The organism is Agrococcus lahaulensis DSM 17612 (assembly GCF_000425105.1).
GTDB lineage: Bacteria > Actinomycetota > Actinomycetes > Actinomycetales > Microbacteriaceae > Agrococcus > Agrococcus lahaulensis.
In genome coordinates, this window is record NZ_AULD01000006.1 from 501463 (window position 1) to 558055 (window position 56593).

Genomic DNA, 56593 nt, shown 5'->3' on the forward strand with positions numbered 1-56593 from the left:
CATGCGAGGCAGCACCGACGCGTGGGCGGCCGAGCACGCCAGCCTCATCGACGACGTGCGCGCCGAGTTCGCCGAGCGCGGGCCCATGCGGCCGAGCGAGATGGAGCACCCCGCGCACGAGCGACTGCCCGGCGGGTGGTGGAACAAGTCGGATGCGTACTGGGCGACCGCGATCCTCTTCCGTCGGGGAGAGCTCGTCACCGTCGGCCGCTCGCGCTTCGAGCGCCGGTACGCCGTCGCCGAGGCGGTGCTGCCCGAGGCAGCGCGCGTCGAGGTCGATGCGCGCGACGCCCACCGGATCCTCGTCGGCCGGGCGGCGGTCGCGCTCGGCATCGCGACCGTCGACGACCTCGCCGACTACCACCGGCTCTCGATCGCCGACACGAAGGTCGCGATCGCGGCGCTCGTCGACGCGGGCGAGCTCGAGCCGGTCGAGGTCGAGGGCTGGGGTCGCCCCGCCTACCGGAGCGTCGGCGCCCGGAGCCCGAGGGCGGTGCGGGCCACCGCGCTCCTGTCGCCGTTCGACCCGCTCGTCTGGCACCGGCCGCGCGCCGAGCGGCTCTTCGACTTCGCCTACCGCATCTCGATCTACACGCCCGCTGCGCAGCGGGAGCACGGCTACTACGTGCTGCCCGTGCTCGTCGACGACCACCTCGTCGGCCGCGTCGACCTCAAGAGCGACCGCCGCGCGGGCGTGCTCCGCGTGCAGCACGCGCACGTCGAGCCGGCGCACGTCGAGCGGGCGGGCGAGCTCGCGGACCGGATCGTTCCGGTGCTGCGGGAGGCGGCGGGGTGGCAGGGGCTCGAGCGGGTCGAGGTCGTCGGGGCGGGGACGTGGGCGCGGGAGGTGGCGGGGGTCGCGAGCGGCGCGCTCTGATCGAGCGGCGGGGCTTCGATACGCGCGCCTGCGGCGCGCTCTGATCGAGCGGCGGGGCTTCGATACGCGCGCCTGCGGCGCGCGCTGATCGAGCGGCGGGGCTTCGATACGCGCGCCTGCGGCGCGCTACTCAGCCTTGATGACTTCGGACTCAACGCCGCTGCGCGGCATTGAGTCCTCCGTCATCAAAACTGGATCCTCGGTGGCTCGGCGACGGCGCCGGACTGGTCGACCTCGAAGAAGTCGCGGCGGCCGCCCGCCGAGCCCGCGAAGAGCGACGTCGGGAAGCGGCGCGCCTTCGCGTTGAGCTCTCGCGCACCCGTGTTGTAGTCGCGCCGCCGCGCCTGCGCGTCGTCGTCGAGCGCCGCGAGCGCCGTCCGTGCCTCCGCGGCCGACGATCCCACCGGCTGCGACGCGGCCGCCTGCACGAGCGGGCGCAGCGACCGCTGCAGCTCCGCCTCGGCGGCGGCCTTCTCCCCCGGCCCGCTCGCGCGCTCGAGCGCCGCGAACGCATCCGTCACCTGTGCCCGCTGCGGCTCGCTCGCCACCGCGAGCAGCGGCTCGGCCACCGCGCGGCGGCGCTCGAGCGTCTCGGCGAGCGCCGCCCAGCGCTCGTCGACGCGCGCGCCGAGGCGCCGCATGGAGACGGAGGCCGAGACGATCCAGACGATCGCGATGACGGCGATGACGACGAGCGCGCCGACGACGATCCAGGTGATGAGCTGGGGATCCATGCGATCCACCTTAAGCGCGTCAGTCGCCGAGCACGCGGCGCGTCCACGCGCTCGAGAAGAGCCGCTCGGGGTCGAGCTCGTCGCGCGCGGCGAGGAAGGCTCCGAAGCCCGGCAGCCGCTCGGCGAGCTGCGGCGCGCGCAGCGAATGCAGCTTGCCCCAGTGCGGGCGCCCGTCGTGGGCGAGCAGGATCGGCTCGACGAGGTCGAACAGCGGTCGCGGGTCCTCGCGCCACCAGCGGTGCGCCGCGATGTAGCCGGTCGCCCTGCCGTTCGCCGTCGACAGGTGGGCGTCGTCGGCGCCGATCGCGCGCACCTCGAAGGGGAAGGTCGGCACGAGGTCGACGCGGCGGAGCGCGCGGTCGATCTCGCGCAGCGCCTCGGGCACCGCCTCGACCGGCAGGCCGTACTCGAGCTCGCGGAAGCGCACGCGGCGGGGCGCGCTGAACACGTCGTGGCTCGGCTCGACGAAGCGCCCGCGCGGCATGAGCCGCGCGGCGAGGTCGTTGAGCGCCGGCGCGGTGCGCGGCACGGCGTGGCCGACCGAGAGAAGCGCGCGGTGGCCGTAGTCGGTCAGCACGCGCTCGTCGAGGAAGCGGGCGAACGACGGGCGCGGCGAGAGCGGGCCAGCGACGCGCGTGTTCGACTTCGTCGCCGCGAGCCGCGTCGCCGCGAACCAGAAGAGCTCGAAGTGGTCGGTGCGCTCGTTGAGGCTCATCCACTCGTCGAGCACGACGTCGAAGCGCACGGTCGACTCGATCGCCTCGAGCGCGAAGGCCGGCACGGCCTGCACCGTCACGTCGACGAGCACGCCGAGCACGCCGAGGCCGAGCCGCACGGCCGGCAGCAGCTCGGGGCGCTCGGTCTCGCTCACGCGCAGCAGCTCGCCGTCGGCCGTGACGAGCGTCGCCGCGACGACCGACGCCCCGATCGAGCGGTGCCGCAGGCCCGTGCCGTGGGTGCCGGTCGAGATCGCGCCGGCGATCGTCTGCGCGTCGATGTCGCCGAGGCAGTCCATCGCGAGCCCGTGCTCCGCGAGGAGGGCCGAGAGCTCGCGCACCGTCGTGCCGGCGAGCACGGTCGCGCGGCGCGCCTCGGGGTCGATCGAGACGAGACCGCGGAGCCCGTCGATGCGCAGCTGGGCGTCGTCGGGCCGGGCGGCTGCGGAGAAGGAGTGGCTGCTGCCGACCGGCCGCACCGTGCCGCCCCGGTCGCGGATCCGCCCGATCGCGCCGCGCACGTCGTCGATGCGATCCGCGACGTGCACCTCGCTCGGCTCAGCGCGCTGGGATCGGCCCCAGTTCCTCCACGTCACCGACGGCCTCCCAGCTCAGAGCAGCTTCCTTCCCTCGCCACGATACGTGGGCACGCTGGCGACGACCTCCTCGCCCGAGACGACGTGGAGCTCGTCGGTGCGCTCGGACAGCTCGCCCGCCTTCGCGTGCCGCATCCAGACGCGGTCGCCGATCGCGAGCCGATCGGCGGCGCGGCCGTGGACGGGCGTGTGGATCTCCCCCACCCCCTCCTCGCGATCGAGGCGCAGCCCCTCGGGCCACGTCGCGATGGGCTCCTTGTCGTGCCCCGCCGGGCCCGAGGCGACCCAGCCGCCCCCGAGCAGCGTCGCCCAGCCGGGCCCGGGTCGCCGCACGACCGGGAGCGCGAAGGCGAGCGCCGGCGCGACGGTGAAGGCGCGGTAGCCGTCGAACAGGTGGGCGCCGAACAGCCCGCTGCCCGCGGCGATCTCGGTGACCGCCGCCTCCCGAGCGGTCGTGTCGATCGACCCCGTGCCACCGCCGTTGACGAACTCGAGCTCGGCGATCTCGCGCACGGCCGCGACCGCCGCGCCGCGGCGCTCGAGCAGCTCGCGCGCCGAGAGCCGCTGCATGAGCCGCAGCGCGGCGGGCGGCACGAGACCGCGCGGCACGGTGTTCTGCACGCCCGAGATCTGCGCCTCGTACGCCATGATCCCGACGAGCCGGAATCCGGGTCGGTCGACGACGGCGCGCGCGAGGCCGACGAGCTGCGCCGGGGTGCGCTGCGGGGAGCGCCGCACGCCCGCGTAGATGGGTCCGAGGTGGAGCGAGGCGTCGAGCTCGATCGCGACGCGCACCTCCGGGTGGCCGGGGATGACGCGGTCGATGAGCTCGAGCTGATCGACGCTGTCGACCATGAGGGTGACGCGCTCGAGCGCGCGCTCATCGCGGGCGAGGGAGCGCAGCGCGCCTCGATCTGCCGTCGGGTAGCCCACGACGATGTCGTCGATCGTCGCCGAGAGCCACAGCGCCTCCGGCAGGGTGGCCGACAGGACTCCCCGCCAGCCGGGCGTCGCGAGCACCGCCTCGATCACCGGTCGGCTGCGCACGGACTTCGTCGCGACCCGCAGGGGCGTGCCGCCGGCGCGTCGGACCATGTCGCTCGCGTTCCGCGCGAGCGCGTCGAGCGAGACGGCTGCGAACGGGCCGTCGAGGTGCGCGGTCGCGGCGTCCATGCGCTGCCAGTGGCCCTCCGCCGCCCACGCTCGGGCGTCGGCGAGCCGCAGGTCGCTCACCGCTCGTCCCCGAGCGCCGCGGCGAGCATGGGGACGACCGCGTCGATCCAGCGCAGGGAGGCGTCGCTGTCGCGGGTGCGCAGCCACGCGTAGGTCAGGCCGTCGGTCGCGTGCAGGACGAGCCGCGCGACGTCGCGCGTCGGGACGGCGGGCGCCGCGATGCCGAGCTCCGAGCGGACGTGCTCGAGGAGCTCGCCGAGCGCCTCGAGGTAGTGCTCCTGCACCTTGCCGGGCAGGTGCGCGAGGGAGGGCGTCCGGCTGCAGTACGCCATGACCTCCATGATCGCGAGCTCGTACTCCGGGTGCTCGAGGAACCGCTCGAACCAGCGCAGGAACGACGCGCGCACGACGTCCTCGAGCGTCGCGCCGTCGGGCAGGGCCGCGCCCGTGCCCGGCACCTCCGCGATGTACGCGTAGGCCTCGCCGATCATCTCGTCGCGCGAGGCGAAGATGTAGTGGAACGTCGCGAGCGGCACGCCCGCCTCGGCGACGATCGCGCGCACGGTCGCCCCGTGCATCCCCTCGCGCGCGATGACCCGCAGCCCTGCCTCGACGAGGTCCTGGCGGCGGGCGCTGGCCGGCTTGCGGGTCACTCGAGCTCCGATCTCGGCCGTCTTGGACAGGCGTCCGAGATGCAGTGTACGACAGCGTCGCGCCCCCGTGGGGCGCGGCGCTGCGGGTGCTGCGGGCTGCTAGGCCTCGACCTTGGGCTTCGGCCGCGAGGCGAAGGTCTCGAAGGCCTCGCGCGGCCGCTCCCGCTGCGAGATCTCGGCGATGTCGCGACCGAGCAGGAAGCCGCCGATCCAGTCGCCGAAGACGCGCAGCTTGCGCTCCCACATCGGCATCGCGAGCCCGTGGTAGCCGCGGTGGGCGAGCCACGCGAGCGGGCCCTTGATGGCGATCTTGCCCTTCTGGAACACGCCGTTCCAGAGGCCGAGGCCGGCGACGGCGCCCTGGTTGTCGTGGATGTACTCGCGCGGCGCATCGCCTCGGATGACGGCGGCGATGTTCTTGGCGAGCAGCTTCGCCTGGCGGACCGCGTGCTGCGCGTTCGGGACGCAGAAGCCGCCGGGGCCGGGGGTCTTGGAGATGTCGGGCACCGCCGAGACGTCGCCGGCCGTCCACGCACCCGGGACCACGACGCCGTCGCGCGCGACCTGCAGGGTCGGGAGCGCCGTGATGCGGCCGCGGTCGTCGAGCGGCAGGTCGGTCGTGCGCACGACGGGGTTCGCCATGACGCCCGCGGTCCAGATGATGAGGTCGGAGCCGAAGCGCTCGCCGGTCGAGAGCTCGACGACGCCATCGAGCGCGCTCTGCAGCTGCGTCTCGAGGTGCACGTCGACGCCGCGCTTGCGCAGGTCGTCGACGACCCAGAGCGCGGTCTGCTCGGAGACCTCGGGCATGATGCGGCCCATCGCCTCGACGAGGTGGAACTTCACGTCGTCGAAGCCGATCTCGGGGAAGCGCGAGAGCAGGTGGGTCGCGAGGTCGCGGAGCTCGGCGATCGTCTCGATGCCCGCGAAGCCGCCGCCGACGACGACGGTCGTGAGCAGCCGGTCGCGCTCGGGACCGGCCGGCAGGTGCGCGGCCTTCGCGAAGTTCGAGATCAGGCGGTCGCGCACCGCGACGGCCTCCTCGATCGTCTTCATGCCGATCGCCTCGTCGGCGACGCCCGGGATCGGGAACGTGCGCGAGACCGAGCCGGCGGTCATGACGAGCACGTCGTACTGGATGGTCGACGCCTCGCCGACCTCCGGCTGGATCGTGGCGACCTTGTTCGCGTGGTCGACACCCGTGACCTTCGCCTGCACGACGCGCGTGCGGCTGAGGTGACGGCGCAGCGGCACGATCGCGTGGCGGGGCTCGATCGAGCCCGCGGCGACCTCCGGCAGGAACGGCAGGTACTGCATGTAGGGCAGCGGGTCGACGATCGTGATCTCAGCCTCGGACTCGCCCAGCAGTCGCTCGAGCCCCCGAGCGGTGTACAGGCCGGCGTAGCCGCCTCCGACGATCAGGATCTTGTTCACGGACACACACTTCTTCCCGGTATCAGATGAGGGGTCACGACATTCTATCGCTCCCTGAGAATCCGCTATCCCGCTGCGGGCCCTCGGGCATCCGGAGGGCACCCGCACACCGCGGGCGACCAGTCGGCGAGCTCGAGGGTCAGGTCGCCGATGGGGTTGACGCCGGGCCCGGCGGCGAGCGAGTGCGCGAGCACGGCGTGCAGGCACTTGACCCGCGTCGGCATCCCGCCCGCGCTCACGCCGGCGATCTCGTCGACGACGCCGTGCGCCTCGCGGTCGGCGAGGTAGGCGCGATGCGCGGCGGCGTAGGACTCGGCGATCGGCGGCTCGGCGAGGCGCTCCTGCAGCTGCGCCATCGTGCCGTCGGCCTCGAGCCGCGACGCGGCGGCGGTCGCCGCGGGGTGCGTCAGGTAGTAGAAGGTCGGGAAGGGCGAGCCGTCGGGCAGCCGCGGGCTCGTGACGACGACCGTCGGCGCTCCGCACGCGCAGCGCGCGCCGATGCCGAGCACGCCGCGCATCGAGCGGCCGAGCTGCGCGGCCATGATCTCGAGGTCGCGCTCGCTCGCGGGGTCGATCGCGGGCCGGGCGGTCACTGCGGCTCGCCGATCTCGGCGGGCTCGCCGAAGCTCGACGGGCCGGCGGTCGTGAGCCCCGCGATGAGGAAGGACGAGGCCGCCGCGGCCGCCCAGTCCTCCTCCGGCTCCTCGAGCGTCGCGGACGGCACGTCGGCGGTCGCGGTCTCGAGCGTCGTGCGGTCGTCGAGCACGACGAAGCTCGTCTCGCCCGGGTAGACGAAGAACAGCCGGTCGCGCGCCTGCGCCTCGATGTAGGCGGGGTCGTCCCAGCGCGCCTGCTGCTCCTGCAACGACTCGACGTTCGCCTGCTGCGCGGCCACCTGCTCCTCGAGCGCGGCGATGTCGCGGCGCTGCTCGATCAGCAGGCCGACCGAGGGCGCGAGCACGACGAAGCCCGCGACGACGAGCCCGACGACCACGAGCAGCAGCCACGACACGCGCAGCTGCGGGGCGGGACGAGCGGAGGGCACCCGCCGAGGATATCGGTGGGTGCCCTCTCGCGCGGTCAGGCCCGCGGCCGGTCGAGCGGCGTCAGCCCTCGAAGCGCGGGTAGGCGCCGGCGCCGGCGTACTCCGCAGCCTCGCCGAGCTCCTCCTCGATGCGGAGCAGCTGGTTGTACTTCGCGACGCGCTCGCTGCGGGCGGGCGCGCCGGTCTTGATCTGGCCGGCGTTGACCGCGACCGCGATGTCGGCGATCGTCGTGTCCTCGGTCTCGCCCGAGCGGTGCGAGAGCACCGAGCCGTAGCCGGCCTGCGTCGCGATGCGGATCGCGTCGAGCGTCTCGGAGAGCGTGCCGATCTGGTTGACCTTCACGAGCAGCGCGTTCGCGGCGCCGCGCTCGATGCCGTCGATGAGGCGCACGGGGTTCGTGACGAAGAGGTCGTCGCCGACGAGCTGCACGCGGTCGTCGAGGCGCTCGGTGATGGCGGTCCAGCCCTCCCAGTCCTCCTCGTCCATCGGGTCCTCGATCGTGACGAGCGGGTAGGCGTCGACGAGCTCGGCGAAGTAGTCGGCCATGTCGGCCGACGAGCGGTCCTGGCCCTCGAAGCGGTACACGCCGTTCTCGAAGAACTCGGAGGCGGCGACGTCGAGGCCGAGCGCGATGTCGGTGCCGGGCGTGAAGCCGGCCTTCTCGATCGCCTGCACGAGCAGGTCGAGCGCCGTGCGGTTGCTCGGCAGGTCGGGCGCGAAGCCGCCCTCGTCGCCGAGGCCGGTCGAGAGGCCCTGCTCCTTCAGGATGCCCTTGAGCACGTGGTAGGTCTCGGTGCCCCAGCGGAGCCCCTCGCGGAACGTCTCGGCGCCGATCGGCAGGATCATGAACTCCTGGATGTCGACGCCCGTGTCGGCGTGGGCGCCGCCGTTGATGACGTTCATCATCGGCACGGGCAGCAGGAACGCGTTCGGACCGCCGAGGTAGCGGAACAGCGGCAGGCCGGCGGAATCGGCGGCGGCCTTCGCGACCGCGAGGGAGACGCCGAGGATCGCGTTCGCCCCGAGGTTCTTCTTGTTGCCCGAGCCGTCGAGCTCGATGAGCGTCGTGTCGATGATGCGCTGGTCGTCGGCCGAGAGGCCCTCGATCGCGTCGGCGATCTCCTCGTTCACGGCGTCGACCGCCTGCTCGACGCCCTTGCCCGCGTAGCGGCCCGCGTCGCCGTCGCGCAGCTCGTAGGCCTCGAACGCGCCGGTGGAGGCGCCGCTCGGCACGGCGGCGCGGCCGACGGTGCCGTCCGAGAGCAGCACCTCGACCTCGACGGTCGGGTTGCCGCGCGAATCGAGGATCTCGCGGGCCTGCAGGGTGTCGATGAGTGCCACGGGTGCTCCTTGGTGTCGGTGTCGGCGCGTCGGGGTCGGCCGTCCCCGAGCCTACTCAGCCGAGGGTGATGCGGGGCCGATGGGCTTGATCTCGAGGGTCGCCGCCGAGTCACCGGGCCGCACGAAGGCGAAGCGGTCGGCACCGGATGCGGCGAGCTGGGCGAGCAGGCCCGTCACGTTCTTGGGGCGGCGCTGCATGCGCACCGTCTCCCCCGCCGCGACGAGGTCGCGCTTGATCGCGATCGCGGCGGCCGGCTCGACGTGCTTGTCGACGAGCAGCGCGAGGGCGTCGCGGCCGGCGCCGCCGGGCAGCTCGACGAGGTCGACGAGCCGCTCGAAGCCGAGCGAGATGCCGACGGCCGGCATCGACTGGCCGAGGAAGCGGCCGATCATGCCGTCGTACCGGCCGCCGCCGCCGATCGAGAAGGGCAGCTCGGGGTGCGCGACCTCGAAGATCGGCCCCGTGTAGTAGCCCATGCCGCGCACGAGCGTCGGGTCGAACTCCAGGCGGATGCCCACGCTCGCGTCGAGCAGGGAGCGCACGTCGTCGAGCACGCCCGCGTCGAAGCCCTCCGGCAGGTCGCCGCCGCGGATCGCCTCGAGCGTCGCCATGAGCCGCTCGCCGTCGATGCCGCGCTCGCCGAGCTCGGCGGTCACGCCGTCGCGCCCGATCTTGTCGAGCTTGTCGATCGTGATGAGCGCTCCCTCGCGGAGCTCCTCGGCGACGCCCGCGTGCTCGAGCGCCGCTGCGAGGATGCGCCGGTCGTTGATGCGCACGAACGCGTCGGGGATGCCGAGGCGGGTGAGCGCATCCGCCGTCGCCGACAGCAGCTCGAGCTCGGCCGTGACGCCCGGCTCACCGGCGATGTCGATGTCGCACTGCATGAACTGGCGGTACCGGCCGCGCTGGGGCCGCTCGGCGCGCCAGACGGGCGCGATCTGGATCGCGCGGAAGACGGGCGGGAGCGCCGCGCGGTTCGTCGCGATGAAGCGCGCGAGCGGCACGGTCAGGTCGAAGCGCAGGCCGAGGTCGGCGAGCTCGAGCGGCGCGCTCGCGCCGCGCACGTCGTCGACGCCGAGGCCGCGGCGCATGATCGCGAAGGCGAGCTTCTCGTTGTCGCCGCCGAGGCCCGCGTGGAGCCGCTCGGCGTCCTCCACGACGGGCGTCTCGATCTCCTCGAAGCCGTGGTCCTCGTAGGCGTCCCGGATGACGCGCAGCACGCGCTCGCGGCGCCGCTTCTCGACGGGCAGGAAGTCGCGCATGCCGCGCGGCGGGTGCACCTGGGTTGCCATGGCGACCATTCTCCCGCACCCCGGGCGCGCCCTTCGCCCGCCCGGGCATCCGTCGATGGCACGATGACCGCGTGCGTCGTTCCTGGCCCCTCACCGATCGCGCCGTGCCCGTCGTGGCGTGGCGCATCCTCATCCTGCTCACGGCGGTGTTCGCCGAGGCGTGGAACATCAAGAACATGCTGCAGTCGGGCGAGCCGCCGACCGAGCACTTCGCCTACTTCACGGTGCAGTCGAACCTCTTCGTCATCGCGCTCATGGCGTGGATGCTGCTCGTGCCCGAGTGGCGCCGGCCGCGGTGGTTCGACCACGTGCGCGGAGCGATCACGGCGTACATCGTGCTCACCGGGCTCGTCTACGCGGTGCTGCTCGCGGAGCCCGACGAGGTGTGGGCGTGGTCGATCGAGTTCACGAACGCGGCGCAGCACCGCTTCATCCCGTGGATGGTCGGGCTCGACTGGCTGCTCGTGCCGACCGCGCGGCGCATCTCGCTCGGCGCGGCGGCGTGGTGGATGGCCTACCCCGTCGGGTACCTCGTCGCGGCGTGGCTGCGCGGCGGGCTCGTCGACGGCTGGTTCCCCTACCCGTTCCTCGACCCCGCGGTGCACGGCGGCTGTGTGGGGCTCGCCTGGCCGACCGGGCAGGTGCTCATCGCGTTCGTGATCGGGATCTTCGTCGTCGCAGGCGTCGGGCGGCTGCGCTATCGGGAGTCACGTCGCGGCGCCGCCGCGGTCGACCCGCCCGGTCTCGCGGACACCGCTCCGTAGCCGATCGCCAGCGCGGAGTCCCGGCACTCTGCGCATCCGGTGCATGCGGATCGCGGAGTGCCGGGACTCTGCTCGGGTCAGGCTCGGCGGCGGAAGGCGGCGAAGGCCGCGAGCGCCGCTGCCGCGAGCGCGACGACGAGCGCGACGATCGCGATCGGCATCGCGGCGGTCGCGTCGCTCGCTGCCGGTGCGTCGCCGGCAGCCGCGTCGTGGCCCGCCTCCGGGCCGTGGCCGTGCCCGTCGCCGCCGCCGATGGTGACGATCGGCGCGGGGGTGTCCGACGACTGGTCGAGGTCGGTCCACGCCGACTCCCCCACCTCGCACAGCTGCCGCGTCGGGAAGGCGAGCACGGTGCCGTCCTCCGCGTCGTCGGGCAGCGTCGCGCTCAGCTCAAGCGTGTCGCGCACGCCGTCGGGCAGCGGCTCCTCGGCCGTGAACACGACGGTGCGGGTGCCGTCCGCGGTGTCGATCGCGACGTCCCAGCCGGGGTTGGCGATGAGGCCGACCGCCGCGATCTCGGCGGGCACCTCGATCTCGACGGCGGTCGTGGGCGAGCCGTCGCAGCCGTGCCCGATGGCGAAGGCGATGTCGGCGCGCGCGCCGGGCTCGGTGCTCGTCGGCTCGGCGTGCACGTGCGCGCTCGCCGCGACCGGTGCGGCGAGCACGAGGGCGGCGGCGATGACGGTGCCCGTCAGCGCGGGCAGGGGTCGGATGCGTCGCACGGCTCGGATGCGTCGGCGGGCGGGGTCGGTGGACGTGGTCATGGGTGCTCCTTGCTGCGCGCGCGAGGCGCGCTCGACTGCGGGCGACCGCGGTCGCGGTCGCCGGGGACGCGCGCCGTCGGGCGCGCGGTGGGGTCGCGTCAGGCGGTCGCGAGCGGCGGCCCGCGCCGCTCGAGCGAGCCGCGGAGCACGTCGAGCGCGCGGCGGCTCGCGCGGCGCTCCGTCGAGATGGATGCGGTGGGCACGGGCCGCGGGGCCGTCCACGCGAGCACCGCGAGGGCGATGCGCAGCGAGACGGCCTCGAGCAGCGCGTCGACGAGCCGCGGCACGAGCCGCAGGAGCCCGAGCGCGAGCGCGCCGGCGACGAGGTGCGCGAGCGGCATCGCGGCGTGCTCGTCGAGCACGGCGCCCGCGAGGCTCCCGGCGTGCGAGTGGCCGGCGTGCGCGTGTCCCGCGGCGAGCGGCGCGCTCGCCTCCGGCAGCGCGTAGAGCACGTGCTGCAGCAGCTGCGCGGCGGCGACGGCGAGCGCTTGCCGCGGCAGCGTCGCGGCGAGGCCGCGCGCACCGAGCACGGGTGCGAGCACGACGAGCGAGAGCACCCCGGCGGTGGTGAGCAGCAGCGCGTCGGGCGGCGAGCCGCCGCCGATCGCGTGCGCGCTGCCCGTGAGCGCGGTCGTCACGACGGTGACGACGAGCGCCGCGAGGATCGCGCGACGGCGCCGGTCGAGGCGCTCGTCTCGCGGGGCGGGGGTCACTCCGCCATCCTCGCGCACTGCGGGATCAGCCCGCAGCGGCGCCCGACCCGCCGGCGGCCTCCGCGGCCCGCAGCCGCTGCTCGAGCTCGCGCGTCGCGGTGCGCAGCGCCCGCTCGGCGTCGAGCCCGCGCTCGGCCGCGCCGCGCACGAGCGCGAGGAGCGCCCGGCCGAGCTCGTCCTCGGTCTCCGGTGCCGACGCATCCGTCGTCGTCTCCGCCGGGAGCGCGAGCCCCGCCCGGCCCGCGCGACGGATCACCTTCTCGGCGCGCGCGAGCGCCGGGAGGCTCGCGGGGATGCCGTCGAGCGCGCTGCCGCGCTCGGGCTTCTCGGCGCGCTTGATCGCGTCCCAGTTCGCGACGACGTCGCCGACCCCGTCGACGGCGACGTCGGCGAAGACGTGCGGGTGCCGGCGCCGCAGCTTCTCGATGAGCGATCGCGCGACGGCCTCGAGGTCGAAGCGGCCGTCGGCGCGCGCGATGTCGGCGTGGAAGACGACCTGGAGCAGCACGTCGCCGAGCTCCTCGCGGAGGTGCTCGTCGTCGCCCGCCTCGATCGCCTCGACGAGCTCGTGCGCCTCCTCGATGGCGAAGGGGGCGAGCGAGGCGTGGGTCTGCTCGCCGTCCCACGGGCAGCCGCCCGGGCCCCGCAAGCGGGCCATGACCGCGACGAGCTCGTCGAGCGCGCTCATGCGGTCGCCTCGCCGCCTGGCGCAGCGGCGTCGGCGGGCTCCTTCGGCGGCGGGAAGATCGCCGTCAGGAGCGCGTCGACCCACGCGATGAGCTCGGCGTCGGGAAGCGGCTCGGCCTGCGTGCCCGCGAGCCGGCCGCCGCCCGCGGTCGGGATCGGCACGACGAGCGACTTCGCCTGCGCGTTGAGCTTCGCGCCCGGGTACATGCGCCGCAGCCGCAGCTGCGTCGACTCGGCGAGGTCGGCGGGCGAGACGCGCAGGTTCGGGCCGACGGTGATGACCTCCGAGAGCTTCGCGCGCTGCGCCTTGCGCCGCAGCCGTGCGATCGCGATGAGCGACGTGACCTGCGCCGGGGGCTCGCCGTAGCGGTCGCGCAGCTCGTCGAGCACCTGGTCGATCGCGGCGTCGTCGCGCGCCGAGGCCGCGGCCGAGATCTTCTGGTACGCCTCGAGCCGCAGCCGCTCCGAGTCGACGTAGTCCTCGGGGATCACCGCGTCGACCGGCAGCTCGAGCCGCAGCTCGCGCGGCCCCTCGTCCTCCTCGCCGCGGAAGACCGCGACCGCCTCCCCCACCATCCGCAGGTAGAGGTCGAAGCCGACGCCCGCGATGTGCCCCGACTGCTCGCCCCCGAGCAGGTTGCCGGCGCCGCGGATCTCGAGATCCTTCATCGCGACCTGCATGCCGGCGCCGAGCTCGTTGTGCACCGCGATCGTCTCGAGCCGGTCGTGCGCCGTCTCGGAGAGCGGCTTGTCGGCGTCGTAGAGGAAGTAGGCGTAGGCACGCTCGCGGCCGCGGCCGACGCGCCCGCGCAGCTGGTGCAGCTGGCTCAGGCCGTAGCGCTCGGCGTGGTCGACGATGAGCGTGTTCGCGTTCGGGATGTCGAGGCCCGTCTCGACGATCGTCGTCGAGACGAGCACGTCGTACTCCTTCTCCCAGAAGTCGACGATGACGCGCTCGAGCTGCGACTCGGCCATCTTGCCGTGCGCGACGCCGATGCGCGCCTCGGGCACGAGCTCGGCGAGCTGCGCCGCGACGCGGTTGATCGACGAGACGCGGTTGTGCACGAAGAAGACCTGGCCCTCGCGCAGGAGCTCGCGGCGGATGGCGGCGGCGACCTGCTGCTCGTTGTAGGCGCCGACGAACGTGAGCACGGGGTGGCGCGCCTCGGGCGGCGTCGCGAGCGTCGACATCTCGCGGATGCCCGTCACCGCCATCTCGAGCGTGCGCGGGATGGGCGTCGCCGACATCGCGAGCACGTCGACGTTGGCCTTGAGCGCCTTGAGCCGCTCCTTGTGCTCGACGCCGAAGCGCTGCTCCTCGTCGATGATGACGAGCCCGAGCTCCTTGAAGCGCACGGCCTCCGAGAGGATGCGGTGGGTCCCGATCACGACGTCGACGGTGCCGTCGGCGATCCCCTTGATCGTCTCGCGCACCTCCTTGTCGGTCTGGAAGCGGCTGAGCGCGCGCACCTGCACCGGGAAGCCGGCGAAGCGTGCCGCGAAGGTCTCGAAGTGCTGGCGCACGAGCAGGGTCGTCGGCACGAGCACCGCGACCTGCGTGCCGTCCTGCACGGCCTTGAACGCGGCGCGCACCGCGACCTCGGTCTTGCCGTAGCCGACGTCGCCCGAGAGCAGCCGGTCCATCGGCACCGGCCGCTCCATGTCGCGCTTGACCTCCTCGATCGTCGTGAGCTGATCGGGCGTCTCGGCGTACGGGAAGGCGTCCTCGAGCTCGCGCTGCCACGGCGAGTCGGGGCCGAACGCGCGGCCCTTCGACGCCATGCGCTTCGAGTAGAGCTGCACGAGCTCGACCGCGATGTCGCGCACCGCGCGGCGCGCCTTCGACTTCGCCTGCTGCCAGTCGCTGCCGCCCATCTTCGACAGCTGCGGCGCCTCGCCGCCGACGTAGCGGTTGAGCTGGTCGAGCTGGTCGGTCGGCACCGAGAGCCGGTCGCCCGGCTGGCCGCGCTTCGAGGGCGCGTACTCGATCACGAGGTACTCGCGCGTCGTCTTCACGGGGTTCCGCCCGCCGCTCGAGACGGTGCGCTGGGTGAGCTCGACGAAGCGGCCGACGCCGTGCGTCTCGTGCACGACGTAGTCGCCCGGCTTGAGCTGCAGCGGGTCGACGACCGAGCGGCGGCGGCCGGCGAGCTTGTGCGGCTGGCGGCTGTCGACGCCGACGGCACGGCCGAAGAACTCCGCCTCGCTCACGAGCTCGACGCGCTCCTCGGGCAGCGAGAAGCCGTGCTCGATCGCGGCGCGCGTGACGTGCACGACGCCGGGCTCGAGCTCGGCCGGCAGCGCCTCGACCTCGCGCGCGGCGACGCCGTGCTCGCCGAGCACCTGCACCGCGCGCTCGACCATGCCGTGGCCGGCCGCGGTGACGACGACGCGCCAGCCCTCGCGCGAGCGCTCGCGGAGGTGCTCGACGGCCCCGTCGGCGCGACCGGCGAAGCTCGGCACGGCGTGCGCGTCGATCGCGTCGACCGACTCGTCGGCCTGCAGGGTCGAGAGCGTCCACCACGGTCCGTCGACCGCGTCGTGCAGCTCGTCGAGGCTCAGGAAGCCGCTGCTGAGGTCGACGGGCGCCTCGCCGCCCGCGGTCGCGGCGCTCCAGGCTGCCTGCAGGAACTCCTGGTTGGTCTCGTTGAGGCTCGCGACGCGGTCGCGGATGCGCTCGGGCCCGAGCACGACGACGCCCGCGCCGGGCAGGTAGTGGGTGACGGGCACGAGCCGCGGCAGGAGCGCGGGCGCGAGCGACTCCATGCCCTCGACGGGGATGCCCTCGGCGATCTTCTCGAGCATCTGCGCGATGCCGGGGAACTCGGGAGCGAGCTGGCGCGCTCGCGCGCGCACCGCATCCGTCAGCAGCAGCTCGCGGCTCGGCGGCAGCACGACGCGCTCGAGGGGCGTCGGGTCGCTGCGCTGGTCGGCGACGTGGAACCAGCGCATCTGCTCGACCTCGTCGCCGAAGAGCTCGATGCGCACGGGGTGGTCGGCCGCGGGGCTGAAGACGTCGACGATGCCGCCGCGCACGGCGAACTCGCCGCGGCGGGTGACCATGTCGACCCGCAGGTAGGCGAGGTCGACGAGCCGGCGCGAGAGTTCGGCGAGGTCGACGCCGCGCGCGCCCGTCGCGAGCTCGACCGGCTCGATGTCGAGCAGGTTGTCGGCGACCGGCTGCAGCGCGGCGCGCACCGAGGCGATGACCACGGTGGGCGTCGCGGGATCGCGCTCGGCGACCGCGCGGAGGGCTGCCCCGCGCTGGCCGACCGTCTCGGCCGACGGGCTCAGCCGCTCGTGCGGGAGCGTCTCCCACGCCGGGAGCGTGAGCACCTGCGCGCTCGGCAGCCACGCCGCGAGGTCGTCGCGGACGGCGTCGGCCTCGCGCCGGGTCGCGGTGATGACGAGCAGCGGGCGGGAGGCGCCGCTCGCGAGCGAGGCGACGACCGGTGCGCGCATCGCCTCGATGCCGCTGAGCGCGCCGCCGCGCCGTGCCTCGACGACCGCGGCGAGCGCGCCGCGCTCGAGCAGCTCGAGGAGGGGCTCGAGGCTCACTGGCTCACGATCACTGGCTCATGACGACGGCGCCGGCACCGTCGAAGACCTGCAGGGAGTAGCCGCCCTCGGCCTGCGCGGGCGGCATGACGCCGACGAACACGGGCGGCGCGTCCTCGGGGACGTTCTCGCCGCGGGCGAGCTCGATCTCCTGGCCGTACCACGTCATGACGGCGCGCTCGGCGCCGACGGGCGCGATGACGAGCGCGCCCTTCGCCGCCTCCGGGCCCGCGACGCACAGCAGCGGCCCGGTGCCGAGGCACGAGGCGAGGAAGCGGCCGTCGGGGTCCTCGAGGATGAGGTCGGTGAGGCCGGACTCGGGCGAGCGGTCCCACCACAGGAGCGATCCGTCGGGGCTGCGCGCGGAGAGCGTGTAGCCGTGCGGGCCCTGCACCTGCTCCTCACCGCTGCCGCCGCTCGAGCAGCCCGTGAGGGCGACGCTCGCCGCGATGACGACGGTCGCGAGCATGGCGGTTCGGCGCACTGGCGAGGTTCCTTCCGGTCGGCATCCCATGCTAGCGGCGGGCGGTCGAGCGTTCGGCTTCAGCGGGCGTGGATCCGCTGCTGCGCCGCGAGGAAGCCCTCGGCGATGATGCGCTCGACCGCGTCCGCGCCGAGCTGCACGAGGAGCTCGGCCTCGGCCTGCTCGGCCTTCGCGAACGGCTTGAGCACGAAGTCGGCGGGGTCCTGCCGCCCGGGCGGGCGGCCGATGCCGAGCCGCACGCGCAGCACGTCGCCGCCGCGGGCGGCGATGATGTCGCGCATGCCGTTGTGGCCGCCGTGGCCGCCACCCTGCTTGAGCCGGATCTCGCCGAGCGGCAGGTCGAGCTCGTCGTGGAGCACGATGACGTGCTCCGGCTCGATGCCGTACCAGTCCATGAGCTGCGCGACGGGGCCGCCCGAGCGGTTCATGAAGGTGGTCGGGAAGGCCGTGACGACCTTCGGTCCGCCGACGATGCGCGACTCGGCGACGAGGGCGGCGGCGCGGCCGTGGCGCTTGGGCGTCGCGCCGGCTCGCCGCTCGACCTCGGCGAGCGCCATCTGGCCGATGTTGTGGCGCGTGCGCGCGTAGTCGGGCCCGGGATTCCCGAGCCCGACCACGAGCCACGTCTGCGCCATGGAGTGGCGGAGCGACTACTCGGCGGCCGCGTCGGTCTCCTGCGAGGCCTCGCCGCTCGGGACGACGTCGCCCTCGGGCGCCTCCTCCTCGAGCGAGGGCGCCGCGGGCACCATGATGCCGACGACGAGCGCCTCGGGGTCGGTCAGGAGCGTCGCGCCCGACGGCAGCTGCACATCGCGGGCGAGCACGTGCGCGCCCTCCTCGAGGCCCTCGATCGAGACGGTGATCGCGTCGGGGATGTGGAGCGCCTCGACCTCGATCGAGATCGACGTCTCCTCGAGGTTGTGGATCGTGCCGGGGGCCGACTCGCCCTCGAGGTGCACGGGCACGTCGACGACGACCTTCTCGCCGCGCTTGACGATGAGGAGGTCGAGGTGCTCGATCGCGTCGACGCCCTGCAGCACGGGGTTGCGCTGCACGTCCTTGACGAGCGCGAGCTGCGAGGCGCCCTCGACCTGCAGGTCGAGGATCGCGTTCGAGCGGCGCACGAGCAGGAAGACCTCGTGCGCGTCGAGCGCGAGGTGCTTCGGCTCGGTGCCGTGGCCGTAGAGGACGGCCGGGACCTTGCCGGCGGCGCGCAGCTTGCGGGCCGCGCCCTTGCCGAAGGACGTGCGCGTCTCGGTCGCGAGCTTGTTGTCGTCGGTGCTCATGGAAGTGCTCCTTGTGGGCCGCAGCCCGTCGTGGGTCGACTCGAACGCGCCAAGCGTGAGGACAGTGCCTGCTGCTGCGACCGCGTCGATCACGGATGCGTCCGCATCCCTCGCCGAAGTTCAGCCTCCGAGCCTACCGCATCGCCGGGGCGCCGGCCGCGTCGGTCGGCGCCCCGGCTCGCGCATCACCCGAACGCGCCGGCGATGAGGTAGATCGCGTAGCTCAGCACGAAGCCGACGATGGCCATGAGGCCCTGCGCGACGGTCCACGTCTTGAGCGTCGTCTTGACGTCGAGGCCGAAGAACTTGCTCACGAGCCAGAAGCCGGAGTCGTTCACGTGGCTGAAGCCGACCGAGCCCGCCGCCGTCGCGAGCACGATCGAGGCGACCTCGACGGGGTTGAAGCCGCCGTCGACGACGACGCCCGCCATGAGGGAGGCGGCGGTCGTGAGCGCGACGGTCGCGGAGCCCTGCGCGATGCGCACGATGAGCGAGATGAGGAAGGCGGCGACGATGACGGGCATGCCGATCGAGTTCAGCGACTCGGCGATCGCGTCGCCGATGCCGGTGACGCGCAGCACGCCGCCGAACATGCCGCCGGCGCCGGTGACGAGCACGACCGAGGCGATCGGCCCGAGGGCGCTGTCGGCGACCTTCTCGACGAGCGAGCCGGCCTTGCCCATCCCCCAGCCGAGCAGCCACATCGAGACCAGGACGGTGATGAGCAGCGCGACGGGCGTCTCGCCGAGGGTGCGCAGGAGCGCGACGACGGGCTCGGCCCGGAACGCATCCGGGTCGTCCGTCGTCGCCGCGAACATGTTGAGGCCCGTGTTCAGCAGGATGAGCACGAGCGGCAGGATGAGCAGGAAGACGATCTTGCCGAACGCCGGGTTCGACTCCATCGCACGGTGCTCCTCCTCGGTGCCGGAGAGGATCGAGGGCACGCCGACGTCGTAGCGTCGGCCGACCCAGCCGCCGAACAGCACACCGACGACGTACCAGACGGGGATCGCGACGACGAGGCCGAGGATGAGCACGAGGCCGACGTCGGCGCCGAGGATCGCGGATGCCGACACCGGGCCCGGGTGCGGCGGCACGAAGATGTGCATGGAGCTGAAGGCGAGCGCCGCGGGGAACGCGACGGTGAGGAGCGAGCCGCCGAGCCGGCGCGAGACGGCGTAGATGATGGGCATCATCACGACGAGGCCGGCGTCGAAGAAGATCGGGAAGCCCATCAGCAGGCTCGCGACGCCGACGGCCATGGCGGCGCGCTGCTCGCCGAACCAGCCGATGAGCTTGTCGGTCAGCACCCTCGCGCCGCCGGACGTCTCGATCATGCGACCGAGCATCGCGCCGAGCGCGACGAGCAGCATGACGCTGCCGAGCGTCGGGTCGAAGCCGAAGCGCAGCGCCGGCAGCAGCTGGTCGAAGGGGATGCCCGCCGCGAACGCCGTGATGAGGCTCGTGATCATCAGGGCGAGGAAGGCGTGGATCTTGAACGCCATGATGAGGACGAGCAGCAGCGCGATGGAGCCGGCCGCGAGCAGCAGCAGCCCTCCCGTGCCGAGGTCCCAGTTGAGGACGAGGTCGTCCATCGTGCGTCTCCTTCGCGTGCGGCGCGGTGCGCGGGTGCGGGGCAGGCGCTGGTTCAGCGCCCGGGCAGGTGGATCGTGCCGGTGATGGTGGTCTCGGGGCCCGGCTCGACCGTGCGTCCGGCCGCTCGGCCCATGAGGATGCGCGTGACCTCGTCGACGATCGCCGCGGGGGTCTGGTCGATCGAGATCGCGATGCCGTGCTCCCACTCGGCGAGCGGCTCGAGCGTCTCGATCTGGCTGTCGAGCAGCGTCGAGGGCATGTACTCGTGGTCGCGGTGGGCGATGCGGTCGGCGAGCAGACCCTTGTCGCCCACGAGGTGCACGAAGACGAGCTGCGAGTCGCTCGCGCGCAGCAGCTCGCGGTACCACCGCTTGAGGGCCGAGCACGCGACGATCGTGATGCGCCCCTCGGCGCGGCCGGTCGCGATCGCGTCGCCGATCGCCTTGAGCCACGGCACGCGGTCCTCGTCGGTGAGCGGCGTGCCGCTCGCCATCTTCTGCTTGTTGGCCGCGGGGTGCAGGTCGTCGCCGTCGATGAACTGGATGTTGAGCCGGTCGGCGAGCGCCCGCCCGATCGTCGTCTTGCCGGAGCCCTGCACGCCCATGATGATCATGGACGGGTATCGCGTCTCGCTCATGCATCCACTCCCTCGTGCTCACCGAACGTCAGCAGCACCTTCGAGGATACGGATGCGTCGCGGGCGAGCTCGAGGGCGTCGAGGCCGCGCTCGATCGGCAGCTCGTGGCTGATGACGGGCGCCGCGTCGAGCGAGCCGTCGGCGAGCGCCTCGAGCACGTCGTCGATCTCGTCGTTGAAGCGGAAGGAGCCGACGAGCGTGAGCTCGCGCGTGATGGCGCTCGCCATCGGCACCGCGACGTCGCCTGCCCGCTGGAGGCCGAGCATGACGACGGTGCCGCCGCGGCGGGCGCCGCTGATCGCGGCGGCGAGCCCCGGCACGGTGCCGGACGACTCGATGACGACGTCGGCGTGGAGGCCGGCGATCCCGTCGACGTCGCGCGCGTCCATCGCGCGGGCGCCGAGCCGCTCCGCGAGCGCTCGTGGGTGCTCGTGCAGGTCGGTCGCGATGACCTCGGCCGCGCCGTGGTGGCGCGCGACCGCGATCGCGAGCGCGCCGATCGGGCCGGCGCCGATCACGAGCACGCGCGTGCCCGCGACGTCCCCCGCCTGGCCGACGCCGTGCCACGCGACGGCCGCGGGCTCCGCGAGCGACGCGAGCCGGAGGTCGAGCCCCGCCGGGAGCGGCCGCAGCATGCGGGCGGGCAGCGCCACGCGGCGCGCGAAGGCGCCCGCCGTGTGGGGCACGCGCGCGGCCGACCCGAGGTAGGTGCCGGCGGGGCTGAGGTTCGGCCGATCGGCCGGGAAAGTCGCGGAGCCGTCGTCGATCGGCGTCGCGGGGTGCACGGCGACGCGCGTGCCGGCGGCGGGCCCGGTGCCGTCGGCGGCCGCCTCGAGCACCGTGCCGACGATCTCGTGACCGAGCAGCATCGGCTCGCGCAGGATCGACTGCCCGGCGGCGCCGTGCAGCCAGTAGTGGAGGTCGGAGCCGCAGATGCCGCCGTACGCGATCTCGACGACCGCCTCGCCGGCCGCCGGCACCGGCTCGGGCAGCGCCTCGACGCGCACGTCCTCCTTCGCGTGGGCCACGAGGCCGAGGTTCTCGGGCATCCGGTCGTCGCGCATCCGCGTCCTCCCTCTCACACGACGGCGGTCATGCCGCCGTCGACGAAGATCGTCTGCCCGTTCACGAAGGCGCTCGCGTCGCTCGAGAGGAACACGAGCGTGCCGACGAGGTCCTCGACGCGGCCCCAGCGGCCAGCGGGCGTGCGGCCGGCGACCCACGCCGAAAACGCGGGGTCGTCGACGAGCGGCTGCGTGAGCTCGGTCGCGAAGTAGCCCGGGGCGAGGGCGTTGACGCTGATGCCGTGCGGCGCGAGGTCGGCGCACAGCCCCTTCGTCAGCATCACGATCGCGCCCTTCGTCGCGCTGTACGGCGCGATCGACGGGCGCGCGAGCTGCGACTGCACGCTGCCGATCGAGACGATGCGGCCGGAGCCGCGCGCGATCATTCCGCGCGCGACGCGGCGCGAGAGCAGGAACGCGCTCGTGAGGTTCGTCGCGACGAGGTCGTGCCAGTCCTCGTCGGTGAAGTCGGCGATGGGGTTGCGGCGCTGGATGCCGGCGTTGTTCACGAGGATGTCGGGGGTGCCGACCCGAGCCTCGACGTCGGCGATCCCCGCGTCGACCGCCGACGCATCCGTCACGTCGAAGAGCGCGACGTGCGTCTCGCGACCCGTCGACTCGGCGATCTCGGCGGCGGCGCGCTCGGCCTTCGCCGCGTCGCGGCCGTGCACGACGACCGTCGCTCCCGCCTCGGCGAGGCCCTGCGCGAGCGCCCGGCCGATGCCCTGGCTCGATCCGGTCACGAGCGCCGTGCGGGCCGAGAGGTCGAACAGCGCGGTGCCGCGGGGCGCGTCCATCAGTAGAACTCCTTCGTGCTCATGACGTTCTCGAGCGGCTCGCCGTCGAGCAGCCGCGTCGCGTTGCGCGCGAAGAGCTCGGCGATCCGGCGCGGCTCCTGCACCGAGAGCGCCGCGGTGTGGGGGCTCAGCAGCACGCTCGGGTGCTCCCACAGCCGCGACTCGGCGGGCAGCGGCTCGACCGCGGTGACGTCGAGGGCCGCGAAGCCGACGCGGCCCGCGTCGAGGGCGTCGAGCAGCGCGTCCTCGTCGACGACCGTGCCGCGGCCGACGTTGACGAAGACCGTGTCGTCCCGGAGCGCGCCGAAGACGTCGGCGCCGAGGAGACCGGTCGTGCGCTCGGTGCCCGGCAGCGTCGAGACGATCGCGTCGGCGTGGGCCGCCGCCTCGGCGAGCTCGTCGATCGGCACGAGCCGGTCGACGTGCGGGACGGGCTCGCCGGAGCGCGTCGTGCCCCACACGGTCGCGCCGAGCGCCGCGAAGCGCTCCGCGACGACCTTGCCGATGCCGCCGAGGCCGACGACGAGCACGGTCATCTCGCTCACGTGGCGCATGAGGCGCCGGCCGTCGCCCCACGTGCGCGAGGCCTGGTCGGCCTCGAGCCGCCGCAGCCCCTTCGCGCCCGCGAGCACGCCGAAGAGCGCCCACTCGGCGAGCGTCGAGGCGTGCATGCCGGCGCTCGTCGTGACGACGACGCGCTCGAGCTCCGCCTCGGTGAGCTGGGCGGCGCGCACCTGCCCGCCGCCGCCCGCGGCCGTCGTGTGGACCCAGCGGAGCCGCTCGTTCGCGCGCACGGTGCGGGCGAGGGCGGCCGGCGAGACGTCCGGGATGCCGAAGAGGGCATCCGCCTCGTCGAGCATCGCCTCGAACCGCGACTGCTGCTCGGGAGTGCGCTCCCAGTCGGGGTCGCCCTCCCAGTCGCCCTGCCAGCGCCACGGCCGGGTGAGCTCGGGGTCGCGCAGCAGCTCGACGCGGGGCTCGAGCTCGCGGATGCGATCGGCGGATGCGTCGTCGAGGCTGACCGCGACGGCGACCTTCAGGGTGTGCTCGGGCATGGCGACTCCTCCTCGGTTCAGGCTAGTGATGGTGCGCGGTCAGCGCAGGGGCGTCTCGAGCCGCATGCCGCCCACGACGACCGTCGCGGTCTGGCCGGGCCTCGCCTCGTGGTTCGAGAGCGGTGCGCCGGCCATCACGACGTCGCCGGGGCCGAGCCGCACCCAGCGCGCGACGTAGGCGAGCGACTCGCGCACCGGCACGGGCATCGCGCTCGCGCTCGAGTCGCGCACGCGCTCGCCGTCGAGCTCGAGCGCGAGCGGGAGCTCGTCGAGCGACGCCCCGGTGTCGATCCAGGGACCGAGCGGGGTCGATCCGTCGCCGCCCTTCGACTCGAAGTTCCGCTCGTCGAGCGCGGCGCGGTCGGGGTAGGAGATGTCGTCGACGGCGGTCACGCCCAGCACGAACTCGTGCGCGTTCGCCGCATGGAGCAGCGGCGCGGTCGGATCGCCCGTGTCCCGGCCGACCACGACGGCGATCTCCGCCTCGACGACGAGCCGGCCCGCGTCGCGCCGCACCCGGACGGGCTCGCCGTGCGCGACGACGGAGCGCGGGCTCTTGAGCCACGCCTGCACCGGCAGCGGCCGGTCGCTCGCGCCGCGGTTCTGCGCGATGCCGACGAGCACCGTCGGCGCGGCCGGCGGCAGCAGCCGCGCCTCGCCGGCGGGGATGGGCTCGCCCGTGTCGGCCGGGCGCCGGCCCTCCGCGAGCGCGGCGTAGGGGTCCTCGATCGGCACCCAGGCGTCGACCTCGGCCGCGTCGCCGTCGGCCCGCGCGTGGAGCGCGGCGGCGCCGACGGCGACCCTCGCGATGCGCATCAGGCGCGCTGGAGGTCGGCCTCGATCTCGGCGTCGCTGCGCGACTCGTCGCTCGAGACCCGCACGGCGTCGTCGAGCCGCAGCAGGTCGCGGGCGCGCGTCTCGGGCACGAGGAACGTCGAGGCGGTCGTGATGAGGGCGAGCGTCGCCATGTAGATGCCCGGCAGCAGCCAGTCGCCGTCGGAGACCGCGAGCAGGTAGGCGCCGAGCACGCCGGCGAGTCCACCCGCGAGCACCGCCGAGATCTCGCGCGCCATCGCGACGCCGAGGTAGCGGTGGCGGTTGCCGAACAGCTCGGGCAGCATCGCGCACTGCGGGCCGAGCATGGTGTTGACGGCGATGCCGACGCCGAGCGCGATGACGACCACGACGGTCACCGGGTCGCCGAGCGACAGCAGCCACCAGGCCGGGAACGCGTAGACGAGCATGAAGACCGCGCCCGCGCGGTAGATGATGCGGCGACCGAAGCGGTCGGAGAGGTGACCGGTGAGCGGGAGCACGAAGATCGCGATGAGCGCGCCGATCGTGACGCCCCATGCCGCGACGCCGCGGTCGACTGGGCTCGCGAGGAAGTTGCCGGCGACGAACGCGAGCGCGAGCGTCTGGAACATGTAGGAGCCGCCGTTCTCGGCCATCCGCAGCCCCACGCCGACGGTGACCCCGGCGAGGCCCTTCGTGAAGATCTCGCGGATGGGTCGCTCGGCGATCTGGTCGTGCTTCTCGAGCTCGACGAACGTCGGCGTCTCGCGCAGCCGCAGGCGGATGAAGAGCGCGACGAGGATGAGCAGGAACGAGGCGAGGAACGGGATGCGCCAGGCCCAGCCGAAGAAGACCTCGTCGGGCAGCAGCGACATGAGCGAGAACACGAGGCCGGCGAGCAGCGTGCCGAGCTGGATGCCGATGAACGGCAGCGCGGCGAAGAAGCCGCGCCGCTTGACGGGCGCGTACTCGGCCATGAGCACGGTCGCGCCAGCTTGCTCGGCGCCGGCGCCGAAGCCCTGCGCGAGCCGCAGGACGGTCAGCAGGATGGGCGCCCAGATGCCGATCTGGTCGTACGTCGGGAGCGCGCCGATGAGCGTCGTCGCGCCGCCCATGAGCCCGATCGTGACGACGAGCACCCACTTGCGCCCGAGCCGGTCGCCGAGCGTGCCGAAGAAGAGGCCGCCGAGCGGGCGGGCCAGGAAGCCGACGCCGAAGGAGGCGAGCGAGGCGACGACCGCGAACTCCGGCGGCAGGTTCGAGAAGAACAGCTGGCCGAAGATGAGCGCCGAGAAGAGGCCGTAGAGCGCGAAGTCGAAGTACTCGAGCGCGCTGCCGACGCTCGAGGCGAGCGTCGCCCGGCGGAGGTTCGCCGCGTACTCGGGGTCGTCGGTGTGCGCCGGCTGCTGCGCGGTGGTGTCGGACACGGTCCATCTCCTTCGACAGTCGTGCAAACGCGTCGTTGCTGCCGCCGACTGTACCAGCGGAGTGGACGCCGTTCAATACTCTGAACAGCGGCGAGGATCCGTCAGGAGCGGGGACCGCGCAGCGGGTTCGTCAGCACCGCGACGGCCGCGAGCAGCCCCTCGCCCACCTCGGCGATGCGCTGCTCGTCGGCGAGCTCGGCCGGGAGGGCGGCTCCCATCGCGAGCGGCGGGTCGGCCGGCGCCCACGGCTCGAGCGCGACGGCGACGCCCGTGATGCCGCCGAAGGAGCCGCCGCGATCGACCGCGTAGCCGCGCTCGCGCACCTCGACGAGCTGCGGCAGCAGCTCGTCGACCGTCGTGATGCTGCCGGGTGTCAGTCGCGGGAACGGCTCCGTCGGCGCGAGCAGCGCGCGCACCGCGTCGTCGTCGAGCTCGGCGAGGAGCGCCACGCCGGTCGCGCTGAGCGCCGCGGGCAGCTTCGAGCCGAGCGGCGTGCCGAGCCGGTAGGGCGAGCGGCCCTCGTGGCGGGCGAGGTAGAGCGCGTCGATGCCGTCGAGCATCGCGATCTGCACGACCTCGCGGTGGAGCACGGGCGAGGCGGCCACGACGCGGTAGAACTCGCGCACCTGATTGAACTGCTGCGCGAACGCGCCGCCGAGCTCGGCCGTGCGCCGCCCGAGCCGGTAGCCGCCGGCCTCCCGCTCGAGCATGCCGCCGTCCTCGAGCGCTGCGCACAGGTTAGCCGTCGACGACTTCGCGAGCCCGAGCGCGCGAGCGATGTCGCTGAGCGTCATCGGCGCGCCCTCCGCGTCGGCGAGGGCGGAGAGGATGCGCAGGGCGCGCGAGACCGCGGGTGCCGGGTCGCGCTCGGTCGGGGCGTCGGGCTGGGGCATGGCTTCCGCTCCTTCGCGGTCGAGTCGTCGCCGCCACCCTACGGCCATGCCACAGGACTGAACAGCGTTCGCCATGCTGGTCGGCGCTGCGACGCGGCCGTAGCCTCGACGCATGGACACGGCAACGACTCTCGCAACGCGCGACGAGACCCTCGGCGTCATCGGCGCCGGCGCGATGGGCGAGCCCGTGGCGCGCCGGCTGCTCGCGGCCGGCCGCCCCACCGTCGTCTCGAGCCGATCGGCGCGGCCCGCGCTCGTCGAGGCCGGTGCCGCGTGGGCCGCGACGCCGCGCGAGATGGCGGAGCGCGCCGCGACCGTGCTGTCGATGCTGCCCGACCTACCCGAGCTCGAGGCGGCGCTCGAGGGCGCCGACGGGCTGCTCGCGGGGCTCGGCGGCGAGCGGGAGCTGCTCGTGCTCGTCGGCTCGACCTCGTCGCCGACGGGCGTGCGCGCGCTCGCGGCGCGGCTCGCGGAGGCGACCGACGGCAGGGTCCGCGTCGTGGACTCGCCCGTCTCGGGCGGCGTCGACGGCGCCGAGGCCGGCTCCCTCTCGATCATGCTCGGCGGCGAGCCGGCCGACGCCGCGCGCGCCGCAGCAATGCTCGAGCCGTGCGGACGCGCTGTGCACCTCGGTCCGCTCGGCGCCGGCGAGGTCGCGAAGGCGTGCAACCAGCTCGTCGTCGCAGCGACGATCAGCGCGCTCGGCGAGGCGACCGTGCTCGCCGAGCGCTCCGGCCTCGACCTCGACGCGCTCTGGTCGCTCCTCGGCGGCGGCTACGCCGGCTCCAACCTGCTCGAGAGCCGCCGCGAGCGGCTCGTGCGCGGCGACGACTCCCCCTCCGGCATCGCGCGCTACCTCGTCAAGGACCTCGGCTTCGCCGCCGACGTCGCCGAGGCGACCGGCACGAACCCGGCGCTGCTGCCGGCGCTCCGCGCCTTCTTCGACGAGATCGTCGAGCGCGGGTACGGCGACCGCGACATGTCGGTCACGCGCCGGGTGATCGAGGAGCGCTGAGCCGCGCCGTCGCGCTCGCCGATCACGCCCGCAGGCGCGGACCGAGCTCGTCGGCGAAGAACGCGAAGAAGGCGTCGGGGTCGGGCCCGCCGTCCATGAGGGCGATGTGGTCGAAGCCCGCCTCGCGGTAGGGCTCGATCACCTCGAGGTGCCGCTCGACGTCGGGCCCGCATGCGAAGGCCTGCTCCATCGCATCGACGTCGATCGCGGCGGTCGCCTCGTCGAACGCGGCGGGATCGGGCAGCTCGGCGAGCACCTTCCAGCCGAGGGCGCCGAAGCGGAAGGCGCGATGCGCCGACTCCGCGCCCGCGCGGGGGTCGGGCGCGAACGCGGTCGGCGCCTCGGCGTAGCGGGGCCCGTCGCCGCCCGCGGCCGTCCACGCCTCGACGAGCGACGCATCCGGATCGGTCGAGAAGATGCCGTCGCCGAGCTCGGCCGCGAGCTCGGCCGCTTGCGGTCCGCCCGCCGCGACGACGATCTCGGGCAGGGTCTCCGGTAGGTCGTAGACCCTCGCGTCGGAGAGCCGCAGGAACTCCCCGCGGTAGGAGTGCACGCCGCCCGACCACAGCATCCGGATGATCTCGAGCGCCTCCCGCAGCCGCCGGTGGCGGTCGCCCACCTCGGGCCAGCCCTCGCCGACGATGCGCTCGCTCAGCCGCTCGCCGGCGCCGATGCCGAGCGTGAAGCGGCCGTCCGAGATGATCTGCAGCGTCGCCGCCGCCTGCGCGACGATCGCCGGGTGGTAGCGGATCGACGGGCACGTGACGCCCGTCGCGAGCCGCAGGGTCTCGGTCTTCGCGGCGATCGCCGAGAGGATCGCCCACGCGAATGACGAGTGCTCGTGCTCCGGGAGCCACGGGTGGAAGTGGTCGCTGATCTCGACGAAGTCGAAGCCGGCCCGCTCCGCCTCGACCGCGCGGCGGATGAGCTCCTTCGGGGCGACGTCCTCGGCGAAGAGCTTGTACCCGATCTGCATGCGCGGCACGGTAGCCCCGCACGCTGGGAGCGGCCCCGGAGCGATCGGGTGGCCCGCCCGCTCGGCCGTCGCGACTCGCGTGCCCCGCGCATCCGCCCCTCGGTAGCCTGGCGGTACCCCGAGCCTCCAGGAGGACCCGCTGTGACCACCGCCAACATCGCCGTCGTCGGCCTCGCCGTGATGGGCTCGAACCTCGCCCGCAACCTCGCGTCGCGCGAGGGCAACACGGTCGCGGTCTACAACCGCACGACCTCGAAGACCGACGACCTCATCGCCGCGCACCCCGAGGCGGGCTTCGTGAAGGCGGCCACGATGGAGGAGCTCGCCGCCTCGCTCCAGCGGCCGCGCACCGCGATCGTGATGGTGAAGGCGGGCCGGGCGACCGACGCGGTCATCGACGAGCTCGTGCGCGTGTTCGAGCCCGGCGACATCATCGTCGACGGCGGCAACGCGCTCTTCACCGACACCATCCGGCGCGAGGCCGCGGTGCGCGAGACGGGCATCCACTTCGTCGGCTGCGGCATCTCGGGCGGCGAGGAGGGCGCGCTCAACGGGCCCTCGCTCATGCCCGGCGGCACGGTCGAGTCGTACGAGACGCTCGGACCGATCCTGCGCTCGATCGCGGCGGTCGCCGACGGCGAGCCGTGCGTGACGCACATCGGCGCCGACGGCGCCGGCCACTTCGTGAAGATGGTGCACAACGGCATCGAGTACGCCGACATGCAGCTCATCGCCGAGGCCTACGACCTCATCCGCCGCGGCACGGGCAAGAGCCCCGCCGAGATCGCCGACGTCTTCGACGAGTGGAACCGGGGCGAGCTCGAGTCGTACCTCATCGAGATCACCGCGGAGGTGCTGCGCCAGGTCGACGCCGCGACCGGGCAGCCGCTCGTCGACGTCATCCTCGACGCGGCGGGCGCGAAGGGCACGGGCGCCTGGACGGTGCAGACGGCGCTCGACCTCGGCGTGCCGGTCTCGGGCATCGCCGAGGCGGTCTTCGCTCGCTCGCTCTCGTCGCGCCTCGACCAGCGGGCGGCGGCGCGCGACCTGCCGGGGCCCTCGGGCTCGTGGCACGTGGACGACGCGGATGCGTTCGTCGAGGACGTGCGCCAGGCCCTGTTCGCGTCGAAGATCGTCGCCTACTCGCAGGGCTTCGACGAGATCGTCGCGGCGGCCGAGCAGTACGGCTGGGACATCCAGAAGGGCGAGGTCGCCCGCATCTGGCGCGCCGGCTGCATCATCCGCGCGCGCTTCCTCAACGACATCACCGACGCGTACGCGGCCGACCCGGCCCTGCCGGCGCTCATCGTCGCGCCCTACTTCCGCGATGCGATCGCCCGCACCCAGGAGGCGTGGCGGCGCGTCGTCGTCGCGGCGGCGCAGGCCGGCATCCCCTCCCCCGCGTTCTCGTCGAGCCTCGCCTACTACGACGGCCTGCGCGCCGAGCGGCTCCCCGCCGCGCTCGTGCAGGGGCAGCGCGACTTCTTCGGCGCGCACACGTATCGCCGCGTCGACCGCGAGGGCACCTTCCACACGCAGTGGTCGGGCGACCGCTCGGAGATCGCGGCGGTCGACACGCACTGACGCGCCTGCCGCAGAGTGCCGGAACTCTGCCCTTTCGAAGGCTCTGAAGCGCAGAGTGCCGACACTCTGCGCGGCGGACGCGCGCGCCGCGACGACGGCTGTGGAGAGCGGCGGCGGCAGCAGGCAGGACGCTGGCACGATCCGCGCGTGGATCGATCCTTGCCGCCCGGCCTCGACGCGCGTGGCTTCCTCGTGGCGGACGCGGTGCGCGCGGGCATGACGCCCGCGCGGCTCCGGAGCGCGCGGCTCGCGGTGCCGCACTTCGGGGTGCGCTCGATCGCGCAGCCGGAGTCGCTGCTCGAGCGAGCCGCCGCCTTCGCCCCGCTGCTGCAGCCGTGGCAGAGGATCGGAGGTGTCGTGGCGCTCGCCGTGCTCGGGCTGCCGGTGCCCTGGCGCCTGCGGGGCTCGCTCGGCGTCGACGTCGTCGCCCCGAAAGGCCGAGGCACGCCCGATCGGCCCGGCGTCCGGGTGCGCCGCGTCTCGGACGCCACGCTCGACGCATGGGAGATCGAAGGCGTGCGGGTCGTCGCACCGCCGCTCGCCTGGGCGCTGCTCGCGGCGACGTGCACCGAGCACGAGCTCGTCGTGCTCGGCGATGCGATCGTCTCTGACGCGGAGCACTACCCGGATCGCCGGGCGCCCGGCCCGCTCGCGACCCTCGACGAGCTGCGCGCGACCGTCGGTCGGTGGACGGGTCGGCCGGGCGCCGCCCGCCTGCGTGCGGCGCTGCCGCGCATTCGGCTCGGCGTCGAGTCGCCCCGCGAGAGCGACATGCGGCTCTTCATCGTCGACGCGGGGATGCCCGAGCCCGAGGTGCAGGCGAGCGTCCACGATCCCGAGACCGGCCGGCTCCTCGGCAGGGCCGACCTGATGCATCGGGACGCTCGCGTCGTCGAGGAGTACGAGGGCAAGGGGCACCGCTCGAAGGAGCAGTGGGAGCGCGACGTCCAGAAGTACCGCGACTTCGAGCGCATCGGCCTGCATGTCGTCCGGGCGACGAATCGCGACTTCGTGCCGAGCCCGGACCGCTGGTTGCGCGACCTCGCCGCCACGCTCCACAGCCGCACGGCCTGACTGAGCAGACGGTTCCGGCGCTCCGCGTCGACGCGCATCCGAGCCGCAGAGTTCCGGCACTCTGCGCGCTCGCGACCTCGGAAGCGCAGAGTTCCGGCACTCTGCGCCCGGCGGGCGGGGAACAGCGGAGTTCCGGAACTCCGCTGCAGTGGCGGCGGGTCAGCGGCGGCGGCCGAGCGCGGCGCGGGCGGCGAGGCCGAGCGCGAGCCACGCGGCGGCCGCGACGACGCCCGGCCACGGCAGGGTGACGACGAGCAGCGCGCACAGCGCGAGGCCCGCGACCGGCACCCAGCGCGGCAGCCACCAGCGCGCCCGCGGCGTCGACGCATCCGTCGTCCGTCGAGCACCGCACATCGCGCTCACGTGCGCGACCGCGTAGTAGGTGAGCACGCACGTCGACGAGAAAGCGACGAGCTGCGCGACCGGCAGCAGCAGCACGCCCGCGATCGCCGCCGCTGCGGTCACCGCCTCGGCGACGACCGGCGCCCTCGAGCGCGGCGACACGAACGACAGCGGGCCGGGCAGGTCGCGCTCGCGCGCCATCGCGAGGCCCGTGCGCGAGAGCCCGGCGAGGATCCCGGTCAGGCTCCCGACGCTCGCGAGCGCCGCCGCGCCGAGCAGTGCCACGTGCAGCCAGCCCGCCCCGACGAGATCGGCCACCGGCGCGGCCGAGGTGGGCAGCGCATCCGCGAGCCTCGCCGTCGTCGCCCACGCGACGAGCCCGTAGAGCACGAGCACGATCGCGAGGCCCGCGCCGATCGCGCGCGGCAGGGTGCGCTCGGGGTCGCGCACCTCCTCGCCGAGCGTCGCCATGCGCGCGTAGCCCGCGAAGGCGAAGAAGAGCACGCCCGCGGCGGTGAGCACGCCGAGCGGCCCCTCGGGCGCGCCCTCGACGCGGTTGGCGGCGACGGGTGCGAGGGACTCGACGCCGGCGGCGGATGCGGTCGGCAGCCCGAGCGCGGACCACGCGAGCGCGGCGACCACGAGCGCGAGCACCATCGCGACGATCGCGGTCGTGACCCGCACGGTCGAGCGGATGCCGGCCATGTTGACGAGCGCGAGGACGGCGATGAGCGCGGCCGCGAGCCACGGGGCCTGCTCGGGCCACGCGTGCCGGGCGGCGATGAGCGCGATGGCCCCCGCCGAGGCGGTCTTGCCGGTGAGGAACATCCAGCCGGCGGCGAAGCCGACCGCGGGCGAGACCTCGGCGCGCCCGTAGGCGTAGGCGCCGCCGGAGACGGGATGCCGCATGGCGAGCTGCGCCGTCGACATCGCGTTGAGCGTCGCGACGGCGCCCGCGAGCAGCAGCGCGAGCCAGAGCCACTCCCCCGCGAGCTGCGAGGCGGGCACCCAGACGAAGAAGAGCCCCGCGCCGATCATCGAGCCCAGCCCGATCGCGATCGCGCCGGGGACGCCGATGCGCCGCTCGAGGGTGCTCACGACGCGACCGTAGCGCCGCCCGGTGAACGGCCGGTGCCGCACTCGTCCCGTGCACAGCGGGCGGGTCAGATGATCGGGCGGCCCTCCTCCTTGGCGGCGCGCAGCTCGCGGAAGAAGCCGCGCGAGATGACGGCGAGGACGCCCCCGACGATCACGGGCCAGACGAGGACGTATGCGGTCAGTGCGATGGTCATGCGGTGCTCCGATCAGTCGCGGGCGTGGGCGGGGGTGCCGTCGCTGGGTCGGCGGCTCGAGTCGTCCTCCGCCGGCGCCTCGGCGACCGGGGTCTCTGCCGTGTCGAAGTCGCCCGTGAGTCGGCGGATCGTGGCGAAGTCGAAGCGCTGCTTCGACCGCACCGACAGCCCCCAGCACACGAGGAACGACACCGCGTAGGCGACGAGGGACGCGGAGAGGACGGTGTAGTCGCGGAGGAAGAAGAGCGTGAAGGGCGCGGCCGCGAGGGTCGCGGCGATCCCGACCCCCACCCCGACCCGCAGGCCGAAGAAGCCGAACGCCATGATGCCGAGCACCACGCCGATGCCCACCGTCGCGAGCACCTCGATCGGCAGCGCGAGGACGCCGGTGAGCGACACCCACTCGAAGCGCACCGGCAGGAACACGACGAGCGCCGCGACGACCGAGACCGTGAAGGCGAGGTTCGTGACCTTCTTCCAGTAGAAGGACGCGATGACCGGGAAGACGAGGCAGCCCCACAGCGCGCCGACGAAGACGAGCAGGTCGAGGATGTTGAACTGACTCGTCGCGAAGAAGAGCGCGGCGCCGGTGGCGACGATCATCGTGATGCGGCCGATCAGCAGCATGGTCCTCGGGTTCGCCTTGTCCTTGCCCACCGACTGCCCGTAGACGTCGGCCATCACGATCGACGAGAGCGCGGAGAGGTCGGAGTCGGCGGTCGAGGAGAGCGCGCCGATGATCATCAGGAAGGCGAGCGCGAGCAGCGCCCACGGCAGGTAGGTCGCCGCCATCTGCGGGAGCAGGTTGTTGACGTCGCCGTCGAGCGGGGTGATGCCGAGGTAGAGCGCCATCACGCCGAGCATCCCGACGCCGATGACGGTCGCGCCGTAGCCGACGGTCGCGGTGACGAAGGTCGGCTTGATGAGGTCCTCGCGCACCGCGAAGAGGCGCTGGGCGATCGTCTGGTTGCCGATGGCGTAGGCGAGCACCGCGGCGATGTAGGGAGCGCCCTGGTTGAGGAACGCCTCCGACGAGAGGAAGTCCTGCTGCTGCGGGGTCACGGAGCCCGCGGCGACGCCGGCCTCGAACATCCCCGGACCGCCGGCGGCGAAGAAGATGACGGGGATGACGACGACCGCGGCGCCGAGCATGCAGAGCACCTGCGCGAAGTCGGTGAGCACTGAGGCGCGGAATCCCGACCACAGCGTGTAGAGCAGCACCCCTCCGGCGACGATGAGGATGCCGGTGCCGAAGCTCAGCGGCGAGAGCATCGCGATGAGGGCGCCGCCGGCGATGAAGTTCGAGGTGAGCGAGATGAGCGAGCCGAGCACGTTCGAGCCGGCGAGCATGAGCTGCGACGAGCGGCCGTGGCGCGCGTACATGACCTCGGCGAGCGTGTGCGCGCGCGGCGCGACGGCGCGGATGCGCTTGCCGAACGGGTAGATGAACAGGATCATGAGCGCGCCCCACAGGCCGTAGTGGATGGGGCCGGAGACGCCGTAGGTGTAGCCCGCCGTCACCGACGCGTACATCGACGAGGCCCAGATCCAGGTGGCCGTCATCGAGGCGGCGGAGATGCCGAAGCCGATCCGGTTGCCCGCGGTCATGTAGCCGTCGGCGTTCTCGCGCTTCCGGCCGATCCCGAGGGTCATGAGCATCGTGCCGCCGTAGAAGACGACCAGCAGCACGATGACGACGACGATCCCCAGCTGGGCGATCTCCTGCGAAGGCGGCATCCGGTTCCTCTCGTCCAGCGCTTCGAGGCCGCGACGAGGGCACGCCGAAGGGCATGCCGCGCGCACGGCTCTCGTCGAGCCCGGCTCGATCCCGCGAGCGTCTCCCGCGGAGCGCCACCGGCGCCGCGTTCGGATCAGCGATGCGGAGCATGCGACCCGGTCATGGCGTTCGAGCGCCGGTGCTGGCCCGTGGCCAGTGCTTCCACCATGTCAGCAAAGCCCGCGCATGGCCAATCGAGGGCGAGGAGCGCGCGCGGTCGCGGAGGTCAGCGGCGCTCGAGCTCGACGAGCACCTCGGCGTGCCCCGTGTGCGGGAACATGTCGAACACGCGGCCCCGCACGGGCCGGAAGCCGGGCATCGCCGCGAGATCGCGCGCGAGCGAGGCGGGGTTGCAGCTCGAGTAGAGCACGCGGTCGACGGCGGATGCGTCGAGTCGGGCGGCGAGGTCGCCGATGCCCCTGCGTGGCGGGTTCACGACGACCAGCTCGGGCGCGCTCGCGCCCTCGAGGTCGACCGCGGTCGCGTCGCCGACCGAGAACGACGCATCCGCGTCGAGCTCCGCGGCGCTCTCGTGAGCCGCGTCGATCGCCTCGGCGGTGACCTCGACGCCCTCGACGCGGCGGCCGGGGCGCGCGGCGTGGAGCGCGAAGCCGCCCACGCCGCAGTAGAGGTCGAGCAGGCTCGCGGGATCCGCTTCGTCGAGCCACGCGGTCGCCTGCCGGTAGAGGCCCGCGGCGACCGCGGTGTTCGTCTGGAAGAAGCTGCGCGGCCGCAGCCGCAGCCCGATGCCGTTGACGCGCATGACGAGCACGCCGTCTCCCGCGAGCAGCAGCTCCTCCTCGCCCTCGAGCACCGCCTTGTGCTCTGGCTGCAGGTTGGCCGAGAGCGAGGCGATCGGCAGCGCGTCGAGCACGCCGAGGTGCTTCCGGATGCGCGGGAGCGACTCCGTCGAGCGCAGCACGAGGCGCACGGCGAGCTCGCCGTCGGGCGACGCGGTGACGATGAGCAGCTTGAGCTCGCCGCGCCGGCTCGGCACGTCGTAGGGCGTCAGCCGCGCCTCGCGCACGAGCCGCTCGAGCACGGGCATCGCGGCGACGATCCGCGCCTCGTGCAGCGGGCACGCCTGCAGGTCGATGCCGGAGCCGTCGGCCGCGAGGATGCCGATCGTGGGCGCGTCGACGGTGCCGGCGACGGCCATCTTGGCCTTGTTCCGGAACCCGCCGACGGCACTGGCGTGCGGCGCATCCCACGCCATCGCCGGGAGCGCCGCCTCGATCGCCGCCTGCTTGTCGGCGAGCTGCCGCTCGTAGGGCGTCGGCAGCAGCGTGCACGAGCGGCAGCGGTCGGAGTCGAAGTAGGCGCAGTCGAGCGCGATCGAGACCGACTCAGCGATCGGCATCGCTCGGCGACGGCCCACCCTCGTCCTCGATGCGTTCGATGAGGAACGCCGCGACGACCGAGGCGCGCAGCCGCTCCACTTGATTCGCGAGCCGCTCGCGCTCGGCGCTCGACCCGCCCGGGGCGATGAGAGCGTGCGCGCGCTCGAGTCGCTCGATCTTGCCCTGCCAGCCGATCGCACGCTCCCGCTCGGCGGTGTCGTCGGCGCTATCGAGCAGGTATTCGACCTGCGAACGCAGGGTCGCGATCGTCTCTCCGATGTCGCGCGCCGCGGGGCTGACGGCCGGCGGCACGTCATGGCTCGCATCGCTCATGTCATCCGCCTCGGACGTGGGGTGGGGCCGCGGTCGGGGCCGCACCTGCTCGACGATGTCTCGGACGAGCTCGGGGTGCTCACGCACCCACCTGATCAGCTCGGGCCCGTATGCCTTGACCAGGCCGGGTGCCTCCTTGAGCAGCTTGGCCAGCTGAGGCGGGATGGGCATGCGCTCCTCCGTGGGATCGTCGCGGCGGTGCGGCGTCAGGCGGCGCCGTCGAAGAGGCTCGTGACCGAGCCGTCCTCGAAGACCTCGGTGATCGCCCGCGCGAGCAGCGGCGCGACCGACAGCACCCGCAGCTTGTCGAATCGCTGGTCGTCGCGCAGCGGCAGCGTGTCGGTGACGACGACCTCGTCGATGAAGTCGGAGTTCAGGATGCTCGGGGCCGGCTCGGAGAAGATCGCGTGCGTCGCGGCGACGACGACGTTCGTCGCCCCGTTGGCCTTGAGGGCCTCCGCCGCCTTCACGATCGTGCGGCCGGTGTCGATCATGTCGTCGACGAGCAGGCACGTGCGGCCCTCGACCGTGCCGACGATCTCGTGCACGGAGACCTGGTTGGGCACGAGCGGGTCGCGGCGCTTGTGGATGATCGCGAGCGGCGCGCCGAGCTTGTCGCTCCACACGTCGGCGACGCGCACGCGGCCCATGTCGGGCGAGACGACCGTGAGGTTGTCGGGCGCGATCGTGTCGCGGAAGTGCTTGAGCAGCACCGGCATCGCGAACAGGTGGTCGAAGGGGCCGTCGAAGAAGCCCTGGATCTGCGAGGCGTGGATGTCGATCGACATGATGCGATCCGCGCCGGCGGTCTTGAAGAGGTCGGCGATGAGGCGCGCGGAGATCGGCTCGCGGCCGCGGCCCTTCTTGTCCTGCCGGGAGTAGGGGTAGTACGGCATGACCACGGTGATGCGCTTCGCGCTCGCGCGCTTGAGCGCATCCACCATGATGAGCTGCTCCATGAGCCACTCGTTCACCGGGCGGCCGTACGACTGCAGGATGAACGCGTCGGAGCCGCGGACCGAGCCCGTGTAGCGGGCGTAGATCTCGCCGTTCGCGAAGGTGCGGCTGTCGACCTCCATGAGGTCGGTGCCGATCTCCGCAGCCACCGCCCGCGCGAGCTCGGGGTGCGACCTGCCGGTCGCGAGCACGAGGTGCTTGCGGTTCTTCGCGACGATCGATCCCACTCGGGTGCCTCCTAGGCGTTCGGTGATTGCGTGCCCGCCGCTGCTGCCGCGTCGGCTGCCTTCGAGCCCGGCCGGTTCGCCTCGACCCAGCCCGACATGGTGCGCTGCGGTGCGACCGAGATCGCCAGCGCACCCGGCTCGACGTCCTTCCGGACGATCGTGCCTGCTCCAGTGTAGGCGCCGTCGCCGATCGTGACGGGGGCCACGAAGACGTTGTCGCTCCCGGTGCGCACGTGCGAGCCGATCGTCGTGCGGTGCTTCTCGACCCCGTCGTAGTTCGCGGTGATCGTGCCGGCGCCGACGTTGGAGCCCTCGCCGATCGTCGCGTCGCCGATGTACGACAGGTGCGGCACCTTGCTGCCGGCGCCGAGCTGCGTGTTCTTCGTCTCGACGAAGGTGCCGATCTTGCCGTCCTCGCCGACGACCGAGTTCGGGCGGAGGTAGGCCCAGGGGCCGATGGATGCGCGTGCACCGATGACCGAGAGGGTCGCGTCGGTGCGCTTCACGACCGCGTCCTCCCCCACCTCGGTGTCGACGAGCGTGGAGTCGGGGCCGATCGTGGCGCCGGCCGCGATCGCGGTCGCGCCGTGGAGCTGCGTGCCGGGGAGGATCGTGACGTCCTCGGCGAGCGTGACGTCGACGTCGATCCAGGTCGAGGCGGGGTCGACGATCGTGACGCCCTCGCGCTGCCAGCGCCGGATGATGCGGTCGTTGAGCACGTGCGCCGCCGCGGCGAGCTGCACGCGGTCGTTGATGCCCCAGATGGCCCACTCGTCGGGCGCGGGCACCGCCTGGATGCGGCCGCCGGACGCCTGGATGCGCACCGCCGCGTCGGTGAGGTACATCTCGCCCTGCGCGTTGGCGCGGTCGATCGTGCGGAGCGCCTGCCGGAGGGCGGATGCGTCGAAGACGTAGATGCCGCCGTTGACCTCGTCGATGGCGCGCTCCGCCTCGCTCGCGTCCTTCTGCTCGACGATGCGCAGGAACGCGCCCGCCTCGTCGCGGACGATGCGCCCGAGGCCGCTCGGGTCGCTCAAGTGGGCGGAGAGCAGCGTCAGCTGGTTGCCCTCCCGCTCGTGCCGCTCGATGAGCGCGCGGAGCGTGTCGGCGTCGATGAGCGGCACGTCGCCCGAGAGCACGACGACGTGGCCGTCGAAGTCGGCGAGCGCCTCGAGGCCCTGCTCGACGGCGCGGCCGGTGCCGGGGATGTCGTCCTGGTCGGCGATCACGACGTGCGGCGCGAACTCGAGCACCGCCTCGGCCATCCGATCGCGCTCGTGGCGGACGACCGTGACGATGCGGTCGGGGTGCAGCTCGCCCGCCGTGCGCAGCACGTGCGCGATGAGCGGCTTGCCCGCGAGCGGGTGGAGCGGCTTCGGCGTGCGGCTCTTCATGCGCGTGCCGGCGCCTGCGGCGAGCACGATGACGGCGATCGAGGGCACAGCTTCTCCCATCGTTGGCGGTGGTCGTCCGCTCAGGCTATCGGCCGCCAGTACCCTGGATCCTGCCTTCCGCCATGGTGTAACGGCAGCACAGCGGCCTTTGGAGCCGTTTGTCCAGGTTCGAATCCTGGTGGCGGAGCGAACGACCCGGTGGGTCGTTCGCGACGCCACCAGTCGCGAGCGTCAGCGAGCGAGGGCGGAGCGCACCGCGATCCATGGCACCGTTGTCCAGTGACCCACGCCCCTCGCCTGCGCGCCGAGGCGCGCGTCGGCCGCCGCTACGCATCCGTCGGGGGACGCGCGCTCACCTTCCTCGGCATCGCGGTGTGCACGCTCCTCGCGCTCTACGGCATCGGCTGGACGCTGCTCGGCCTCGTCGCGATCGCCGCCTTCGTCCTCGTCGAGCTCCACGTGGCGCGCTCGGCGTGGGCGCTCGATGCGCTCGGCCCCGACGCGGCGTTCCGCTTCGGCACTCGGGCGTCGCGCGCTGTCCCGATCGCCGACATCGCCGGCGTCGCCGTGCAGCACGCGGGCGGCGTCTCGTCGCGCGGCGTCCCCATCACTCGCGCGCACGAGCGCTGGTGGCTCGTCGACCGCGACAACCGCGTGCTCGCGAGCGCGAGCACCGAGGGGCTCGCCTCCGCCGACGTCGACGCCTTCCGTGCGGCGCTCGGCGTGCCCTTCGCTCCGCTCTCGATCCTCCGGCGCAGCGGTGAGCTCCCTGCGGGGCTGCCGCTCCACGCTCGGCGTCCTGGCGCGACGCTCGTGCTCGCCGTGCTCATCGCGATCGCGGTGATGGTCGCGGTGCTCGCCGCGCCGCCGTACCCCTGGTGAGCGGCGTGCGAGACTGACGCCATGACCGAGCTCCGCGGCGATGACGTCGATCGCATCATCGAGCAGTGGATGCGCGTGCGGCCCGACGCGGACGTCACCCCGCTCGACGTGCTGAGCCGCATGACGCGCATCTCCCGCCAGCTCGCGCGCATCCGCGCAGAGGCGTTCCAGCTCGCGGGCCTCGAGCCCTGGGAGTGGGACGTGCTCGCGGCGCTCCGCCGCGCCGACGGCCCGCTGAGCCCGAAGGACCTCATCGCGCAGACGATGGTGACGAGCGGCACGATGACGAACCGCATCGACAACCTGGTCGCATCCGGTCTCGTCGAGCGCGTCGAGAGCGCGAGCGACCGGCGCGTGCGGCTCGTGACGCTCACCGACGAGGGCATCGACCGGGTCGACGTCGCCCTCGACGCCCTGCTCGACGCCGAGCGCCGGCTGCTGCGCGGGATCCCCGCCGACGACCAGGCGCGGCTCGCCGAGCTGCTGCGGGTGCTCAGCGACGCGATGGTCTAGGGCTGCCTGGGCGTGAGCGCGTCGATGATGCGGCGCGCGACGCGGCCGACGGGCTCGGAGGCGTCGACGCGCAGACGGTCCTCGGTCCACGACTCGAAGGCGGCCCGACGCGACTCGACCTCCGACCACCTCGGCTCCGGGAATCCATCGAGGTCGCGCACGCGACCCTCGAGCCGCCGGCGATGCTCCGAGCGGTCCGCGAGCCGCACCTCCACGAAGGCGAGTGTCGCGCCCGTCCGCGTCGCGAGGTCCTGCCATTGCTGCCGTGCCGCCGGATGGTCGTTGACCGCGTCGACGACGACCGGACCGCCGAGGCGCAGCTGTCCCTCGGCGACCGCTTCAGCGACCACGTAGGCGGCGAGACCCGTGGGCGCGTCGTGCGAGATGCCCGCTCGCCACATCGCCGCCTCGAGCGGATCGACCGAGACGAGCGTGCAGCCCAGCAGCCCGGCCGTCGCGTGCGCGACCGCGCTCTTGCCGACGCCCGGGAGCCCCGCGAGCACGACCAGGTCGGGCCGAGCGAGGCGCATCGCGCGGCGTGCCACCGCGTCAGTAGCGGTAGTGCTCGGGCTTGAACGGCCCCTCGACCGGGACGCCGATGTAGGCGGCCTGCTCCGGGCGGAGCGTCGTGAGCTTCGCGCCGAGCGCCTCGAGGTGCAGCCTCGCGACCTCCTCGTCGAGCACCTTCGGCAACCGGTGCACGCCGAGCTCGTACGACTTCGTCGCGAGCTCGATCTGCGCGAGCACCTGGTTCGAGAAGGAGTTCGACATCACGAACGACGGGTGGCCGGTCGCGTTGCCGAGGTTCATGAGGCGCCCCTCGGAGAGCACCAGGATCGAGCGGCCCGACGGCATGCGCCACTCGTGCACCTGCGGCTTGATCTCGATGCGCTCGGCGCCCGAGCGCTCGAGCGCCGCGATGTCGATCTCGTTGTCGAAGTGGCCGACGTTCGCGACGATCGCGAGGTGCTTCATGCCCTGCAGGTGCTCGAGCGTGATGACGTGCTCGTTGCCGGTCGTCGTGATCCAGATGTCGGCCTCGGAGAGCGCGTCCTCGACGCGCGCGACGCGGAAGCCGTCCATCGCCGCCTGCAGCGCGCAGATCGGGTCGACCTCGCTCACGATGACGCGCGCACCCTGGCCCCGGAGCGCCTCCGCGGCGCCCTTGCCGACGTCGCCGTAGCCCACCACGAACGCGGTCTTGCCGCCGATGAGCACGTCGGTCGCGCGATTGAGGCCGTCGGGCAGCGAGTGCCGGATGCCGTAGCGGTTGTCGAACTTCGACTTCGTCACCGAGTCGTTGACGTTGATCGCCGGGAAGAGGAGCCGGCCCTCGGCGAAGAGCTGCTCGAGGCGGTGCACGCCCGTCGTGGTCTCCTCCGTGACGCCCTGCAGCTGCTCGGCGATGCGCGTCCAGCGCTGCGGGTCCTCCGCGAGCGTGCGGCCGATGAGCGCGTCGAAGACGCGCAGCTCGTCCGAGGCGCCCTCGGGCGTGACGGGCGCAGCCCCGGCGAGCTCGGCATCCCGACCCCGATGCACGAGCATCGTGGCGTCGCCGCCGTCGTCGAGGATGAGCGTCGGCCCCTCCTCGAAGTCGAAGATGCGGTTGGCGCAGTCCCAGTACTCCTCGAGCGTCTCGCCCTTCCAGGCGAACACCGGCACGCCCGCGGGCGCCTCGGCGGTGCCGGAGCCGACGACGACGGCCGCCGCGGCCTCGTCCTGCGTCGAGAAGATGTTGCAGCTCGCCCAGCGCACGTCGGCGCCGAGCGCGACGAGCGTCTCGATGAGCACCGCCGTCTGCACCGTCATGTGGAGGCTGCCGGCGATGCGCTGGCCGGCGAGCGGCTGGGCGTCGGCGTAGCGGCGGCGCAGCTCCATGAGTCCGGGCATCTCGTGCTCGGCGAGGCGGATCTGGTGGCGGCCGGCCTCGGCGAGGCCGAGGTCGCGCACCTGGTGCTCGAGGGTGCGGGAGGCGGTGTCGGTCATGCCCACCATCGTCCCACGGGCGTCACTCGAGCGTCGCCACGTACTCCTCGAGCATCTCGAGCTGATCGCGCGGCTCGAAGCCGGTCGACTCGAGCCTCGCGAGGCTCAGCGTGCTCTGCAGCGGCCGGGGCGCGATGCCCTCCTTGCCGGCGTAGTACTCCTCGGTCGAGACCGGGGTGACCCTGGATGCGTCATGGCCCGTGCGCTCGAACACGCGCGCAGCGATGTCGGCCCACGACGCGGGCTCCCCGCCGTTCGAGACGTTGTAGGTGCCGAACGGCGCGTGGCTCGAGAGCAGGTGGTCGATCGCACGGGCGAGCTCGGCGGCGAACGTGAGCCGCCCCACTTGGTCGCCGACGACCGAGGGGTCGATGCCGCGCTCGGCGAGCGAGGCCATCGTGGCGATGAAGTTCTTGCCCTCGCCGACGACCCACGACGTACGGAGGATGTAGTGGCGCGGGGCGACCGACACCGCGAGGTCGCCCGCGGCCTTCGACTGGCCGTAGACGCCGAGCGGCGCGAGCCGCTCCCCCTCGTCGTGCTCGGGCGCGGTGCCGTCGAAGACGTAGTCGCTCGAGACGTGCACGAGCGTGAGGCGGTGCTCGGCCGCGAGCGCGGCGAGGCGGGCGGGACCGCTCGCGTTCGCCGCCCACGCGTCGCGACGGCCCTCGACGGTCTCGGCGGCGTCGACGGCGGTGTGCGCGGCGGCGTTCACGACGGTGTCGTACCGCGACCAGCGGACGGCGTCGAGCGTCCGCGGGTCGGCGAGATCGACGGTGTCGCGGCCGACGTAGTCGACGTCCGTGCGGTCCGCCCACTGCTGCCGCAGCGCCCGGCCGAGCTGGCCGTTCGCGCCGAGCACGAGGGTGCGCAGCGGCTGCATCGGCGCGACGTCGGCGAGCATCGGGTGCGCGCGGTCCTTGTCGCTCAGCTCCGCCCGCTCGAGCGGGATGGGCCACTCGATCGCCGCGGTGGGGTCGGCGAGGTTGAGGAACGTGTACTCGTCCTGCGCGTCGGCCGACCAGTGCTCGTTGACGAGGTAGGTGTAGGCGGTGTCCTCCTCGAGCGCCTGGAAGGAGTTCCCGACGCCGCGCGGCACGAACACCGCGATCGACGGGTCGATCTCGATCGTGAAGGTCGCGCCGAACGACGGCCCCTCGCGCAGGTCGACCCACGCGCCGAACACCCGACCGGTCGCGACCGAGATGTACTTGTCCCAGGGCTCGGCGTGGATCCCGCGCGTGGTGCCGACGGATGCGTTGAACGAGATGTTGTTCTGCACCGGCGAGAAGTCGGGCAGGCCCAGGGCGAGCATCTTCTCGCGCTGCCAGTTCTCCTTGAACCAGCCGCGGTTGTCGCCGTGCACCGGCAGGTCGACGACGAGGAACCCCGGGATCGGGGTCTCGCGCACGCGCAGCTGCTTCCCGGTCGCCACGTCCGCCATCGTCAGTGGCCCGCCGCCGCGTACTTCGCCTCGGCGGCGGCCTTCTGCGGTCGCCACCACGACTCGTGCTCGCGGTACCACTCGATCGTCGCCGCGAGGCCGGCCTCGAAGTCGGTGTACGCGGGCTCCCAACCGAGCTCCTCGCGCAGCTTCGTCGCGTCGATCGCGTACCGCAGGTCGTGGCCCGCGCGGTCCTTCACGTGGTCGAACGCATCCGCCTCCTGACCCATGAGTCGCAGGATCGCCTGCACGACCTCGAGGTTGCTGCGCTCGCCGTCGGCGCCGATGAGGTAGGTCTCGCCGATGCGGCCCCGCTCAAGGATGCGCAGCACCGCGCTCGAGTGGTCGTCGGCGTGGATCCAGTCGCGCACGTTCTCGCCCGCGCCGTAGAGGCGCGGCCGCACGCCGTCGATGACGTTGGTGATCTGCCGCGGGATGAACTTCTCGACGTGCTGGCGCGGGCCGTAGTTGTTCGAGCAGTTCGAGATCGTCGCCTCGAGCCCGAACGAGCGCACCCACGCGCGCACGAGCAGGTCGGAGCCGGCCTTCGTCGACGAGTAGGGGCTCGAGGGGTTGTAGGGCGTCTCGGGCGTGAACTTCGCCGGGTCGTCGAGCTCGAGGTCGCCGTAGACCTCGTCGGTCGAGATGTGGTGGAAGCGCGTGCCGTGCTTGCGGGCCGCCTCGAGCAGGGTGAAGGTGCCGATGAGGTTCGTGTGCACGAACGGCGAGGGGTCGGAGAGCGAGTTGTCGTTGTGCGACTCGGCCGCGAAGTGCACGACCGCGTCGGTCTCGGCGACGAGCGGCTCGACGGCCTCGGGGTCGGCGATGTCGCCCACGACGAGCTGCACGCGGTCCTCCGGGAGGCCCTCGAGCGTCGCGCGGTCACCCGCGTAGGTGAGCTTGTCGAGCACGACGACGTCGTGGTCGCTGTTGGCGATGACGTGGTGCACGAAGTTCGAGCCGATGAAGCCGGCGCCGCCGGTCACGAGGAGCTTGCTCATGGGCTCCAGCGTACTGTCCGCCGGCGCGCGGACCGGCCTGCGGCTCAGCCGCGGATGAGCGCGAGCACCTCGTCGCGGATCGCGACCATGTCGGCCTCGGTCTCGGCCTCGGCGTTGAGCCGCAGGAGCGGCTCGGTGTTCGACGGCCGCACCGAGAACCACCACGCGCCGTCGGGCGCCGTGACGGTGAGCCCGTCGAGCTCGTCGAAGTCGCCGCGGCCGGCGAACGCCTCGACGATGCGGGTGTAGGCGGCGGGCACATCGGCGACGGTCGAGTTGATCTCGCCCGAGGCTGCGTAGGGCGAGTAGCGCGCCGCGAGCTCGGACATCGGCTCGTCGTGCGCGCCGAGCGTCGCGAGCACGTGCATCGCCGCGAGCATCCCGTTGTCGGCGCCCCAGAAGTCGCGGAAGTAGTAGTGGGCGGAGTGCTCGCCGCCGAAGACCGCGCCCGTCTCGGCCATGCGGTCCTTGATGAGCGAGTGCCCGACGCGCGTGCGCACGGGCGTCGCGCCCGCGGCGGCGATCACCTCGGGCACGACGCGGCTCGTGATGAGGTTGTGGATGACGACGACGTCCTCCTCCCCCGCCGCCCGCACGCGCGCGATCTCGCGCTCCGCGACGATCGCGGCCACGGCGGACGGCGAGACCGCGCCCCCGCGCTCGTCGATGACGAAGCAGCGGTCGGCGTCGCCGTCGAAGGCGAGGCCGAGGTCGGCGCCGTGCTCGCGCACCGCCGCCTGCAGGTCGACGAGGTTCTTCGGGTCGAGCGGGTTCGCCTCGTGGTTCGGGAAGGTGCCGTCGAGCTCGAAGTACATCGGCACGACCTCGATCGGCAGGGCGCCGAGGCCCGCGGCCTCGCCGAGCACGGCGGGCACGGTGAGCCCGCCCATGCCGTTGGCCGCATCCACCACGACCTTGAGCGGCCGGATGCGCGAGAGGTCGACGAGCGAGCGGAGGTGCGCGGCGTAGTCGGCGAGGATGTCGCGCTCGCTGCGAGAGCCGCGGCGGGCAGCCGCGGGGATGCCGTGCTCGAGGTAGCGCTGCGCTCCGTCGCGGATGGCCGCGAGCCCGGTGTCGAGGCTCACGCCGCGCGCGCCGGCGCGCGAGAACTTGATGCCGTTGTAGGCGGCGGGGTTGTGGGATGCCGTGAACATCATCGCGGGCGCGCCGAGGCTGCCGGAGGCGAAGTAGGAGCCGTCGGTCGAGCACAGCCCGAGCGAGACGACGTCGGCGCCGCGCGTCATGGCGCCGTCGGCGGCGGCGGCCGCGAGCGCGGGCGAGGAGGGGCGCATGTCGTGCCCGATCGCGATCGGCGCGTCGGTGCCGACCTCGTCGGCGAAGGCCGCGCCGAGGGCGCGCACGACGTCCTCGGTCAGCTGGCCGTCGACGAGGCCGCGCACGTCGTACGCCTTGACGATCTCGGACAGCGCCATGGTTCTCCTTCGTTCGGGGATGCGGTGCTACCAGGCCGCGCGGCCCGGCTCGTGTCGGGCGACCTGCCACCCCGCCGGGCCCGTCGCGCGCTCGGCGTGGGGCTCGCACAGGTCGTAGCTGCCCTCGATCGCGCCGCGCCGGCTCGCGGGCTGGAGCGGGCCGACGACGAGCAGCTGCGCGCCGTAGTCGACGGTGACGGTGCGGTCGGCGTACCGGCGGCAGCCGGGCCTCGAGCACATCCGTTCGTCCATCCGCCTCAGCGTAGCGCCGGGCCTCGGCGACGTAGGATGGCGGCATGCCCGCGCGTCAGCATTCCCGCGGATCCCGCCACGGCCGGGAGGCGCGATCGTCGCTCGCCGGGCCGGTGCTGCCGTTCCTGTCGTCGCGCGAGACGCGCTTCGAGGACATCGCGGCGGACGCCGCCGACTACGTGCAGGCGCTGTGGCCGGCCGAGCTCGGGGACGTGCGCTTCCAGTGGGCGGACATGCCGCCGCGAGCGCTCGCGGAGCGCGTCGACGAGGTGCCCGAGTGGGCGGTCGACCCCGCGCGCCGCACGATCACGGTGTACCGGCTGCCGCTCCAGCGGCTGCCGCGCGTGCACATCGATGACGAGTGGCACCGCCAGATCGCGATCGAGGGCGCGGTCTTCCAGGCGGCGGCGGAGCTCATCGGCCGCGACCCGTGGGAAGTGGCGCCGGATCGCTGGCGCCAGCATTGAGCCCGCAGCGCGCAATGCGGCGCAGCCGCGTTGCGCGCGGAGGGCTCAAGGTCGAGTAGCCGGCCAACGGCCGGCGTACCGAGACCCCCCACCAGCCTCAGTGCACGACGGTCACCCCGCCGGCGGTCGGCCCCTGCGGGCTCGCCGTGAACCCGCCCACCCGGCTGCCGTCGCGATACCCGACGCTCACGACGAGCTCCTCGCCCGTCACGACGACGGAGCCGGCCTCGACCGGCTGCCGGTGCACCCCGAGCCCGTCGAGCTCGACGGCTCGCCCGTCGACGGTGATCTGCTGCGGCTCCTCCGCCGCGCTCGCGACGTGGAGCGTCGCGCCCGGTCCCGGCGGCACGGCGATCGCCGAGCTGCCCGAGCGGGGCTGACCGCCCGCGACCCAGTCGAAGTCGTTGCCGTCTGCCGCGATCGCGACCTGTCGCGCACCGGCGACGACCGGGGTGTCGGCCGAGACGCGGATCGTGGTGATGCCGACCGGGATCTCCTCGAGCGCGAAGTCGGTGACCCGCCCCGCCTCGAGGTCGCCCTCGGACTCGATCACGGAGCCGTCCTCCGCCTCGAAGACGACCCGCACCGGCCCGCCCTCGAGCGAGAGGAGGCGCAGCGCCGGCACGGCGTCGTCGAAGCCCTCCTGCGTCTCGATGCCCGTCGCCTCCGTCACGGCGACGCCCGGGAGCACCGCGGTCGTGAGCGCCGAGACCGGGTCGACGATCTCGAAGCCGCCCCGCTCGAGCCCCCGCGTCGTCGACTGCTGGAGGTGCGCCGAGACGGGCGCGCCCGTCGAGACGACGTGCACGACGACGTCGTCGACGCCCGGTGCGATCGCGGCGAGGTCCATCACCGCCTGCGAGGCGGGCGGCACGCTGATGCCGGTCGAGCCGACGGTCTCCACGGGGCCATCGGGGCCATGGACCGTCACGTCGACGCTCGCGCTCACCTGGGATGCGTTGGCGATCGTGAGCGTGGACTGCCGGCCGGTGCGGGTCGAGCCGCCGACGAGCCACTGGTCGAGCCGCGTCTCGCCGCACTCGCTCACCGCGAGGCCGCGCACATCGTCGACGTCGACGGGGAGCGACTGCGCGGCCGAGAGCGTCGTCGCCTCACCGCGCTGGGCGATCGCGGTGCCGCCCGAGATCTCGTCGCGCCCGGGCACCGGCAGCCGCTGCTCGGCGACCTCGCCGCCGAGGCTGCCGACGACGACCTCGGGCTCGGCGACCGCCGACAGCGCGAGCGCGTCGGTGCCGTCGCTCGTGCCGACGCGCAGCGCCGGCCCCGCGCACACGCGCGACTGGAGCGGCGAGGAGGGCAGCACGTGCGTGGTGGGCGCCTCGGCGCGCTCGAGCGGCTCGGCGGGCAGCGCTCCGGCGCCGAGCACCGCGCCCGTCATGAGCAGCGCGGCCCCGAGCCCCGCGGCGGCCCTGACGCCCCAGCGGAGCATGTCGCGGCGCTCGACGCGGCGCGCGCCGGCGGCCGCGTCGTTCGCGGCCGCCTCGCGGTCGGTGAGCGCGACGTCGGTCGCGATGTCGCCGGCTGCGGCGGGCGCCTCGGCCTCGACCGCGAGCTCCTCGGGAGACGGCGTGCGCGGGCGCGGCTCCTCCTCGTCGGAGATGGGCGAGTCGTCGTCGAACTCCTGCGAGTCGTCGATCGCGCCGGGGTCGTCTCGATCCGTCACTGCCACGCCTCCGCTCCCTCGAGCCGCTTCGTCCGCACGCGCGCGCCGCGACGGAGCGACGGCAGCGCCGCGACGATCGCGCCGGCGATCGCCGCGAGCTGCGCGGCGAGCAGCCAGCCCGCCCACGCGGGCACCGGCGCCGGGGGCGCAGGCGCGGCCTCCGTCCGCTGCCACAGCAGCCCGGCCTCCGTCTCGCCGATCGCCTGCAGGTCGCCGCGCGCGTCGAGCGAGCGCTGGGCGCGGTCGTGGAGGCCCGCGGCGCCCTCGCGCTCCTGCTCGACGAGCACGAAGCGCACGCCGTGCTCGTCGAGCAGCGCGGACACGTCGACGTCGGCGCCCGAGGCGAGGTCGACCGCCGCTTGCGCGAGCTCGGCCTCGACGGCGCCGGCGCTCTCGCGCGTGTGCCGCGCCGTCGAGACGCGGTCGAGCGTCTCGCCGCGGCCCCGCTCGACCTCCACGCGGAGCACGTCCTCCGCGAGCGGGCGCAGCACGAGCGTGCCGACGCCCGGGTCCTCGGCCGCGGCTGCCTCGACGAACGCGGGCATGCGGCGCTCGGGGGCCGGCACGACCGTCGCGGGCGCGAGGAACGAGCTCGCGACGACGGGCAGCGACGCGGCGACCGCGGCGAGCGCCACGACGCCGCCCGGCACGGCGCCGACGCGGTCGTCGACGTCGACGGCGATCGCGGCGAGCATGACGAGGGAGAGCAGCATGAGCGACGCGCCGGGCCCGGCCCAGACCGCGATCGCCTCGGCCTCGAGCGTCGAGATCGAGAGCCGCGAGGCGAGCACGGCGGTGCCGTAGCCCGCGAGGAGCAGCAGCACGGCGGGCCAGGCCCGCGCCGGCCGCAGCACGATGCCCGCGAGCGCCGCGAGCGCGAGCGGCGCGAGCATGACGAGCGCGATCCAGCCCGCTGCGACGCCGGGCGCCAGGGCCGAGACCGCGGTCTCGAGCGTCGCGAGCGTGCCGTCCGGCGCGGCGAGCGCCGCCTCGAGGGCTGTGGGCGGCTCGCTCCCGAACGGCACCCCCGGGTCGGCGAGCGTCGCGAGCGGGGCTCCCCCGCGCCAGCGCTCGACGGCGATCGGGGCGATGAGCGCAACCGCGGGCAGCGCCGCGACGAGCGGTCGCAGCGGCGACCGCCAGCCGAGCGAGGCGGCGAGCGCGACGAGCAGCACCATCGCCGGCACGAGCACGGGGGCGCTCGCCACGACGATCGCGAACGGGATCGCGGCGGCGCCGGCGGCGCGCCACGAGCGGTGCGCGCGGAGCATCCCGGTGACCGCGAGCGGCAGCGCGAGGTGCGCGACGACGGCGCCGATCCTGCCCTCGGTGACGGCGAGCAGGAGCGTCGGCGAGAGCGCCCACACGGCGGCGGCGACCGCGGGCGCCCAGCGCGAGCCCGTCAGGCGGCGCGCGGCGAAGAAGCCGACGATCGAGGCGATCGCGGGCGCGAGCAGCAGCAGGAGCACGATCGCGGTCGACGGGCGCCACGGCGTCAGCGAGCCGAGCACGGCGAGCACCAGCGCGAACGGGTCGGCGGCGCCGTCGACGGCGCCGAGCGCATCCCGCTGGCCGCCGAGCGTGCTCGACCAGAGGTCGCCGATCGAGCCGGGCAGCGGCAGGAGCGCCCCGCCCGTCGCGGCGCCCGCCGTGATGAGCTGGGGCGAGACCACGATCCCGACCACGATGGCGAGCGCCGTGACCCAGAGCCCCGCGCCCTCGACGAAGCCGACGCGCTCGACCGGGACTGCGCGCATCCGCTCGGGATCGCCGATCGCCCGCCGCTGCAGGCGCATCGCCCGCCACGGCACCCGCAGGCCGCGCAGCGCGCTCCAGCGCTCCGTGCGAGAGCGCGCGATGCGGCGCCTCGCACGGGCGACGGCGGCCATCGAGACGAGCACCGCGAGCGTCGCGCGCCACTCCGAGAGCACCGCGGCCGGCCGCTTCGCGAGCAGGTGGCCGACGGAGCGGAGCACGGCGAGCGGCAGCAGCAGCAGCCAGTGCAGCACGAGCGCGACCGGGCTCGCGTACGCGAGCCGCCGGTGCAGCTGCGCGCGCCTCGCGATGCCGACGCGCTGCGCGTCGCTCACCGCGCGCAGCGCGAAGTGCTCGGGCCCGCCCGCCCGCCGCGCTCGCGCGCGGGGCTCGAGCGCGACGCGATGGCCGGCGAGCCGCGCCCGCACCCCGAGGTCGAGCCCCGCGTCGATCGAGTGGAGCGCGGGATCGAAGCCGCCGAGCGCCTCGAAGACGTCGCGCCGCACGAGCATCCCGGTCTCGGCCACGCCGAGCGTGTCGGAGTCGTCGTCGCGCTGCCCCTGGTCGAGCTCCCCCTCGCGCAGCAGCAGGCTGCGGCCGAAGCGCGTCATCGACTGGCCGAACTCGGCGAAGCGATCCGGCTCGTCGGCGCGCATGATCTTCGGACCGACGAGCGCGACGCTCTCGTGCACCTCGACGTGGCTCAGGAGCGCCCCGAGCGCCCGCGGGTGGGGCGCCGCGTCGTGCGCGAGCAGCCACAGCCAGTCTCCCGCCCGCGCGGGCGGCAGCGCCGCGACGCCCCGCGCGACGAGCTGGCCGAAGGGCAGCCTCGGGGCGATGACGACGCTCCGGGCACCCGATTCCTCCAGCAGCCGGAGCGTGGCGTCCTTCGAGCCGCCGTCGACCGCCACGAGCGCATCCGGGGCGGCGCGCTGCGCGGCGATCGCGTCGAGGGTCGCCAGCAGGTACTCGGCGCCATTGCTGGCCGCGAGCACGGCGAAGACCCTCGGATGCACCCGGCAAGGCTAGGCGCGCGGCTCGCCGCGCCTGCGGGTTGGCGCCGGTGTGCCGCGCGATCGGTCAGCGGACGGTGCTGATCGCGACCGTCTCCGGCGCTCGCGGCACGATCTCGCGACGGCGCCGCCCGATCGTGAAGATGAGCAGCAGGATCATGCCGTACTCGATCCACGGACGCGACTCCGCGAGACCCTGCACGAAGAACGCCACCCACAGCAGCAGCGGGGCCGCGTTCATCGCGTACTCCTCGGGCCGCGAGCGGTACATCGCGCCGAGGCAGTTGACCATCGCGCGCCATTGCATCGCCGCCCACAGGATGACGCCCACCATGCCGAGCTGCATGAACACGTCGAGCCACACGTTGTGCGCCTGCAGGTAGGCGACATCGCCCACGCGCCCGAGCACGTCGAACGGCGGCACCCAGGGCTGCCAGTAGCCGAGGTAGCCGACGCCGACGACGGGGCTCGAGAGCGCGAGGTCGACGACGCGCCCCCAGATGTCGAAGCGGCCGGTGAGGTCGGCGTCGCGGTTGAGGAACTCGGCGACGTGCGCCCAGTTCGCGATGATGAGGCCGATCGCCACGAGCCCCGCGGCGATGACGATGGCGAAGACCCGGTAGAACGTCGCGCCCCGCCAGCGCACCCAGACGACGATGAGGCCGCCGATGATCGCGACCGCGAGGAGCGCGAAGGCGACGGTGGCGCTCCTCGCGAGCGCGAGCATCACGACCGGCATCAGCACCCACAGGGGCCAGCGCCGATCGAGCCCGGCGACCGCCCGGCACGTCGCGACGACGAGCGCGACGAGCGCGAGCATGGCCAGCAGGTTCGCGTTGCCCATGACGCCCTGGATCCGTCCGCCGTGCAGCAGCAGACCGCTCGACCACGAGAACTCCGCCGTCGTCCCCGGCGGATAGTCGGACCACAGCGGGAAGAGCGGCCCGTCCACGGTGAGGGACACGAGCAGCTCGAAGAGCAGCGACGCCAGCAGCAGTCCCTGCAGGCTCCAGTGGAAGACGTCGAGGATGAGGCGGTACGGGAGCGCCGCGATGAAGATCGCGCTCGCGACCATCCCGAGGAGTCCGACCGAGCCCAGCAGGCTCGCGCTCGGGGAGATGGCCCAGCTCGCGGAGGCCACGGCGAGGACGCTGAACAGCGCGATCGAGGTGGGCACCCGGGAGAGCCGGACCCGCAGCAGCACGAGCTCGACCGAGACCCAGATGAACGTCGCCACGACGAGGACCCCCCACGCGGGGTAGCCGATGACGTTCCGCACCGCGTCGCCTGCCGCCGCGTTCACCACCACCCAGGTGGCGAGGGCCGCCCGGCGGCGCTGATGGAGCACGGATCTATCGTGCCACGCGGCAGCGGACGGGTCGCGGGCGACGGATCGCTGCAGCGCGGTCAGGCGAGCTTGCGGAGCTTCCGGCGCTCGCGCTCCGAGAGTCCGCCCCAGATGCCGAACCGCTCGTCGTTCTCGAGCGCGTACTCGAGGCACTCCGCGCGCACCTCGCACGACTCGCAGATCCGCTTCGCGTCGCGCGTCGAGCCGCCCTTCTCGGGGAAGAACGCCTCGGGATCCGTCTCGGCGCACAGCGCGTCCGCCTGCCACGCGAGGGCACTGTCGACCTCTGCGGCGCGCCGCACGCCGGGCACGCCCAGCTCGACCGGATCGATGAACCAGTCGTTCGGGATCGGGCGGTGCAGTGCACCGTTCGTGATCGTGCGCTGTCGGTGCGTCGGCGCTTCGTTGCGCTGCTGTCCCTCTCGCATGGCGTCCCCCGGTTCTGCGGCCCCCGGCCGGGCCCGCGCGGGTCAATTACATCGCTGTAGTTCCGTCGCCGTCAAGTCCGCGATCCTAGGCGCGTCGCCCCGCTTCGCCGCGGATTCCGGGTCCGGCGTGTCACCTTCCTCGTCGCAGGCGCGCCGCCGCTCCCACAAGCAGCCGACGGGCCCGCACGAGCGGGTGGCGGTCGATCCGCTCGAGGCGCGCGCGCGACGACCGGAGCTCTGCCTCGAGCTCGTGGAGCCGAGCATCCCGCGCGGCCGCGGTCGCGCCCAGGCTGTCGAGTCGCTCGGCGGCGGACGCGGCTGCCGCCTCTGCTTCCGCTGCGATCCGGTCGCGGTCGGCGAGCACTCGGCCGAGGTGGCCGTGCAGCTCCTCCACCTCGCGCTGGAACACGCTGGCGTGCTCGTACAGCACGGCCTCGAGCGCAGCCAGCGACCGCGACCGCGCGCGCATGCCGTTGATCTCGGCGTCCGGCACCGGGATGTCGTCCGTGTCCTCCAGGCACGCTCGCAAGCGCGCGGGGAGGACGGCGCGATGCTCGAGCTCGACGAGCCGCTCCTCGAGGGAGGTGTCGAGTCGATAGCCGCCGTGGTCGAGGTCTTCGCCAGTGAGGCTCCGCAGCGCGATGAAGTCGTCGAGGACGCCCGCCTTCAAGCGACGCCAGTCCCGCATCCCGTGGTGGTTGGGCGAGGGGCGCAACTCCGGGTTCGCCTCGTACGCTCGGCCGGCGTTCCCCGTCTTCCGCTCGAGCTGCGCGAACGAGCGCCAGGGGAGGTGGAGGACCTCGAGCTCGAGGGCCTCCGGTGGGTCGCCCCGTCGCTCGACGGACACGAAGTGGTTGCCCTGCGCCACCTCGACGTCGGGGGAGCCGACATGGATGGCGTTGGGCGTCGGATGCGCGAGCAGGCCGGCGTCCTGCAGCTGCTGGACCGAGCGCTCATCGCGATGCACGAGCCTGTGCAGCCCGACACCCCGACGCGCCATCGGCCCCACGAGGTTCACGACCGGGACCTCGATCGCTCCGATGGCCTTCGGCATGCGATCGAACACGGTCCGCAGGCTGAGCGCCGGATCGACGGCGCGCACGAACTCGTCCGCGTCGCCGTTGATCACCCAGTCGGCCCCGAACTCCGTGTAGGCGAGGCGCGCCATGCGGGTGACCACGAGGTGCTGCTGCTTGCGGTGCTCGGGATCGTCGAACACCGTCACGGGCGCCACGCGCGAGTACTCCTCGAGGATGTCGCGCGTGCCGTCCGAGGAGCCGTTGTCGGTGACCAGGATGCGGTCGACCCCCTCGGCGAGGTGGTGCTCGATGGTCGCGGCGATGATGTCCGCCTCGTCGCGCACCATCATCGTCAGCACGAGGGTCATGCGGCGATCCTACGATCGTGCCCGGGGGCGCCCGGGAGCGCCGCCCATGCGTCGTCGCCCTCGAGCTCGAGCTCGCTCACGGCTGCGACGAAGGCCGCCTCGCCCCGCGCGAGCTCGAGCCGCTCCCCGCCCGCCACGATCGAGAGCGGCGCGACCGCGAGCAGGATCGCCTGGTCCACCGATGCTCGGTGCCGGCCGTGCACGCGCCGCAGCTCGAAGGGCGCCGCGGGCCGCCAAGCGGTCGCGCCCGGCAGCTCGACGGGAGCCAGCCTGGGGTCGTCGAGGGGGGCGAAGTCGAGGATGCGCAGCAGCTCGTCGCGGTCGACGTGCTTGCGGGTGAGGCCGCCGCGCAGCACGTTGTCGCTCGGGCCCATGAGCTCGATGCCGAGGCCCTCGAGATAGGCGTGCAGGTTGCCCGCCGCCAGGAAGAGCGCCTCGCCGGGCTGGAGCGACAGGCGGTGCAGGAGCAGCGCGATGGCGATCGCCGGATCGCCAGGGGATGCCGCCTCGAGCCTCCGCACGGTGTCGCGCTCGGCTTCGAGCGCGACGGGCAGCCGCTCGACGGCCGCGACGATGCCGCGCACGACCGAGTGCGCCTCGTCGCCGCCGGCAAGCATCCACCCCACCGCGTGCTCGAGCGAGGCCCGCACTCGCTCGACGAAGGGCTCGACGCGCTCGTCCAGCGAGGTCAGCGCGTCGAGCACGGGCAGCGACGCGTCCAGCGGCCGGAAGCCGCTCAGCGCCTCGAAGCGCGTGACGGCCACGAGCAGCTCGGGCTTCGCGTGCGGGTCGCGGTACGTGCGGCTGGGAGCGTCGCGAGGCAGCCCCGCGGCGTCCTCGCGCGCGAAGCCCTCGGCCGCCTGCGCGGCATCGGGGTGCGCCTGGAGCGAGAGCGGCGCAGCCGCGGCGAGCACCTTGAGCAGCATGCCCGGCTGCTCGACGCCCGCCTCGTCGAGCACCGCGTCGAGCGGCCGACCGTCGGCGCGTGACGGACAGCCGGGGTGAGCGCCGAGCCACAGCTCGGCCTGCGGCCGCCCGGTCGCGGGCAGCCCCAGGTAGTCGGAGATCGCCGACGCGCTGCCCCACGCGTAGTCGCGGGGCTCGTTGGTGATGCGCACAAGCACGGGGGCGGCTCCTTCGGGCACAGTTGGGTCGAGGCTACCAACGGCCGACCGAGGGCCCCGCGCTCCCCTAGCGTGCGGAGCGACCGCTGATCCTGACGGGAGCACCATGGACTTCACGCCGCTCGAGAGCGACTTCTACGGCTTCGCGCACGACCTCACCGCCGCCGAGCAGGCCTCGCTCGCCGAGATCCGCGAGTTCATGGAGACGCGCGTGCGGCCCGAGATCGACGAGCACTGGCACGCCGACGCGTTCCCGATGCACCTCATCCCGGGCATCGCCGAGCTCGGCGTGATCGGTGCGGCGTGGCCCGAGTCGGCGCGGCTCGAGAGCTCGGCCGTCTACCGCGGCTGGATCGCGCTCGAGATGAGCCGCGTCGACGCATCCGTCTCGACCTTCGCCGCCGTGCAGAACGGCCTCGTGTGCGGCTCGATCGGCGTCGCGGGATCCCCCGCACAGCGCGCCGAGTGGCTCCCGAAGCTCGCCGACTGCTCGGTCATCGGCGCGTTCGGGCTCACCGAGCCGCTCTCGGGGTCGGATGCCTCGAAGGGCCTCGCGACGACCGCGCGCCGGGAGGGCGACGAGTGGGTGCTCGAGGGCGAGAAGCGCTGGATCGGCAACGCGACGCACGCCGACATCGTCGTCGTCTGGGCGCGCGACGTCGCCGACGGCGAGGTGAAGGGCTTCATCGTGCCGACCTCGAGCGAGGGCTACTCCGTCTCGAGGATCGAGCGGAAGATCGCGCTGCGCATGGTGCAGAACGGGCACATCGTGCTCGACGGCGTGCGCGTGCCCGAGTCGATGCGGCTGCAGGGGGCCGCGAGCTTCCGCGACACCGCGCGCGTGCTGCGCCTCACGCGCGCCGAGGTCGCGTGGAGCGCGGTCGGCGTCATGGTCGGCGCCTACGAGGCCGCGGTGCGCTACACGACCGAGCGCACGCAGTTCGGCAAGCCGCTCGCCGCGCACCAGCTCGTGCAGGACCTGCTCGCGAAGTCGCTCGGCCACATCACCGCGTCGATCGCGCTGTGCGTGCAGGTCTCGCGCATGCTCGACGAGGGCCGCCAGGGCGACGCGCACTCCGCGCTCGCGAAGGCGTACGCGACGGCGCGGATGCGCGAGGTCGTCGCGTGGTGCCGCGAGGTGTGCGGCGGCAACGGCATCGTCACCGACTACGACGTCGCGCG

The 56593-nt window shown here is 73.6% G+C and carries 53 protein-coding genes and 1 tRNA gene (2 of these 54 running past the window's edge); 10 read left to right on the top strand and 44 right to left on the bottom strand.

The window, feature by feature from the left end:
* On the top strand, positions 1-877 hold the 3' portion of the coding sequence (locus H508_RS15140) for a winged helix-turn-helix domain-containing protein (protein ID WP_035254237.1). It extends 350 nt beyond the left edge of the window; 877 of the gene's 1227 nt are visible here — the last part of the coding sequence; the start codon falls outside the window, past its left edge; its stop codon occupies positions 875-877.
* Between the two features lie 185 nt (positions 878-1062).
* Here the strand turns inward: H508_RS15140 and H508_RS0107220 are convergent, their stop codons facing one another.
* From H508_RS0107220 to hisS, 9 genes are all read right to left on the bottom strand, one after another.
* Positions 1063-1611, bottom strand: a complete 549-nt coding sequence (locus H508_RS0107220; protein ID WP_026373554.1) for a LemA family protein — start codon at positions 1609-1611, stop codon at positions 1063-1065.
* Positions 1612-1630: 19 nt separating this feature from the next.
* The gene (locus H508_RS0107225; RefSeq protein WP_026373555.1) at positions 1631-2923 is read right to left on the bottom strand and encodes a D-arabinono-1,4-lactone oxidase; all 1293 of its coding nucleotides are present in this window, start codon (positions 2921-2923) and stop codon (positions 1631-1633) included.
* Positions 2924-2938: 15 nt separating this feature from the next.
* Positions 2939-4156, bottom strand: a complete 1218-nt coding sequence (locus H508_RS0107230; RefSeq protein ID WP_245569474.1) for an amino acid deaminase/aldolase — start codon at positions 4154-4156, stop codon at positions 2939-2941.
* On the bottom strand, positions 4153-4749 hold the full coding sequence (locus H508_RS0107235) for a TetR/AcrR family transcriptional regulator (protein ID WP_026373557.1): 597 nt from the start codon (positions 4747-4749) through the stop codon (positions 4153-4155). Before H508_RS0107235 ends, H508_RS0107230 begins: the two co-directional genes overlap by 4 nt.
* A gap of 99 nt (positions 4750-4848) precedes the next feature.
* Positions 4849-6183, bottom strand: a complete 1335-nt coding sequence (locus tag H508_RS0107240) for an NAD(P)/FAD-dependent oxidoreductase (protein ID WP_026373558.1) — start codon at positions 6181-6183, stop codon at positions 4849-4851.
* A gap of 65 nt (positions 6184-6248) precedes the next feature.
* Positions 6249-6725, bottom strand: coding sequence for a DUF501 domain-containing protein (locus tag H508_RS0107245; protein ID WP_051223022.1), 477 nt, complete (start codon positions 6723-6725; stop codon positions 6249-6251).
* 47 nt (positions 6726-6772) lie between these two features.
* Positions 6773-7228, bottom strand: coding sequence for an FtsB family cell division protein (locus tag H508_RS15145; protein WP_051222933.1), 456 nt, complete (start codon positions 7226-7228; stop codon positions 6773-6775).
* Between the two features lie 61 nt (positions 7229-7289).
* On the bottom strand, positions 7290-8570 hold the full coding sequence (eno, locus tag H508_RS0107255; protein ID WP_026373560.1) for a phosphopyruvate hydratase: 1281 nt from the start codon (positions 8568-8570) through the stop codon (positions 7290-7292).
* Between the two features lie 51 nt (positions 8571-8621).
* Positions 8622-9863: a histidine--tRNA ligase gene (gene hisS / locus H508_RS0107260; protein WP_026373561.1), complete on the bottom strand. Its 1242-nt coding sequence runs from the start codon at positions 9861-9863 to the stop codon at positions 8622-8624.
* A gap of 71 nt (positions 9864-9934) precedes the next feature.
* Here hisS and H508_RS15150 point away from each other — a divergent pair, with 71 nt between their 5' ends.
* Positions 9935-10627 carry a Pr6Pr family membrane protein gene (locus H508_RS15150; RefSeq protein ID WP_051222935.1) on the top strand — a complete coding sequence of 231 codons (693 nt, stop codon included), beginning with the start codon at positions 9935-9937 and terminating at the stop codon, positions 10625-10627.
* A gap of 77 nt (positions 10628-10704) precedes the next feature.
* On the opposite strand, the gene H508_RS15155 is transcribed toward H508_RS15150, so the two are convergent.
* The 15 genes from H508_RS15155 to H508_RS15175 form a co-directional block, all read right to left on the bottom strand.
* Positions 10705-11391, bottom strand: a complete 687-nt coding sequence (locus H508_RS15155) for a YcnI family protein (RefSeq protein WP_051222937.1) — start codon at positions 11389-11391, stop codon at positions 10705-10707.
* Between the two features lie 98 nt (positions 11392-11489).
* Complete coding sequence (locus H508_RS16715; protein WP_051222939.1) at positions 11490-12104, bottom strand: hypothetical protein; 615 nt, start codon at positions 12102-12104, stop codon at positions 11490-11492.
* A gap of 25 nt (positions 12105-12129) precedes the next feature.
* Positions 12130-12792, bottom strand: a complete 663-nt coding sequence (gene mazG / locus H508_RS0107280) for a nucleoside triphosphate pyrophosphohydrolase (RefSeq protein ID WP_026373562.1) — start codon at positions 12790-12792, stop codon at positions 12130-12132.
* Positions 12789-16349 carry a transcription-repair coupling factor gene (mfd, locus tag H508_RS0107285; RefSeq protein ID WP_026373563.1) on the bottom strand — a complete coding sequence of 1187 codons (3561 nt, stop codon included), beginning with the start codon at positions 16347-16349 and terminating at the stop codon, positions 12789-12791. Before mfd ends, mazG begins: the two co-directional genes overlap by 4 nt.
* A 10-nt stretch (positions 16350-16359) precedes the next feature.
* Positions 16360-16833 carry a hypothetical protein gene (locus H508_RS0107290; RefSeq protein ID WP_026373564.1) on the bottom strand — a complete coding sequence of 158 codons (474 nt, stop codon included), beginning with the start codon at positions 16831-16833 and terminating at the stop codon, positions 16360-16362.
* A 59-nt stretch (positions 16834-16892) separates the two neighbouring features.
* Positions 16893-17468 (bottom strand): aminoacyl-tRNA hydrolase, encoded by a 576-nt coding sequence (gene pth, locus H508_RS0107295; protein WP_026373565.1) that lies wholly within the window; start codon positions 17466-17468, stop codon positions 16893-16895.
* Between the two features lie 15 nt (positions 17469-17483).
* Positions 17484-18119: a 50S ribosomal protein L25/general stress protein Ctc gene (locus H508_RS0107300; RefSeq protein WP_026373566.1), complete on the bottom strand. Its 636-nt coding sequence runs from the start codon at positions 18117-18119 to the stop codon at positions 17484-17486.
* A gap of 185 nt (positions 18120-18304) precedes the next feature.
* Positions 18305-19714 (bottom strand): GntP family permease, encoded by a 1410-nt coding sequence (locus H508_RS0107305; RefSeq protein ID WP_026373567.1) that lies wholly within the window; start codon positions 19712-19714, stop codon positions 18305-18307.
* Positions 19715-19767: 53 nt separating this feature from the next.
* Positions 19768-20352, bottom strand: a complete 585-nt coding sequence (locus tag H508_RS15165; RefSeq protein ID WP_051222941.1) for a gluconokinase — start codon at positions 20350-20352, stop codon at positions 19768-19770.
* Entirely contained in the window at positions 20349-21416 is a 1068-nt protein-coding gene (locus H508_RS0107315; RefSeq protein WP_026373568.1) for an L-idonate 5-dehydrogenase, read from the bottom strand. The genes H508_RS15165 and H508_RS0107315 overlap by 4 nt, the downstream gene beginning before the upstream one ends.
* A gap of 14 nt (positions 21417-21430) precedes the next feature.
* Entirely contained in the window at positions 21431-22213 is a 783-nt protein-coding gene (locus tag H508_RS0107320; protein WP_026373569.1) for an SDR family oxidoreductase, read from the bottom strand.
* On the bottom strand, positions 22213-23268 hold the full coding sequence (locus H508_RS0107325; protein ID WP_026373570.1) for a D-2-hydroxyacid dehydrogenase: 1056 nt from the start codon (positions 23266-23268) through the stop codon (positions 22213-22215). The genes H508_RS0107320 and H508_RS0107325 overlap by 1 nt, the downstream gene beginning before the upstream one ends.
* A gap of 39 nt (positions 23269-23307) precedes the next feature.
* Positions 23308-24084 (bottom strand): fumarylacetoacetate hydrolase family protein, encoded by a 777-nt coding sequence (locus tag H508_RS0107330; RefSeq protein WP_035254240.1) that lies wholly within the window; start codon positions 24082-24084, stop codon positions 23308-23310.
* Positions 24084-25490, bottom strand: a complete 1407-nt coding sequence (locus tag H508_RS15170) for an MFS transporter (RefSeq protein WP_051222943.1) — start codon at positions 25488-25490, stop codon at positions 24084-24086. Before H508_RS15170 ends, H508_RS0107330 begins: the two co-directional genes overlap by 1 nt.
* Positions 25491-25591: 101 nt before the next feature.
* Entirely contained in the window at positions 25592-26383 is a 792-nt protein-coding gene (locus H508_RS15175) for an IclR family transcriptional regulator (RefSeq protein WP_035254243.1), read from the bottom strand.
* A 112-nt stretch (positions 26384-26495) separates the two neighbouring features.
* Here H508_RS15175 and H508_RS0107345 point away from each other — a divergent pair, with 112 nt between their 5' ends.
* Positions 26496-27398, top strand: coding sequence for an NAD(P)-dependent oxidoreductase (locus H508_RS0107345; RefSeq protein ID WP_026373572.1), 903 nt, complete (start codon positions 26496-26498; stop codon positions 27396-27398).
* A 22-nt stretch (positions 27399-27420) separates the two neighbouring features.
* Here H508_RS0107345 and H508_RS0107350 read toward each other — a convergent pair whose 3' ends face one another.
* A complete protein-coding gene (locus H508_RS0107350) occupies positions 27421-28374 on the bottom strand; it encodes a TIGR03557 family F420-dependent LLM class oxidoreductase (RefSeq protein WP_026373573.1) in 954 nt (317 codons plus the stop codon).
* Between the two features lie 141 nt (positions 28375-28515).
* Between H508_RS0107350 and gndA the strand changes: the two genes are divergently transcribed.
* On the top strand, positions 28516-29958 hold the full coding sequence (gene gndA / locus H508_RS0107355) for an NADP-dependent phosphogluconate dehydrogenase (protein WP_026373574.1): 1443 nt from the start codon (positions 28516-28518) through the stop codon (positions 29956-29958).
* 147 nt (positions 29959-30105) lie between these two features.
* Positions 30106-31032, top strand: coding sequence for a PDDEXK family nuclease (locus H508_RS0107360; protein ID WP_026373575.1), 927 nt, complete (start codon positions 30106-30108; stop codon positions 31030-31032).
* Between the two features lie 159 nt (positions 31033-31191).
* On the opposite strand, the gene H508_RS0107365 is transcribed toward H508_RS0107360, so the two are convergent.
* The 7 genes from H508_RS0107365 to glmU form a co-directional block, all read right to left on the bottom strand.
* Positions 31192-32472: an APC family permease gene (locus H508_RS0107365; RefSeq protein ID WP_026373576.1), complete on the bottom strand. Its 1281-nt coding sequence runs from the start codon at positions 32470-32472 to the stop codon at positions 31192-31194.
* Positions 32473-32537: 65 nt separating this feature from the next.
* Entirely contained in the window at positions 32538-32666 is a 129-nt protein-coding gene (locus H508_RS17665; RefSeq protein WP_026373577.1) for a putative transporter small subunit, read from the bottom strand.
* A 12-nt stretch (positions 32667-32678) separates the two neighbouring features.
* Positions 32679-34403, bottom strand: a complete 1725-nt coding sequence (locus H508_RS15180) for a sodium:solute symporter family protein (protein ID WP_051222945.1) — start codon at positions 34401-34403, stop codon at positions 32679-32681.
* 266 nt (positions 34404-34669) lie between these two features.
* On the bottom strand, positions 34670-35803 hold the full coding sequence (locus tag H508_RS0107380) for a methyltransferase domain-containing protein (protein ID WP_026373578.1): 1134 nt from the start codon (positions 35801-35803) through the stop codon (positions 34670-34672).
* Positions 35790-36287 (bottom strand): hypothetical protein, encoded by a 498-nt coding sequence (locus H508_RS0107385; RefSeq protein ID WP_026373579.1) that lies wholly within the window; start codon positions 36285-36287, stop codon positions 35790-35792. The genes H508_RS0107380 and H508_RS0107385 overlap by 14 nt, the downstream gene beginning before the upstream one ends.
* Before the next feature lie 35 nt (positions 36288-36322).
* Positions 36323-37300, bottom strand: coding sequence for a ribose-phosphate diphosphokinase (locus H508_RS0107390; protein ID WP_026373580.1), 978 nt, complete (start codon positions 37298-37300; stop codon positions 36323-36325).
* 11 nt (positions 37301-37311) lie between these two features.
* On the bottom strand, positions 37312-38742 hold the full coding sequence (gene glmU / locus H508_RS0107395; RefSeq protein WP_281168369.1) for a bifunctional UDP-N-acetylglucosamine diphosphorylase/glucosamine-1-phosphate N-acetyltransferase GlmU: 1431 nt from the start codon (positions 38740-38742) through the stop codon (positions 37312-37314).
* 68 nt (positions 38743-38810) lie between these two features.
* On the opposite strand from glmU, the gene H508_RS0107400 reads away from it, so the two are divergent.
* From H508_RS0107400 to H508_RS0107410, 3 genes are all read left to right on the top strand, one after another.
* Positions 38811-38881 (top strand) — tRNA-Gln (locus H508_RS0107400).
* A 92-nt stretch (positions 38882-38973) separates the two neighbouring features.
* Complete coding sequence (locus H508_RS0107405) at positions 38974-39576, top strand: hypothetical protein (RefSeq protein ID WP_026373582.1); 603 nt, start codon at positions 38974-38976, stop codon at positions 39574-39576.
* 21 nt (positions 39577-39597) lie between these two features.
* A complete protein-coding gene (locus tag H508_RS0107410; RefSeq protein ID WP_026373583.1) occupies positions 39598-40089 on the top strand; it encodes a MarR family winged helix-turn-helix transcriptional regulator in 492 nt (163 codons plus the stop codon).
* On the opposite strand, the gene H508_RS16720 is transcribed toward H508_RS0107410, so the two are convergent.
* The 6 genes from H508_RS16720 to H508_RS0107440 are packed head-to-tail and all read right to left on the bottom strand — an operon-like array spanning position 40086 to position 46205.
* Positions 40086-40634, bottom strand: a complete 549-nt coding sequence (locus H508_RS16720) for a P-loop nucleotide/nucleoside kinase family protein (protein ID WP_245569475.1) — start codon at positions 40632-40634, stop codon at positions 40086-40088. The two genes, H508_RS0107410 and H508_RS16720, sit on opposite strands and share 4 nt — an antisense overlap.
* 4 nt (positions 40635-40638) lie before the next feature.
* Positions 40639-42084, bottom strand: coding sequence for an adenosylhomocysteinase (gene ahcY, locus H508_RS0107420; RefSeq protein WP_425393454.1), 1446 nt, complete (start codon positions 42082-42084; stop codon positions 40639-40641).
* A gap of 13 nt (positions 42085-42097) precedes the next feature.
* A complete protein-coding gene (locus H508_RS0107425; protein ID WP_035254245.1) occupies positions 42098-43519 on the bottom strand; it encodes a sugar nucleotide-binding protein in 1422 nt (473 codons plus the stop codon).
* A 2-nt stretch (positions 43520-43521) separates the two neighbouring features.
* Positions 43522-44520 carry a dTDP-glucose 4,6-dehydratase gene (gene rfbB, locus H508_RS0107430; RefSeq protein ID WP_026373587.1) on the bottom strand — a complete coding sequence of 333 codons (999 nt, stop codon included), beginning with the start codon at positions 44518-44520 and terminating at the stop codon, positions 43522-43524.
* A gap of 44 nt (positions 44521-44564) precedes the next feature.
* Complete coding sequence (locus H508_RS0107435; protein ID WP_026373588.1) at positions 44565-45953, bottom strand: phosphomannomutase/phosphoglucomutase; 1389 nt, start codon at positions 45951-45953, stop codon at positions 44565-44567.
* Between the two features lie 27 nt (positions 45954-45980).
* On the bottom strand, positions 45981-46205 hold the full coding sequence (locus tag H508_RS0107440; protein ID WP_021064928.1) for a DUF3499 family protein: 225 nt from the start codon (positions 46203-46205) through the stop codon (positions 45981-45983).
* Between the two features lie 44 nt (positions 46206-46249).
* Between H508_RS0107440 and H508_RS0107445 the strand changes: the two genes are divergently transcribed.
* Positions 46250-46672 (top strand): hypothetical protein, encoded by a 423-nt coding sequence (locus H508_RS0107445; protein WP_026373589.1) that lies wholly within the window; start codon positions 46250-46252, stop codon positions 46670-46672.
* A gap of 97 nt (positions 46673-46769) precedes the next feature.
* On the opposite strand, the gene H508_RS16725 is transcribed toward H508_RS0107445, so the two are convergent.
* From H508_RS16725 to manA, 6 genes are all read right to left on the bottom strand, one after another.
* Positions 46770-48356, bottom strand: a complete 1587-nt coding sequence (locus tag H508_RS16725; protein ID WP_026373590.1) for a DUF5719 family protein — start codon at positions 48354-48356, stop codon at positions 46770-46772.
* On the bottom strand, positions 48353-51127 hold the full coding sequence (locus H508_RS16730; RefSeq protein WP_051222947.1) for a glycosyltransferase: 2775 nt from the start codon (positions 51125-51127) through the stop codon (positions 48353-48355). The genes H508_RS16725 and H508_RS16730 overlap by 4 nt, the downstream gene beginning before the upstream one ends.
* A gap of 64 nt (positions 51128-51191) precedes the next feature.
* Complete coding sequence (locus H508_RS0107460) at positions 51192-52472, bottom strand: O-antigen ligase family protein (protein WP_026373591.1); 1281 nt, start codon at positions 52470-52472, stop codon at positions 51192-51194.
* 59 nt (positions 52473-52531) lie between these two features.
* Positions 52532-52900 (bottom strand): WhiB family transcriptional regulator, encoded by a 369-nt coding sequence (locus H508_RS0107465; protein ID WP_084155190.1) that lies wholly within the window; start codon positions 52898-52900, stop codon positions 52532-52534.
* Positions 52901-53030: 130 nt separating this feature from the next.
* A complete protein-coding gene (locus tag H508_RS16735; protein WP_051222949.1) occupies positions 53031-54287 on the bottom strand; it encodes a glycosyltransferase family 2 protein in 1257 nt (418 codons plus the stop codon).
* Positions 54284-55411, bottom strand: a complete 1128-nt coding sequence (manA, locus tag H508_RS15205) for a mannose-6-phosphate isomerase, class I (protein WP_084155191.1) — start codon at positions 55409-55411, stop codon at positions 54284-54286. The genes H508_RS16735 and manA overlap by 4 nt, the downstream gene beginning before the upstream one ends.
* Before the next feature lie 106 nt (positions 55412-55517).
* Between manA and H508_RS0107480 the strand changes: the two genes are divergently transcribed.
* On the top strand, positions 55518-56593 hold the 5' portion of the coding sequence (locus H508_RS0107480; RefSeq protein WP_026373593.1) for an acyl-CoA dehydrogenase family protein. Its footprint extends 103 nt past the window's final position; the window shows 1076 of its 1179 coding nt (coding positions 1-1076); it begins with the start codon at positions 55518-55520; its stop codon lies beyond the right edge, outside the window.

Bases quoted from the DNA above. Each gene is read 5' to 3' on its own strand.
- H508_RS0107300 (WP_026373566.1), bottom strand. From the start codon at position 18,119: ATGAGCACCGACGACAACAAGCTCGCGACCGAGACGCGCACGTCCTTC.
- H508_RS0107380 (WP_026373578.1), bottom strand. From the start codon at position 35,803: ATGCCGATCGCTGAGTCGGTCTCGATCGCGCTCGACTGCGCCTACTTC.
- pth (WP_026373565.1), bottom strand. From the start codon at position 17,468: ATGGCGCAGACGTGGCTCGTGGTCGGGCTCGGGAATCCCGGGCCCGAC.
- H508_RS16735 (WP_051222949.1), bottom strand. From the start codon at position 54,287: ATGACCCTCGTGCTGACGATGATGGTGCGCGACGAGGCGGACATCATC.
- H508_RS0107305 (WP_026373567.1), bottom strand. From the start codon at position 19,714: ATGGACGACCTCGTCCTCAACTGGGACCTCGGCACGGGAGGGCTGCTG.
- H508_RS15180 (WP_051222945.1), bottom strand. From the start codon at position 34,403: ATGCCGCCTTCGCAGGAGATCGCCCAGCTGGGGATCGTCGTCGTCATC.
- H508_RS0107465 (WP_084155190.1), bottom strand. From the start codon at position 52,900: ATGCGAGAGGGACAGCAGCGCAACGAAGCGCCGACGCACCGACAGCGC.
- mazG (WP_026373562.1), bottom strand. From the start codon at position 12,792: ATGAGCGCGCTCGACGAGCTCGTCGCGGTCATGGCCCGCTTGCGGGGC.
- H508_RS15155 (WP_051222937.1), bottom strand. From the start codon at position 11,391: ATGACCACGTCCACCGACCCCGCCCGCCGACGCATCCGAGCCGTGCGA.
- H508_RS15165 (WP_051222941.1), bottom strand. From the start codon at position 20,352: ATGAGCGAGACGCGATACCCGTCCATGATCATCATGGGCGTGCAGGGC.
- H508_RS0107350 (WP_026373573.1), bottom strand. From the start codon at position 28,374: ATGCAGATCGGGTACAAGCTCTTCGCCGAGGACGTCGCCCCGAAGGAG.
- H508_RS0107330 (WP_035254240.1), bottom strand. From the start codon at position 24,084: ATGCGCATCGCGAGGGTCGCCGTCGGCGCCGCCGCGCTCCACGCGCGG.
- hisS (WP_026373561.1), bottom strand. From the start codon at position 9,863: ATGGCAACCCAGGTGCACCCGCCGCGCGGCATGCGCGACTTCCTGCCC.
- H508_RS17665 (WP_026373577.1), bottom strand. From the start codon at position 32,666: ATGACCATCGCACTGACCGCATACGTCCTCGTCTGGCCCGTGATCGTC.
- H508_RS0107385 (WP_026373579.1), bottom strand. From the start codon at position 36,287: ATGCCCATCCCGCCTCAGCTGGCCAAGCTGCTCAAGGAGGCACCCGGC.
- H508_RS0107320 (WP_026373569.1), bottom strand. From the start codon at position 22,213: ATGGACGCGCCCCGCGGCACCGCGCTGTTCGACCTCTCGGCCCGCACG.
- rfbB (WP_026373587.1), bottom strand. From the start codon at position 44,520: ATGAGCAAGCTCCTCGTGACCGGCGGCGCCGGCTTCATCGGCTCGAAC.
- H508_RS0107315 (WP_026373568.1), bottom strand. From the start codon at position 21,416: ATGCGCGACGACCGGATGCCCGAGAACCTCGGCCTCGTGGCCCACGCG.
- H508_RS0107445 (WP_026373589.1), top strand. From the start codon at position 46,250: ATGCCCGCGCGTCAGCATTCCCGCGGATCCCGCCACGGCCGGGAGGCG.
- H508_RS0107245 (WP_051223022.1), bottom strand. From the start codon at position 6,725: ATGGCCGCGCAGCTCGGCCGCTCGATGCGCGGCGTGCTCGGCATCGGC.
- ahcY (WP_425393454.1), bottom strand. From the start codon at position 42,084: ATGGTGGGCATGACCGACACCGCCTCCCGCACCCTCGAGCACCAGGTG.
- H508_RS0107435 (WP_026373588.1), bottom strand. From the start codon at position 45,953: ATGGCGCTGTCCGAGATCGTCAAGGCGTACGACGTGCGCGGCCTCGTC.
- H508_RS0107440 (WP_021064928.1), bottom strand. From the start codon at position 46,205: ATGGACGAACGGATGTGCTCGAGGCCCGGCTGCCGCCGGTACGCCGAC.
- H508_RS0107410 (WP_026373583.1), top strand. From the start codon at position 39,598: ATGACCGAGCTCCGCGGCGATGACGTCGATCGCATCATCGAGCAGTGG.
- H508_RS0107345 (WP_026373572.1), top strand. From the start codon at position 26,496: ATGGACACGGCAACGACTCTCGCAACGCGCGACGAGACCCTCGGCGTC.
- H508_RS0107425 (WP_035254245.1), bottom strand. From the start codon at position 43,519: ATGGCGGACGTGGCGACCGGGAAGCAGCTGCGCGTGCGCGAGACCCCG.
- H508_RS15175 (WP_035254243.1), bottom strand. From the start codon at position 26,383: ATGCCCCAGCCCGACGCCCCGACCGAGCGCGACCCGGCACCCGCGGTC.
- H508_RS0107220 (WP_026373554.1), bottom strand. From the start codon at position 1,611: ATGGATCCCCAGCTCATCACCTGGATCGTCGTCGGCGCGCTCGTCGTC.
- H508_RS0107325 (WP_026373570.1), bottom strand. From the start codon at position 23,268: ATGCCCGAGCACACCCTGAAGGTCGCCGTCGCGGTCAGCCTCGACGAC.